Genomic DNA, 57671 nt, shown 5'->3' with positions numbered 1-57671 from the left:
CCGTCACAGAACATCACGACACGGTCGCCCGCTGCAAAATCATCGTATTCACGGGGAATCCGCGCCGCGACCCGCGCTCGCGCATCATCACGCTTGATCAGGAAGTCCAGATAGGCAGGAGGACGAATATCGGGCGCAGGCAAGTTGCTCGGGTCAGCAATCAGATTCACCTGGAAATCCATCGGAGCACTGAACGCCAACGTGAAATTTTCGGCGCGATCATATAAGCGGTATTGCAAATAGGCGATCCCGTTACTGAGGCCGCGAAAATGCTCGGCAGGAATCCGCAGAATCAGCGGATCGGTGATCAGTGGAAATTCCTGCCTGCCCGTCTGGATGGGCGGAAACGGCGGTGTGTTATTGCTCAGGTAATATCCGACCTGATCACGAGCCGCGCGGCCAATGTAGGCCGGTATCTCGACTTCGATGAACGGGTTGGCGGCCAACACGGCTTCGGTGATGCCGGACGCCTCTATGGCAGGGTCGACAAACCGCGCCTTGTCGTCCGGATCCTGAAACCTTGGCGGGTTGTTATCCACCGTCAACGTCCAGGGAAACGATGGCGTCGCGAAGCCGCCTTCATCCGTCACCGTATAAAACGCCTCTACCACCGCATCGAGTTCCCGCATGAAGTTGACAGGGACATATAAGGGGTACGGAAAACGCGCCGGATCCAGCGGCCCGGTAAATGACTGCGAGTCAGCTTCGACATTCACGCCGCGCACCCGCCACCACAGCGTGAGGACATGAGTTCTGCCCACTGAAGGACCTGGCACCCACTGAGGAATACGGCACTGCAACGGTTGCAGCGATACCGGCAGAGGAATCAGCCCTTCCGGGTCCGCAGGATCGACCCCTACCACCTCGTCGAAAGTCGGCAATACGCGGGCCTCTCCCTCCTTGGTAGACCGTACACCGGGTTGGGCGGCTGGTTTGTGTGAGCTGGGCATTTTCTCTTCCCTCGCAATTATCCTGGAGAGAATTAAGCGCTCAAACGCACACCTCCGATACTGTCAGAAGTAACAGGTACCACTCGCCATTCGTCGGATTGGTTCAGGATGAAGGCCAGGACTATCGTCACCCGCCCTTGACGGAATGGTCGTCGATGGTGTTTCCTGAAACCGGTTTCAGGGCCAGCACCACGGTCACTGGAGCCCTTGACTCGAATAAAAAGGTGCAACCGTCGTGAATTCATTTTCCGCCGCCCAGCGCAGCCGTGTGACCATGCTTGACGTGGCCGAGCGCGCGGGTGTGTCCAAGGCCAGCGTGTCGCGTTTTATCGGCGATGACCGCGCCTTGCTCTCCGATGCCATCGCCCTGCGCATCGAACAAGCCATCGACGAACTCGGCTACCGCCCCAACCAGATGGCGCGTGGCTTGAAGCGTGGCCGCACGCGCCTGATCGGCATGCTGGTGGCCGATATCCGCAACCCCTATTCCATTGCCGTGATGCACGGTGTCGAAACCGCCTGTCGCCAGCACGGCTACAGCCTGGTGGTGTGCAACACCGACCGCGATGACGCCCAGGAGCGCCAGCACCTGGCAGCACTGCGCGCCTACAACATCGAAGGGCTGATCGTGAACACCCTCGGCCATCACCTCGACCAACTGCTGGAACTGCAACGCGAAATGCCCCTGGTGCTGGTGGACCGCAAGCTCGAGCCGCTGCACAGCGACCTGGTCGGCCTGGATAACCCGGCGGCGGTGCGCATGGCGGTGGAGCACCTGGAACAGCAGGGTTACCGCGATGTGTTGCTGGTGAGCGAAGCCACCGATGGCACCAGTTCACGCCTGGAACGCCTGGACAGCTTCAAGGCCGAAATCGCCCGGCGTCCGGCATTGACCGGCGCCATCGTGGAACTGGATGACCAGTTGCAACAGCGCCTGCAGCGCTTTCTCGCCAAACCCGGCCGCAAGGCTTTGTTCTGCGCCAACGGCGTCGCCGCACTGGCCTGCACCCGCGCCCTCAAGGCATTGGGCTGCGAGCTGTTTGCCGACGTCGGCTTGATCGCCCTCGATGACCTGGACTGGTACCCGCTGGTAGGCACCGGCATCACCGCCCTCGCCCAACCGACCGAGGCGATTGGCGCCAGCGCCTTCGACTGTTTGCTCAAGCGCCTGCGCGGTGATACCGAGCCGACTCGCACCCTGGATTTCTTGCCCCAACTGATTGTCCGAGGCTCCACAACCCCCACGTAGGAGCCGGCTTGCCGCCTCCTGCAGCGTTGATTTGCGTATAAAAATGAAACCGGTTTCAGAGGTAGACAACAATGCATAAATACCCCGTCTCCATCAGCCTTTCCAGCTACGGCGCCGACCTGGTCCGCCAGCAGGGCCAGTTGAGTTTTGTCCAATTGCTGGCCTCCGCCGGTGCCCAGCGCATCGAATGGCGTGAAGAACTGCTGACCCACGAACAACCCGCGCAACTGGCCGAAGCCGCTGCTGCGCAGGGCCTGGAGTGCGTGTTCTCATCGCCGCTGGAACTGTGGGTCGCCGGCCGTGCGCAGCCAAATGCCGAATTGAGCGCGACCCTGGATCGCGCCCAGGCCTTCGGGGCGTGCTGGCTGAAAGTCTCGCTGGGTTATTTCACCGACACCAACGACCTGGAAAGCCTGCACGCCCTGCTCAACCGTCACTCGGTCAAGCTGTTGGTGGAAAACGACCAGACCCTGTACGGCGGGCGCATCGAGCCGATGCAGCGGTTTTTCACCGAGGTCGAACGCCAAGGCCTGCCGGTGAAGATGACCTTCGACATCGGCAACTGGCAGTGGCAGGACCAATCCGCGCTGACCGCCGCGCGCCTGTTGGGCCGGCACGTCGACTACCTGCACTGCAAGGCCGTGGCGCGCCGCGCAGACGGCAAGCTGGTGGCGCTGCCGCCTGGCGCCACCGACCTGCATCTGTGGGAACAACTGCTCAAGCACATGACTCAAGGTATTACCCGGGCCGTGGAATTCCCGCTGCAGGGCGATGACCTGGTCGCGGTCACCGCACAGCAGGTCGCTACCCTCGCCCACCTTGGCCAACCGCCTGCGGAGAATGCGCATGTCTGAGATCGATATCCTCTCGTTTGGTGAAACCATGGCGATGTTTGTCGCCGAGCAGACCGGCGAACTGGCCCAGGTGGCGCAGTTTCACAAACGTATCGCCGGGGCCGACAGCAATGTCGCCATCGGCCTGTCGCGCCTGGGTTTCAACGTGGCCTGGCTGAGCCGGGTGGGCAATGATTCCCTCGGGCGCTTTGTGGTCGACACGCTCAAAAATGAAGGCCTGGATTGCCGGCATGTGGCGGTCGACCCGCTGCACCCGACCGGCTTTCAACTCAAGTCCCGCGAAGAAGCCGGCGCTGACCCGCAGGTGGAGTATTTCCGCAAGGGCTCGGCGGCCAGCCGCTTGTCCATCGCCGCCATCAGCCCGGCGCTGCTGCAGGCGCGTCACTTGCACGCCACCGGCATTCCGCCGGCGCTTTCTGACGCTACCCACGAGCTGTCCGTTGAATTGATGACCCAAATGCGCAAGGCCGGACGCAGCGTGTCGTTCGACCCGAACCTGCGCCCTTCGCTGTGGGCCAGCCAGGCGCAGATGATCAGCGCCATCAACGCGCTGGCGGCCCTGGCCGACTGGGTCCTGCCGGGCCTGGGCGAAGGCCGCTTGCTCACCGGTTATGACGACCCGGCCGATATCGCCGCGTTTTACCTCGACCAGGGCGCCGAAGCCGTGGCGATCAAGCTCGGCCCGGACGGCGCCTACTTCCGTACGCAGATGGACAAAGGCTTTGTTGCCGCCGTGCCGGTCGAAAAGGTCGTCGACACCGTGGGTGCCGGCGATGGCTTTGCCGTGGGCATGATCAGTGCCCTGCTGGAAAACCTCAGCTTTCCCGAGGCGGTCCAGCGCGGCAACTGGATCGGCAGCCGCGCCGTGCAGAGTCGCGGCGACATGGAAGGTTTACCCAAGCGCGAAGAATTGCCCAACCGATCCGTTGCCTGACCCATCACCTGTTGCCACAACTACAACAAGCTCAGGAGCAACCCCATGGAAACCGTGAAACTCGCCACCCGCCGTTGGTGGTACATCATGCCCATCGTTTTTATCACCTACAGCCTGGCGTACCTGGACCGCGCCAACTACGGCTTCGCCGCCGCCTCCGGGATGGCCGAAGACCTGATGATCACCCCCGGCATGTCATCGCTGCTGGGCGCATTGTTTTTCCTTGGCTACTTTTTCTTCCAGGTGCCGGGGGCGATCTACGCGCAAAAGCGCAGCGTTAAAAAACTGATCTTTGTCAGCCTGATCCTCTGGGGCGGGCTGGCCACGCTGACAGGCGTGGTGTCCAACGCCTACATGCTGATCGTCATTCGCTTCATGCTTGGCGTGGTCGAGGCCGCCGTGATGCCGGCGATGCTGGTGTACCTGTGCCACTGGTTTACACGTGCCGAACGCTCGCGCGCCAACACCTTCCTGATCCTCGGCAACCCGGTGACCATGCTGTGGATGTCGGTGGTCTCGGGGTATTTGGTGCAGCATTTCAGCTGGCGCTGGATGTTCATCATCGAAGGCCTGCCGGCGGTGCTGTGGGCGTTTATCTGGTGGAAGCTGGCGGATGAAAAACCCGCCGACGCCAAGTGGCTGAGCGAGCAGCATAAAAAAGACCTGGAAAGCGCGTTGGCCGCCGAGCAGGTCGGGATCAAGGCGGTGAAGAACTACGCCGAAGCGTTCCGCTCGCCGAAAGTCATCATCCTCGCGCTGCAGTTCTTCTGCTGGAGCATCGGCGTGTACGGCTTCGTGTTGTGGCTGCCGTCGATCCTCAAGAAAGGCTTGCAGATGGACATGGTCGAGGCCGGCTGGCTGTCGGCCCTGCCTTACCTGGCGGCGGTGATTGCCATGCTGGCGGTGTCCTGGGGCTCGGACAAACTGCAAAAGCGCAAACGCTTCGTCTGGCCGCCGCTGCTGATTGCCTCCATCGCGTTCTATGCGTCCTACGTGCTCGGCGCCGAACACTTCTGGTGGTCCTACACCCTGCTGGTGATTGCCGGCGCCTGCATGTACGCGCCCTACGGCCCGTTTTTCGCGATTGTGCCGGAAATCCTCCCGGCCAACGTCGCCGGGGGCGCCATGGCGCTGATCAACAGCATGGGCGCCCTGGGCTCGTTCGGTGGCTCGTACCTGGTGGGTTACCTCAATAGCAGCACCGGCTCGCCCGGCGCCTCGTACCTGCTGATGAGCGGCGCGTTGCTGCTGTCAGTGGTGCTGACGATTTTCCTCAAGCCCGGCGCCAGCGACCGTGAACGTGCGCCGTTGCCCACCCTTGAATTGAAGGCCAAAACCTCATGAAAAAATCTGTCGTGCTGTACAAGAAACTCTCCGCCCCCTTGATGGCGCGCTTGCATGAGCAGGCCGACGTCACTCTGATCGAAGCGCTGGACCAGACCGGCCTGGCCAAGCTGCGCGACGCCCTGCCCGGCGCCCATGGATTGCTCGGCGCCAGCCTGCGCCTGGGTGCGCAATTGCTCGACCTGGCGCCGCAATTGGAAGCGGTGGCCAGTGTGTCGGTGGGCGTCGACAACTACGACATCGACTACCTGACCCAACGCGGCATCCTGCTCAGCAACACCCCGGACGTGCTCACTGAAACCACCGCCGACACTGGCTTCGCGCTGATCCTGGCCACCGCCCGGCGCGTGGTCGAATTGGCCGACATGGTGCGAGCCGGCCAGTGGAACAAGAATATCGGCCCGGCGCACTTCGGCACTGACGTACACGGCAAGACCCTCGGCATCATCGGCATGGGCCGCATTGGCGAGGCCTTGGCCCAGCGCGGGCATTTCGGCTTCGGCATGCCGGTGATCTACCACAGCCACGCGCCCAAGCCCGCCGTGGAAAAGCGCTTTGGCGCGCAGTACCGCAGCCTGGATGAGTTGCTGCAACAGGCCGACTTTGTCTGCCTGACCCTGCCGCTCACGGCCGAAACCGAGAAACTCATCGGCGCCGAGCAGTTCGCGCGGATGGGCCCGGAGACGATCTTCATCAATATTTCGCGGGGCAAGGTGGTGGACGAAGCGGCGCTGGTCGAGGCGTTGGAGAAACGCACGATTCGCGCGGCGGGACTGGACGTGTTCGAGCGCGAGCCGCTGGATCACGACTCGCCGTTGCTGCGCCTGAACAATGTAGTGGCCACGCCGCATATCGGCTCGGCCACCCACGAAACCCGCGAAGCGATGGCCCAGTGCGCGGTGGACAATCTGCTCGCGGCGTTGGCCGGTGAACGGCCGAAGAACCTGGTCAACCCCACGGCCTGGAAGCAATAAACGGTCTGAATAATGGCTCGCGCCCCCCCTGCAGGAGCCGGCTTGCCGGCGCCTACCAGGATTGACCGTACGTCCAATCAGATTACAAACCTGGCAACCATCCCGTTCAAATCCACCGCCAGGCGCGACAACTCGTGGCTGGCCGCGCTGGTCTGGTTGGCACCCGCCGCCGACTGCGTGGCCAGGTCGCGGATGTTCACCAGGTTGCGGTCCACTTCACGCGAGACCTGGGCCTGTTCTTCCGATGCGCTGGCGATCACCAGGTTGCGCTCGTTGATCAGGCTGATGGACTGGGTGATCTGCTCCAGGGCCACGCCGGCGGCGCGCGCCATTTCCAGGGTGTTCTGGGTGCGTTGGTTGCTCTGCTGCATCGACTGTACGGCTTCACCGGTACCGTTCTGGATGCCGGCAACCATCTTCTCGATTTCCTGGGTCGACTGCGCCGTGCGATGGGCCAGGGCCCGCACTTCGTCCGCCACCACCGCAAAGCCGCGCCCCGCCTCACCGGCACGTGCCGCTTCAATCGCGGCGTTGAGCGCCAGCAGGTTGGTCTGCTCGGCAATCGCGCGGATCACGTCCAGCACCTTGCCGATATCCCGGCCCTGGGACGCCAGGCCTTCGATCAGCACTGCCGTGTTTTGCACATCCTGGGTCATGGTCTGGATCGCGCCGACGGTTTCCACCACACGGTCGCGCCCTTCCCGCGCGGCCTGGTTGGACTGGCCGGAAGCTTCGGAGGTGGACACCGCGTTGCGTGCAACTTCTTCCACGGCGGCGGTCATTTCGTTGACGGCCGTGGCGGCCTGGTCGATCTCATTGTTCTGTTGCTGCAGGCCACGCGAAGCTTCCTCGGTGACCGCGCTCAGCTCTTCCGCTGCCGAGGCCAGTTGCGTCGCCGAGCCGGCGATGTGCTGGATAGTCTGGCGCAGGTTGGCTTGCATGCTCGCCAACGCACTGATCAAGCGGGCGGGTTCATCCTTGCCGTCATCCGCGATCACTTTGCTCAAATTGCCGCCGGCGATGGTTTCCGCCACTTCCACGGCCTTGCGCAACGGGGTGACGATGCTGCGGGTCAGCAGCCAGGCCAACAGCACGGTCATCAGCGCAGCGACCACCGACACAATGATGATGCCGCTGACGGCCTGCTGGTAACTGTCATCGGCTTCGCGGCCAGCCTGATCGGCATCGGCACCGTTGATCGCAATCAGCTTGTTCAACTGCTCGCCCATCAGGTCGGTACCGTCCTTGATCCGCGTGTTGATCAGGGTGCGCATCTCATCGACTTTGTTTTGCTGGGACAGCGACATCATTTCAGCCTGTGCGGCGAAATAACTGTCGAGCGTCGCCGCGAAGGACTTGTACAAGGCCGCTTCTTCAGGGCCGGCCGGCATCACGGCGTAAGCCGCCTGGGCCTGCTTGACCTTGTCCATCAGCACCGCCACGCGGGTCTTGGCCTCGTCCAGGGCCGCTGGCTCGCGATTGATCAGGATGCGAAAAGACAGGATGCGCAGGCGCAGGACGTTTTCGGTCATGGTGCCGAGAAACTTCACGCTGGGTAACTGATTGGTCCCCATGTCCAGCGATGACTGGCGAATCGTGGTCATGCGGTTGACCGCAAACACACCCAGGATGATGACAAGCAACGCAATGAACGCAAAACCGAGGAAAGCGCGGGGAGCAATGTTCAGATTACGGAGGGACATAGGGGTGCTCTCAAGAAGTAGTGTTGGCGAGCGTCCCTGCCGCGACACGATCCGTCAGCGTCAACGCGCTGTTCGGACCTCTGGCACCACTGTTGTAATAAGTGTGTGGGGCCTGTCCAGGCTATCGGCCGACTTGAGAAATTAATGCGGGTGTTTCGAAATATATTTACACACTTCTGACGACCGGCACTTTCTGGCATCCTGCGCCTCCATTTCCCAGCCTGGCCCATACTTTGTCTGACGCTCGAGCCCCCCGCCCCCGTTATAAATCCGACCTGATCTACGGCCTGGAAGACCGCCCGCACTTCACCGCGGCGATTTTTGCGGCGTTGCAGCATGTGTTGGCCAGTTTTGTCGGCATCATCACCCCGACCCTGATCGTCGGCGGCGTGCTCGGCCTGGAGAGCGAAGTGCCGTATCTGGTGAGCATGGCGTTGTTCGTGTCCGGGCTCGGCACCTTTGTGCAAGCGCGCACATTCGGCCCGATCGGCTCCGGACTGCTGTGCCTGCAAGGCACCAGTTTCTCGTTTATCAGTGTGATTCTCAGCGCCGGCTTCATGGTCAAGGCGCGCGGCGGCGGCACCGATGAGATCCTCTCGACGATCTTCGGCATCTGCTTTTTCGCGGCGTTTATCGAAGTGGTGCTCAGCCAGTTCATCGGCAAGCTGCGCAAGCTGATCACCCCGGTGGTGACCGGCACCATCATTACCCTGATGGGCCTGTCGTTGATCAAGGTAGCGGTCACCGACATGGCCGGCGGGTTTGGCGCCAGCGACCTGGGCGCTGCCAGCAATATGGGGCTCGCGGCCCTGGTACTGCTGACCATCGTGGTGCTCAATCGCTTCAATAACCCGTTCCTGCGCCTGGGCTCGATCGTGATCGGCCTGACCCTCGGCTTTGTCGTCGCCTGGTGGCTGGGCCGCGTCGACATGGCTGCCCTGCCCCAGGTGCCGCTGATCAGCGTGCCGGTGCCGTTCAAGTACGGCTTTTCGTTTGACTGGGTGGCGTTTATCCCGGTGGCGGTGATCTTCCTGATTTCTCCGCTGGAAGCCGCCGGTGACCTGACGGCCAACTCGATGATTTCCCAGCAACCGGTCAAGGGCCCGCTGTACATCAAGCGCATCAAGTCGGGCTTGCTGGCCGACGGCCTCAACTCGGCCATGGCCGCGACCTTCAACAGCCTGCCGATGGTGACCTTCGCGCAGAACAACGGCGTGATCCAGCTGACCGGCGTCGCCAGCCGCTACGTGGCGTACTTCATCGCCGGCCTGCTGGTGCTGCTGGGGCTGTTCCCGATGATCGGCGCAGTGCTGCAACTGATGCCCAAGCCGGTGCTGGGCGGCGCCACGCTGATCATGTTCGGCACCGTGGCCGTGGCCGGCATCAAGATCCTCGCCGAAGCCGGGCTGCATCGGCGCAACGTGCTGATCGTGGCGATCTCGCTGGGCATGGGCCTGGGCGTCGCCGCCGTGCCGGAAGTGCTGCGCGAGCTGCCAAAAGCGTTGCACAACATCTTCGAGTCGCCGATCACCGTGGGTGCGTTCTGTGCAATCCTGCTGAACATTTTCCTGCCGGAAGAGTTCATAGAGCTGGAAGAAGATGAATTTGATCCGGAGTCCTCTACCCTCAAGGTCATGCAGGATCCGGACGTCACCCAATAGGAGCCCCTTTCAAATGCGCAAGCTCATGGTTGTATCGCTGTTGCTGCTGACCTTGAGCGCCTGCGCGCTGTTCCCCAACCGCGACCCGGTGAACATCAACGTGGTCGGCATCGAGCCGCTGCAAAGCCAGGACCTGGAAGTGCGCTTCGCCGTGAAACTGCGGGTGCAGAACCCCAATGAAACGGCGATCGACTACACCGGCGTGGCCCTGGACCTGGAGGTCAATGGCCGGCCGCTGGCGTCGGGGGTGAGTGATCAGGGCGCAAGCATCCCGCGGTTTTCCGAGACTGTTCTGACGGTGCCGGTCAGCGTTTCGGCGTTTTCAGTGTTACGCCAGACCCTCGGCCTGAGCCAGACCCAAAGCCTCAATAACCTGCCCTACGTGCTGCGCGGCAAACTCGCAGGCGGCCTGTTCGGCACGATGCGCTTCGTGGAACGGGGCACCCTGGACCTGCCGAACACCGCGACCTGGTAACCGCCATGCAACCGACGCTATTCACCGAACGCCTGATTTTGCGCCCGCTGACCCTGGACGACGCCGACGGGATCCAGCAGCAATTCGCGCATTGGGACGTGGTGCGCTACCTCAACGCCCTGGTGCCCTGGCCCTACCCGGCCGATGGCGCGCGCACCTACCTGGAACAGATTGCCTTGCCCGCCATGGCCCGTGGCGAGGAATGGCACTGGTCGATCCGCCTGAAAGAAGCGCCTGGGCAACTGATCGGCAACGTCAGCCTGATGGACGAGCACGACAACAATCGCGGTTTCTGGCTGGGCCCGCAGTGGCAGGGGCAAGGGTTAATGACCGAAGCCAGCGCGGCGGTGACCGACTACTGGTTCGGCGTACTCAAGCGAGCGGTCTTGCGCGTGCCCAAGGCTGCGCCGAACCTGGGGTCACGGCGGATTTCCGAGCGCACGGGCATGCGTTTGATCAGGACCGATCACGGTGAATTCGTCGAAGGCTTCTTCCCACGCGATATCTGGGAAATGACCCGTGAGGAATGGCTGGAAAGCAAATCCCCTCAAGGCTGAACACCACCTGTGGGAGCGGGCTTGCTCGCGAAGGCGGCGTGTCAGCCACTGGTGATTTAACTGACCCACCGCATTCGCGGGCAAGCCCGCTCCCACAGGGGTTAGCGCAAGCGGGGAAGAACTTTGTCGGCCTGGAGAACTCGCAGCTCATGATTGCCATTAACTCTGGAGCGATTGGCATCCAGATCCATGAAGAATCGCTGCGCCACAGTCGCCACGGTCCAAAAATGTGGGAGCGGGCTTGCTCGCGAAAGCGGCGTGTCAGCCGCTGGTGATTTAACTGACCCACCGCATTCGCGAGCAAGCCCGCTCCCACAGGGGTTAGCGCAACGCCTGTGAAGTCCATGCCCGTCATTGGCGTTGGAGCGGTTGGCATCCAGATCCATGAAGAATCGCTGGACCACAGTCGCCACGGTTCAAAAATGTGGGAGCGGGCTTGCTCGCGAAGGCGGCGTGTCAGCCACTGGTGATTTGACTGACCCAGCGCATTCGCGGGCAAGCCCGCTCCCACAGGGATTAGCGCAAGCGGGGAAGAACTTTGTCGGCCGTGGAGAACTCGCAGCTCATGATTGCCATTAACTCTGGAGCGATTGGCATCCAGATCCATGCAGAATCGCTGGGCCACAGTCGCCACGGTCCAAAAATGTGGGAGCGGGCTTGCTCGCGAAGGCGGCGTGTCAGCCGCTGGTGATTTGACTGACCCACCGCATTCGCGAGCAAGCCCGCTCCCACAGGGGTTAGCGCAACGCCTGTGAAGTCCATGCCCGTCATTGGCGTTGGAGCGGTTGGCATCCAGATCCATGAAGAATCGCTGGGCCACAGTCGCCACGGTTCAAAAATGTGGGAGCGGGCTTGCCCGCGAAGGCGGCATGTCAGCCACTGGAGGTGTTACTGACACACCGCTATCGCCGGCAAGCCGGCTCCTACAGGGCTTACCGGGTGTTAGTCGGTGATATAGCGCACGCCTGGCTTGGCGCGCTCATCCACTACCAACTCGAAAACATCCGGACGCGCGTAGTGCCCTACCACGTCGTAGTCATACCGCGCGCGCACCAGGTCATCGGTGTCGATCTGGGCTGTCAGTAGCCCGGCGCCTCCCAGCAATGGCCCGGCCAGGATGTCGCCCATCGGCCCGACAATCACGCTGCCGCCCGCGATCAGCGGCCGCTCCGCCGGCCAGTTGGCAACCTCGATGCCCAACGCCTCGGGCGAGGCCTGTACCTGGCACGCACTGACCACAAAGCAACGCCCTTCATGCGCTACATGGCGCATGCTGACCTGCCACATCTCGCGCTCATCCACCGTCGGCGCGCACCACACCTCCACTCCCTTGGCGTACATCGCGGTGCGCAGCAGCGGCATCATGTTTTCCCAGCACACCGCGCCGCCGACGCGGCCGACCGCGGTGTCAATCACCGGCAAGGTCGAGCCGTCGCCCTTGCCCCAGATCAGCCGTTCGGTGCCGGTGGGCATCAACTTGCGGTGCTTGGCCACCAGGCCGCCGGTGGGTTCGAAATACAGCACGGTGCAATACAACGTGCTGGCGCTGCGTTCGATCACGCCGATGACCAGGCTGGCGCCGGTACGCGCCGACAAGCCGGCCAAGGCCTCGGTCTCTGTGCCAGGCACGTCGATGGCATTGGCGAAATAGCGGGCAAAGGCTTCGCGGCCCTCGGGCAGGCGATAGCCCAACTGGGTGCCGAAGCCTTCGCCTTTGGGGTAGCCACCGAGCAAGGCTTCGGGCATCACCACCAGCTTCGCGCCACTGCGCAGGATCTCGTCCTCATAGCCCAGGATCTGCTCAAGGGTCTGGGCTTTGCCGCCCGGCAATGAGCCAATTTGCAAAGCGGCCACGGTAGAAACAGGCATCACGATCACTCCGAACAAGGGGGGGTTGCCCATTCTTGCGTCAGGCTCGATCATGAATAAAGCCCACCTCAGTGCTGAATGATATGAGCCAAATAAATATCACCCAGGTCGACCTGAACCTGCTGAAAACCTTCGAAGCCCTGCACGACGAGTCCAGCGCCAGCCGCGCGGCCTTGCGCCTGGGCGTCACGCAATCGGCCATCAGTGCAGGCCTGCGGCGTTTGCGTGAGGTGTATGACGATCAACTCTTCGTGCGCACCGGACGCGGCCTAGCGCCCACGTTGCGTGCCAATCAGTTGAAGCCGGTGATCAGTGAGGCACTGGAGCGTTGCCGGCAGAGCCTGGCGATGGTCCATCCGGACAATCCGCATTACCAGGGGCGCTCGGTGGTGCTGGGGCTGTCCGATGACTTCGAGATTGCCTACGGTCGTCGTCTGATGGACGCGATTGCACTGCGGTTGCCGAAGCTGCGGGTGATCTTCCGGCAGACGCACAGCCAGATCGTCGCCGGTGCCCTGCTCGACCGGACCCTGGACCTGGCAATTACCGCCGGAGGGTTCGCCCACGGCCGCTTGAGTCGGCAGGTGCTGGGGGAAGGCGATTACCGCTGCCTGGTGGATTCGGACCAGGCAAGTATCAGCCTGGAGGAATTCATCCGCCGTGAGCATGTGCTGGTGTCATCCGGCGGGTTTATCGGCATCACCGACGAAGCCCTCGCCGCGCGGGGGCTGAATCGACATGTGTGTGCGTCGACCAGCCACTTTGCCGCGCTGCCGTATCTGCTCAAGGGCAGCCAGGCGGTGGCAACCATCCCCGGGCACGCCGCGCAGGCCATCGCCGGGCTGACGGGTTTGCGCATGCTGCCCTGCCCGCTGGCATTGCCGCGTTACCCGGTGGAGCTGGGCTGGCGCACCCAGGCCCAGCTGGACCCGATGCTGCTTAAAGTGCGCGAGGCGATTGTCGAAGGCTTTACTTCGCCGCTGCCATCAGCTTGTTGACTTCACTGCGCACCATGTTGGAGAACTCCGGTGGCGACATGCCGTCGAGTTCCGCGCGCACCCATTCAGCCCACTTGCCCTTGCGCTTGGCGCGCTCACCGAACAACCGCGCCGCTTCGCCCTTGGCCTTGCCCAGGTTGGTTTGCCACAGGTCGTAGAGGCGCGACTTTTCATCTTCCAGCTCGGCGCGTTCGGCGAGGGTCTTGTTGGCGAGATTGAAGCTCATGTTGAATTACCTGCTGCACAAATAGGCGACATCTTACACTGTAGGTCGAATTTTCCGGATTCGGATTTTCCCGGCAAGCACGTCCAGGCAAAAAAACTGCAACTTTTGCCGCCGCCCGGCACTCCATTGTTCACTGTCACATTCACCTGCAAGGAGTCACACCCATGGCCCGCAAAACCGCCGCCCAATCTGTTGAAGATCAAATCAAGGATCAAGCGTTCAGTGAACTGACGGCGCTGATCGAAGAATCGGACAAACTGCTCAAAAGCAGCGCTTCGCTGGTAGGTGAAGAAGGCGAAACCCTGCGCGAACAGGTCGCCATCAAACTCAAGCAGGCGTTGGACTCGGTGTCTAACGTGCGCGAACGCAGCAAGCCGGTAGTGGATGCCACCGAAACCTACATCGGTGGCCACCCGTGGCAGACCGTGGCCATTTCCGCAGGCTTCGGCCTGGTGGTTGGGCTGTTGCTGGGTCGCCGCAACTGAGGCGCCGGGGCTGCGCCGCGCGCAGCCCCTCCTACCCCTGTGCCAGTTCCTGTAGCTGCCGCAAATCCTTCGCTTCAATCTCGATCCCTGCCGCCTGCGACTTCGCCCGTGTGCGATGACGTCGATCTCCGGGCAAACGCCGCAACCCCGCCGCATGCATCTGCCGCACCAGTTCCTGGCTGCGCTCGGCGAAGTTTTGCCCGGCGGTTTTGCTCGGGTCGATCACAATCAGCAACTGCCCAGTCCAGGGTGTACGTGCGCCCGGATGGTCGGCCCAGTTGAACTCGAAGGAAAAGTTACCGCCGGTCAAGGCGGCCGCCAGCAGTTCGACCATCATCGACAGCGCCGAGCCCTTGTGCCCGCCAAACGGCAACAACGCACCGCCTTCCAGCACCGCCTTGGGGTCCGTGGTGGGCTGGCCGAGACTGTCGACGCCCATGCCCGGCGACAAGCGCTCGCCCTTGCGCGCGGCGATCTGCACGTCGCCGTGGGCAATCGCGCTGGTGGCCAGGTCGAAGACAATCGGCAGGCCGTCGGCACGCGGGGCGGCGAACGCGATGGGGTTGGTGCCGAACAGTGGCCGGTCGGCGCCGTGAGGCACCACGCAGGTCATGCTGTTGACCACGCTCAAGGCCACCAGCCCTTCTTCGGCGAAGGGTTCGACATCCGGCCACAGCGCGGCAAAGTGATGAGAGTTGTGGATCGCCAGCAGCGCGATGCCGGCACTGCGGGCCTTGTCCACCAGCAGCGCACGCGCCGCTTCAAGTGCTGGCTGCGCGAAGCCGTTGCCGGCATCCACGCGCACGAAGCCGGAGGCGACGTCGGTGACCACCGGCGTGGCCTTGCCGTCGACCCAGCCACTGGCCAGGGTGCTGAGGTAGCCGGGGATACGAAAGATCCCGTGGCTATGGGCGCCGTCACGCTCGGCGCTGGCGCAGTTGTGCGCCAGGATCGCGGCGACTTGCGGCGAAGTGCCGTGCTTCACGAACACGGCGTGCAGCAACCCCACCAGGTCGTCAAAACCGATGAGCGCTGTTGCGTTGTCAACTATCGGGGACTGGGCAGACATCTGTAGCTCCGATTTTATAATTGGAAGAGACAACAAGAATCCAGACCGCCGATTAAACAACGCCTCCCGTGCCTGCTGTCAACGGGCGCTTGCAGTGCGCGCCAGTTATCTACCGCCCTGCCCACCGTGCCAGCCCCTACTTTGGGCCTCCTACCCGCTGCAACAACGGAGAATGCACCATGGCGCGCGTGACCCCAGCGTACTTTTTCGATGAGTTCCTTCGCCCCACCCGCCGCAAGGAACCTACGCCACGAGAGCGTGCGCTGGGGTTCACGGTCAGGGACCTCGAGTGGCTGCACACGTTGTATTACGCCACCCACACGGCACGCCAGGACGCCACGGTGCATGGCTTTCCCATGCAGGTCGACAGGTTGCTGGTCAACCTCAGCGGCCAACCCGCCATCGTGCTGGCGGGCGCGTTCCTGATGAGCCCGACGCCCGACGACGGCAAGGCCGTGCTCTACACGCCTTACGGCGGACTCGAGCTGTTCGACCACCGCACCACCCTGATCAGCACGCTCGAAGAGCGCCTGACACACCCCAGCCAGCGCAGTGAGTTACTGCAATTTGTGTCCATCGACACCCGTGACGCGCTGCCGGCCGGTGCGCGCCTGGCGGTGACCACGGCCATCATCCAGGGGGCGGTGATGCAGGATCAAGAGGAGGCGATCCGCGCCAGCCAGCAAAAAAACGTCGCGGCAATGCTCAGCCAATTGCGCCAACTCCCCAGCCTGCACGCGATGCTCGACACCTTGCTCGGGATCATGGCCCACCCTCATTTCCGTCGTCTGAAGCAGGCCGACACACGCGTGAATTCCTTCACCGTCGTGGGCGGGCACTGGGTTGCCTCTGAGCCTTTGCGCGACACACTGTTGCGTTTTTATGTGCAACAGGCCTGGCCGGCAGGCCAGACGCACACGTATTTCAATCTCGCGCATGACACCAGCGCCTTCACTCCACAGCAACTGGCCGAGGACCAACAGCGCTGGGACAACGTGGTCGAACACACCAGCGCGATCCTCTCAACGTTATTGAGCAGCCTGCTGCAGACCTACTGGAATGAAGACATCGACGGCACGCAGTCACGCCTGCAGTTTTTCGCGCGGGTGATCAGTGACAAGTTCCGCGCCGACCTGCTGCTCAAGCACCAGGCATGGATCGTGTCCACCGAGGAAAACCAGAAACTGCGCGCGCTGTTCCTCCCGGACCAGGCCGCGCGCAGCGCCTTCGATCCGCAGCTGAATATCGAGAAGGTGCGGGTGCATGCGCCTTTTCAACATTACGTCGACCTCGCCAGCACGCTGATGATCAGCAACACCCATGCGTATCTCTACACCCAGACACGCGGCTTGCAGGTGCTCGCGAACCTGCAAGACCTCGACAACGCGCTATTGGCCATGCTCAAGGCCGCCGGGCACGAGGATGAACTGCTCAATTTCCTCTCCGTGGAGGAGCGCAGCGTGTTTATTGGCATGGATGAGGTCCAGGTGACCGGCAAGCCCGTGGTCGGCGACGTGTTTCAGGAGACACTCGAGGACATTGTCAGCAAGCAGCTCGACAACCTCGACTATGCGCTGGGGCTGTATCGGCGCAGTGGCGGCGACGTCGACCTGGCGGCGTTGCTCGACAGTGCCCTGGATGTGCGTGCCATGCTCGACAGTCGGTTGCTGGCCGAGGAAACCGACGGGCGCTGGAGCGTGCATCCCGTCACCAGCGGCAACGGGCGCCCGACTACGGTGCTGGCGGAAAAAGCCAAGCGGCACCTGCAGCGCCTGCAGGCCATCGAGGTCGCCATGGCCGAAGAGCGCAAGCACCATCCCACCTTGCGCAGCCTGGCAGCCCACGCGCTGGCAGACGAATTAGACAGCAGACACCTGGAGCTGCAGCCCGACGCCGTCTTTATCAATACCTATCCCACCCCTGCCCTGGAGCGCGAAGAGCGTTTGCCCTTGGCGTCGTCCAGCATGGTGCAGCACTTGATCGCCCGCCTGGCCCGGCAAGCTACTGCGCTGAGTGAATCGTCGCTGACCTGGTTCTACGGACCGTACACCGCCGGCGCCGCCTACCAGTTGCACAACCTGGGCCTGGTTACCTTCAATGCGATTATCGACGAGGTTCTGCGCACGTTTGCCGAAAACGACTTGCGCACCCTGCCCAACCTGCTCCTGGAGCAAAACCAGGCCCACCTCAGCCAGGCGATGTTGCAGGGGCTGCGGGGCGAGGCGCAATTGCGCTGGCTGCACAAGAGCCTGTCCGCCGAGAGCGTGGTGCTGCTGGACAGCGTGCTCAACGCCGACGGCATGAGCCGGCTGACCCGCCATGGCCTGAACGGGTTCATACCGGATGCGTACGGCCTGACCTTGAGATTCGGCACAGACAACACGCCGCATGCCTTGGCCAATTGTTTTGTCTTGACCGAGCGCGGCGGCATCGATCCGTTCAACTCCGGCGTGGCGCTGCTATGGACCCCGCGCAGTGGCTACGAGTCATTCGGGTCGATCAAGGCGTTGTGCGACGCACTGGTGCGACGCCTGCGCGATCCCCTCAAGCGTCTGACCCTGGTGGAAAACCTGCCGGTCTCGCAGTACATACCCCATCGGGTCTGCCAGCTCGGTCCGCTGCGACGCATCGACGATCACCTGCTGCACAACCGGCAACAGACCTACAGCGACTTCATGCGTGACGAGATTGACCATCTGTTCTCGATGCGATTGAGCGCAGAGCGCTTTCAGGACTGCATGGACAACCTGATCCGACGGCCACCGCCGACCAACCTGCCGCGCGCCATCGCGATCGCGAAGGCCATCACTTACCAGCAGGCATTGCCGGTGTGGCTGGGCATGGCAGCACCCCGTGAGCAGATCCTGCAGGCCGAGTTGTTGGAACAGTATCGCGTCAGCGCACCGGACGAACGCGACTACCTGCATGGCATCACGCCCTTGCGTAATGAGGTCCTGCCCCTCCTCTCGGACCTGCTCAGCAAGCGCTTTCCGGGGCAGGTGATCAACCCGGAAGGCATCTTGATCCCCGGTCGTATCGACCTTACGGGCAATGTCCAGACCCTCGTGGACTTCGCGCTGCGGCACTTGCCCCAGCTGAACGGTGACGATATCCGCCCGCGTTCGCGGACCGCCACGCCATTACCGGCGGAACTGGACGGCAACGCCGTGGTGCAACTGGTTCGGCAAGTGGGGTTGAAAAGCCTTTATCAGAAGAAACTCACGACGCTCCTCGCAAGTGACACCGAGGACAGCCGCCAGCGGCGCCAACTGTTCTGTCGGCAGTTGCCCTGGCAGTTGCTGCAATACGCCCATGAACAAACCCTCGAGGAGCGATTGTCCGCATCAGCCTGGAGCTACATCCAGCAAATCTTTGATATGCCGGATGCCGTGGCACGCGACGCGGTGGCGGGCGTCAATGCAACCATTCGCCCGCTCGAGCTGATCGCCACCCCGGGCGCAGCACCGGTCAAAGCCCTGGGCTGCTACCTGATCGGGGCGAAAACCGGAACTGCCGGGCCCCTGATCCTGTACGCGCCCTACAGTCCCAAGCACCTGCTGAAGGAATACGCGCATGAAGCCGCCCTGGTCAACGCGATCACCAGCCCCGGCACCCTGCAGGACTGGGTCGTCGGCCAGATGCAGGAGCCCCATCAGGCCACCTACCGCAATTTGCTCGGCGAGCGTTGGGGCCGTGGGTTCTCGGAAATCCGCCTCGGTGCCGCGACCATCGACGGCAATGTGCTGGGCCGGTTGTATCAGGACAACCTCCAGATGCTGCAGCAGATGCTCGACACGCAGTTTTCCCCCGCGTGCGAGGCACAATGGGACGCCATCACCAGCCTGTTCACCGAGGGCATCCCCAAGGGCTTGCAGTTCATGGCCGGAAAGCTGGCCTACCCGCTGGTGGTATGGCGCAGCTACCAGCAATTCAAGATCTCCGCCGAGGACTTGCAGCAACACCGCTGGCAACACGCGCTCAGGGCCTTTGTGTGTGGCGTGGCGCAACTGGCGTCACTGCGCAAGGAGGTGGATAGGCTGCTGCCCCAGACCCCGGCTATTCAGAGCCAGGTCAGGCCGTCGTCGGGCGAACTGACGCTGGCGGACCTGGACCTCACCGGGCCCTTGCGTACGCAACTGCAGGCGTTTGAAACCCACGATTTTGCCCTGAGCGAACTGGAGCTTCGTGCGCTGACTCTTCCCTACCGGGATGCAAGCGGCGAACATCATTTCGTGCCATTGGCAGGCAAGGTGTACCCGGTGAAACCAGCAGGAGAGCACTGGCGCCTGAGCATAGGCGACCTGCACGGCCCCTATGTGCAATGCGATGCCCAGGGCGTCTGGACGCTGGATTTCAACCGGCGCCACCCGCGCTACGGCAAAGTCCTGAGTCGCTTTACCGGCAAGCTCTACACACTGGCGGCCGAACGCGACGCGATCAATATCGAAGCGGTGGGCCTGCAGGAAATCGAGGCGTTATCCAGTTGGAAGGCGCAGTGCATTGACGAGGCGCTCAACGTCGCGACGTACTATGCGGTCAACTGCAAGCGCAACCTCCTGCACTTCAAGCCGCTGCGCGATCCCAACAGCCGGCTCGGGCAGTTCTTTGGTGAGTTGTTCGGCGTGGTCACGATGACGCCCGCGCAGGTGCAAAGGGTCGAGCGGCGCGTCGATGAGGTGCTTGATGAGTTGACCAATCCCACGCTGATCGGCGCCCACTCGACACGCTTTGTCAGCGGCACCCATCGCTACAATCCGCAAACCACGTTTGCCTTTGTCGTGCCCGAAGACCACGACCACAAGATTTACTTGCTGGACCGTTTTTTCGACCCGCACATGGACGTCTATCAGAACCGCCTGAACGCACCGTTCGACATTTCCGCCCACGCGCGGGCAACCGTGTTGATCCACGAGATATCCCACCTCAAGTCCCTGACCGAAGACCTGGCTTACCTGGACAGCATGCGACCGTTCCCGGACCTGATCAACGTCAAGGCCAGCGGTGCCTGGCAGATGAAGACCGAACTCGACGACCTGCGCCAGACCGCCTTCTCGATCTCTACACCGGCCAGCATCCTGTTCAAGGTGTGGGATGAGTTCAGCCAGGAATGGGAGGATTTCGGCAGCCACAATGGCACCCGGATTCTCAAGGATAAAGTGCTGAGCGCCACCGGTGCGCGTAGCCTTGCGCAGGCCCGGGATATTTTCATGAGCGATGCCGACAAACGGATCGACACGATCCTGGCCAATGCCGACTCGGTGACCTGCATCATCAGTGACCTGGGGCGCAGGCTGGAGACGGGAGCCTGAACAGGCTCCCGGCGGGTGTATCAGTCTTTCTGGTCACGCAGGATGTTGCCGGACGCCCCGTCGATGCGGGCTTCATACACGGTGCCGTCGGACTTGCGCCCTTTGACTTCCCAATAGCCGTTGTCATCGGCTTCCGCCGCGTAGACCTCGACGTAGCCGGCCTTGGTCTTGGCCACCTCGATAGCCTTTTCGATGGTGATCCAGCCTGCACCCGGCTTATCGGCCAGGGCGGCGCCCGCGCTGAGCAAAGCAGTGGTTGCACACAGGGCGACTAAGGTTTTCTTCAGCATGTTCGTACTCCATTGTGGGAATGACGGACTCGTGTCCTCGGTTTTCTGATGTTTTCAAACGAGAATAAGTTCCAATTGATGTGCAATCGCCATGATGGCTGTTCTCGCCGTCCGCCTCGGGAGGTTAGAATGTGCGAAATCAGGATGAGTTAATGAGCGAAAAGTCCCTTTCAGAAGCCGAATATGACGCCATCACCGACGCCGCCGCGCATTGGTGCATGCGCCTGCACGCGAGTGATTGCACGCCGGCTGAACGTCAGGCTTTTACCCAGTGGCACGATTCCCACCCGCTGCACGCCTTTGAATACGCGGCGATGCTGGAAATCTGGGACGTCGCCGACCACCTGCCCCGCCATGAACCCACGTCGGTGGTGGTGCCGTTCAAACCGCGCCGCCGCCTGCGCACCTACGCGGTAGCGGCGGCGATCTGCCTGGCCGCCCTGCCACTCGCGGCCTTTACCGGCTGGGAAGCGGGCTGGCTGCCCAGCTCCTACGAACGCTTCGAGGCCACCCAGCAGGGCCTGCGGCAGGTCACGCTCGGCGATGGCAGCCAGGTGGAACTCAACCTTGGCACCGAGCTGGTCTACAGCAACTACAAGGACCAGCGCCGGGTCACGCTGAAAAAGGGCGAGGCGTTCTTCAAGGTCAGCCATGACAGCACTCACCCGTTTATCGTGCGCGCCGGCCAAGGCCAGGTGCGGGTCACCGGCACCCAGTTCAATGTCTGGACGTATGAAGATCAGGTGCGAGTGATGCTGCTCGAAGGCTCGGTGCAGATTGCCAGCGACCAGGTGCACGGCAGCGTGCCCCTCACCCCCGGCATGCAGGCCAGCTATCAACTGGGCGATGCCACGCCGCGCATACGCCCGATCAGCCCGAATGACACCGCACTGGCCTGGCGCCAGGGCAAGCTGATCCTCGACAACCTGGCCCTGGCCGACGCGTTGCCGCTGATCAATCGCTACCTGAACAAACCGGTGATGCTGGCCGACGCCAACACCGGCGCGATCCGTATCGGCGGCATCTACAACATCAATGAGGTCAACAACCTCGTCCCCTCCCTGCCCAAGGTTTTGCCGGTCTACCTGACCCAGAACCAGGACGGCAACCCCGTACTCAATTCCATCCCGCGTAAAGCCCCGAAAGGCTGAGCCGGCCCGCGCCGGTGCGGGCCTCGCTGCGCGTGCAGTGTCCATTTTTTTTACACCTGGACGCGCTGGACCGCCCGTGCTGGGCGGCGTCCTGCGTTTACCCGGCAAGGTGTTACGCCGCTGATACAGCCAGGTGAAGCGTTTGCGCATGGGTGCGGTCAGTGCGCGTGTGCAAGGGCCTGTTTCATGGATGAAACAACCGTGACATCACTTTGCCGCTAATTAATCCCAACCCCCTGAATAACAAAGGTAAATAAAAAGCGGCACGCCTTCTGCTCTATCCCTTACAGCGCTGTTTAGGGTCAGCGCGAAGAATAAGGAATAGTGCCGTGGTCACTCACACTCAAGGTTCATTGAGCCTCCTCCTGGTCAGCTGCGTGCTGGCAACCAGCGTCAGCCTTCCAGCGCTGGCCGACGGTAACGGTGTGATTGTGATTGATCGCCATGTGAATCCTTACGCAATCGGCCGCACTCGCGGCGTCGACCCCTACCCCACCACCGCCAATGCCAATCCGTCCGCACAGATCGCCACGGTGACCAGCGTCGTCCTCAGCGACAACGACTTTGCGGGCATCACCACCGGCGCCAGTATCACCCGCAGCATCATGCCCAACGGCGATATCACCGGCTTGAACAACATCGGCGGCGGTATCGGCCTGGGTGCAGCCAGTGCGCCCGGCCACAGTGGTGGCGGCATCTCGGGCACGATCAACAGCGCGGTCTCACGTGGCCTAGAACCGCTGAACGGTATCAGCGGCATGGTCGGAGGAGCGATGAAATGAACCGTTCATGGATGCTTCTCGCGGTGCTGGGTTGCAGCGCGGCAATGGCCGACAGCAACAACAACGCCACCCTGGATAACTCGGGCAAGCAATACAACGGCGTGGTCATGCTTAACCAGGCCGCCGGTGACCAGCAGCAATTGAGCAACAACGTCGCCATCGCCACAGGCCACAACGCCCAGGCGAACATCAACGTCACGCAAAGCATCAGCGGCGTTCCCGCCGATCGCTCCCTCAACGCCAACGCGGCGATCAAGGGCACCTCTTTCAGCAACGGCAACGGTGTACTGAGCATCAATCAGTCGGCCGGGGCCCAGAACCAGATGATCAATGCCGTGCGGATCAGCATCAACGCAGGTCCGCAAAGCATCGACGACAGTGTCATGTCGCAACAGAACGTTGCGCTTGCAACAGACTCAGGATTGACCCCTACCACTGGCAGCCGCCAGGTCGTTACCAGCGACCAGGCCTTCACCGGCAGCCGTGGAGTGGTACAGGTCAACCAGAGCGCCGGGGTGGGGAACCGAGTGGCTAACACCCTGAACTTACGACTCAACTGATGGAGCTGGGTCGATAGCTAGACCGTACCAACACTTAACCAACTAATTAGAAGCAAGGAGATACACCATGAAAACTACAATGGCTCTCAAACCACTGGCTTTCGCTCTCGCTGCGCTCATGGCTGTTGCTGCTCAAGCGGGTCAACCTCACCATGGTGGTGGCGGCGGTCCACAACCAGCCCCTACCACGGCTGCCGCGACGACTACAGATGGTCAAAGCAACCACTCCAACGTGGTGATCAACGACAAAACCAAAAACAACGCTTCGGCCAATGACTCCTACAACCACATCAGTGGCGTAGCGAACGGGAACGTGCTGAGCGGTGACAACAACCAAGGCAAAAACGACGTGGCCATCGTTTCCGGCGATGCCAACTTCGTGTTCGCCAGCACCGGTACCGCACAATCGAACACCGGCAACTTCGTGCTCAACAGCGGCACCAAAAACAACGCGTCGCTCAACGACAGCGGCAACAACTCTTCGGGCGTCATCCAGCTGAACGCCGCATCGGGCACTTCCAACCAGGCCAGCAACAGCGTTGCAATCGCCTCGGGTAATGGCGACGGCGGTGCTGCATCCGCAGTCGGCGTGCAGGATGTGTCGGGCAACCTGACCCTCAACCTGAGCAGTGGCCATGGCTGGAGCGCCAAACCAGTGGTCAACAACGCCAGCGTGAACAACTCGATGAACTACAGCTCTGGGGTGTCGAACTCCAACGTTCTGTCGGGTAGCAACAACCAAGGTCAGAACAACGTAGCAATCACTCGCTTCTGATCCTGATAGGGCCTTGGCAACAAGGCCCTTTTTTATTCCAGTGTCCAACAGGTCATACGATCATGCGCCTCGTTGCCCTCTTCCTGCTGCTAGCACTCACCGGCCCGACCTGGGCGGGGCAAATGGCCGTGGTCATGCCCGGTGGTGGGTTGATCTACAAAAAGGTCGAGAGCATCCGCGAGCGCAAGTTCGCCAACCTGGTGGAACAGAAAACCGATTTCAGTTGTGGCGCCGCCGCACTGGCCACCATCCTGCGCCAAGCGTATTGGATGGACGTGGATGAAGAGCACGTGATCAAGGGCATGCTGGTCAACGCCGACCAGGACCTGGTGCGTACCCAGGGCTTTTCCATGCTCGACATGAAGCGCTACCTGGAAAGCATCAACATGCGTGCCAAGGGCTACCGGATCACTGCGCAAGTGCTGCTCACCGTGAAAGTGCCTGTGGTCGTACTGCTGGATATTCGCGGCTACAAGCATTTCGTGGTCATGCAGCGCGCCGATAAGGACTGGGTGTACATCGGCGATCCCGTACTGGGCCACAAGCGCTACGCCACGGACGATTTCGTCAAAGGCTGGAACGGCATCGTATTCGCCGTGCTGGGTGAAGGCTACGACAAGGCCAATGCCCTGCTCGACCCGCCCACGCCACTGACCGCCAAGAACCAGCTGAACGAATTCAGCCCGGTACGCGACAGCGAACTGATGGACTTCGGTTTTATCCAGAGCGACTTCTTCTAGAAGCGCAATAAGGAGCAGGACGCTCCAGGAGCAGACGATGAACACTCTCGGTTGGCTGACGGTCATGTGCCTGACAGCCTCAGCACCTGTTTATGCTTCGTCGGCGTTCAAGCCGATCGAGCTCAAGGATTCAGAAATGGCCGACCTGCGCGGCCGCTACGTGATGCCCGGGCGAATCGTGAGCTTTGGCATCGTCATGAGCAGTACCTGGACCAACGCCGCCGGTGCCACCGTCACCGGCACCGCCAACATGCAAGTCAGCGCCTCCACCATCACCCCGCAGTTCTATGTGCAGATCACCGGCAACGATGGCAACGGCGTGATCCAGCAGCCCAACGGCACCGGCACGGTCGTCGGTGGCGCCGGCCTGGGCACCGGCCAAGGTGTTGTGCAGAGCGTACGTGCCGCCGGTGACGGCAACACGGCCACCAACGGCGTCGATATCAACGTCAGCAAGAACGGCTTGGCGCCCGCCAACTTCGTCCAGTCCGGCCAGGCCTTGATGGCCGGCCAGCCGATTACCGGCGGCACCGCAGCGGGCCAGGTCACGGTCACCGCCAAGAATGGCGGGTTGCAAATGGCCCTCCAGGCCAATAACAACCAAGGCAATGTCGTGCAGCAAATTGGCGGCGGCAACGTGCTGCAAGGCACGATCATCCAAGGCAACAGCAACTTCGTGAACAACCTGACCCAGCTCAACGTGGTGCTGGGCAACAACGGCCTGAACAACATCACGCAAAACCTCAATCTGGATCAACTCAAAGGCCTACGCCCTGCCGGTTATTGAACTACGCTGAGCCACGACACTTACGCATTAGAAAGGGACGGCTTACTTCATGCATCGATCTTTATCGTTACGTGCCGTGGTTTGTTTGAGTACGCTCCTGCCTGCAACGATGCTGTATGCAGCGCCGGACGCCGATATTGAATCGCTGAAACAGGAACTGCTGGAGCTCAAGCAACGCTACGAAGTGCAACAAAAAGCATTGGCGGTATTGGAACAGAGGGTGCGACAGGTAGAAGACCAGCCCGCGACGCCTGCGCCCAAGCGCCTGGCCAAGTCGCCCGCCGACTTCAGTAAAAATACCACCGTGGCCGGTGCGCCCGGCGTCGGTGCCGCGGCGGCATCGGGCGGTGCCGGCGGCGGCGGCAGTTCCTATGGGCAAAGCCTCAAAGACGACTCGGCCCCCGCCCAGAGCGTGAGCAACCTGTACAACGAGGCCAGTGGCTTCTTCGGCAACGGCAAGTTCAGCTTCGAAACCGGCATCACCTATGCCCGCTACGACGCCCGTCAGTTGTCCCTCAACGGCTTCCTGGCGCTGGATTCGATTTTCCTCGGCAACATCAACCTCGACCGGATCAAGTCCGACAGTTGGACCCTGGATCTCACCGGGCGCTATAACCTGGACAATCGCTGGCAATTCGACCTGAACGTGCCGGTGGTGTACCGCGAGTCGACCTACCAGTCCGGCGGCGCCGGCGGCAACTCGAATGCCACCTCGGAAGGGACGGTGACCCGCGACCCGACCATTGGCGACGTCAACTTCGGCATTGCCTACAAATTCCTCGACGAAAGCGCCAGCCTGCCGGATGCGGTGGTGTCGGTGCGCGTCAAGGCGCCTACCGGGCAAGATCCGTATGGCATCAAGCTGATCGAACAACCGGGCAACGACAACCTCGCCGTGCCGGAAAGCCTGCCGACGGGCAACGGGGTGTGGTCGGTGACGCCGGGCATCTCCCTGGTCAAGACCTTCGACCCGGCCGTGCTGTTCGGTTCGTTGTCCTATACCCACAACTTCGAGGACTCGTTCAGCGATATCAGCCCCAACGTCAACCAGAAAATCCCCGGCAAGATCAGCCTGGGTGACAGCTTCCAACTCGGCGTAGGTGTCGCCTTCGCCCTCAACGAGAAGATGAGTATGTCGTTCTCCGTCTCCGATCTGGTGCAACGCAAGAGCAAGGTCAAGCAGAGCGGCCAGGACTGGCAATCGGTGGTCTCCAGCGACGCCAACGCCGGGTACTTCAACGTGGGCATGACGATTGCGGCCTCGGACAACCTGACGATCGTGCCGAACCTGTCGATCGGTATGACAGACGATGCGCCGGACTTTACCTTCAGCCTGAAATTCCCGTACTACTTCTAAGCAAACCATCGCCGGTAAGGGATGGAAAACCCACAAGGAAAAGCCCCGCAACGATAAGGGTCGTTGCGGGGCTTTTCGGTTTACCCGCCCTAGCGGATCTGGTGTTTGTGCAGCAACCGGTAGAACGTGGGCCGGGAAACCCCCAGCACGCGGGCCGCGACACTCAGGTTGTCGCTGTGCCGGTTGAGCACATCGCACAGCGCCTGACGCTCGGCGCGGTGCTTATAGTCTTCCAGTGTAGCCATCGGCAACGAAATTGCCTGTTCACCCTGCAATCCCAGATCAACGGCCTCGATCTGCCGCCCTTCAGCCAGCACCAGGCCACGACGCACGCGGTTGGCCAGTTCGCGGACATTGCCCGGCCAAGGGTGCTGCCCCATCGCTACCAGCGCGTCTTCACTGAAGCTGCGCGGTCGCCGTCCGGTTTCCTGGCTGTAGAAGCGTGAAAAATGATTGGCCAGCATCGCCACGTCGCCATGCCTTTCACGCAGCGGCGCAGTGACCACTTGCAACACATTCAGCCGGTAATACAAATCTTCGCGAAAGGTGCCCTTCTCGACCGCGGCCTCCAGATCGACGTGCGTGGCGGCCAGCACCCGCACATCCACCGCAATCGGCTGGCTGCCACCGACTCGCTCGATCTGTTTTTCCTGCAGGAAACGCAGCAAATTGGCTTGCAGTTCCATCGGCAGGTCGCCGATTTCATCCAGGAACAAGGTGCCACCGTTGGCCGCTTCGATACGTCCGACCTTGCGTTGGTGGGCGCCGGTGAACGCGCCCTTCTCATGCCCGAATAATTCCGATTGGATCAGGTGCTCCGGGATCGCCCCACAATTGATCGCGACAAACGGCTTGGCGTGACGCTGCGATTGACGGTGCAGGGTCTTGGCCACCAGCTCCTTGCCGGTGCCGCTGTCCCCACGGATCAGCACGGGAGATTCGGTCGGCGCCAGCTTGGAGAGCAATTTGCGCAACTCGCGGATCGGTCGACTGTCGCCCAGCAGTTCGTGCTCCGGCTCATCCACCTGGGTGTGGCCTTTGCCACGCAGGCGCGCCATGCCGAAGGCGCGGCCCAGGGTCACCTGTACGCGGGCGACATCGAAGGGCAAGGTATGGAAGTCAAAAAACCATTCGCAGACAAAGTCTCCGACATTCTGCAGGCGCAATACGTCCTGGCTGAGCACCGCAATCCACTCGGTGCCGCTGCGGCCGATCAGCTCCTTGACCGCCTCGGGGCGCTCCAGGTGATAGGGCTGTAAACGTAACAGGCCGACGTCGCAGGACCGATCGCCGACGGACTCCAAGGCACAGCTGTCGACCTCCCACCCGGCCGTGCGCAAGCCGGGCAGTAGCCCGTGACAATCGTCACACGGGTCGACCACAAGCAAACGGCGCTGCACGGGTGTAACAATCATGACTATTCCTTGACGTCAAAATTGTTAAAGTTATTTTAAAACAACGATTTGTGACGCTTGGGGCTAACACTAGCAAGGTCTTGACGCAGCGCTTGGACCGTTTTGCTATAAGTCTGGGCAAAAAGCCACTTACCGGTCTCTGCCGGCAAAAAGTTGCGCGCCGTGGAAACTTTCATTCAGCTTTCAAAACAGCCGCTTACATGACGTTAATCAGGGAAAGTTAAAAAATCTTGCTCTAGCATGTGACCCGTACCCCGTCATCGTGCATCAGTACAAGTAACCCGCCGTTTGGCTCGCCCAACCAACGGCATTCACTTGAATGGGCAATGAGAGAGAAGACCCACATGAACGCCCCGCTCCGCATCAACGAAGCTCTTTTGATCGCAGACCGTGCTTTCCAGCCCTTTCAGTGCGTGGCCTGGCACGATGGCAACGGCGCCCTCAGCCTGAGCGTCATCGACCGCACCAACACCCGTATTGGCAGCAAACAATTGTCGTCTAGTGCATATACCGACCCAGCGCAATTGGAAAACCTGTTGTTACAGGCCCGCGCCGAACTCGATAAAGACGGCCACCAGTTGCAATCCTGGGCGATGCCGAAGTAAGTCGAGAGAGTAACTTGCGCTCATTAACGGTGTGACACACCCTTCATGAGCGCAAGTTCAGCCTTTATTGCGCGGCCAGAATAAACCGTTCAATAGCTTCGGCCGCACCGTCGTCAATATTGCTACCAGTGACCACACTGGCTTGGCGCTTGACGGCTTCTTCTGCCTGGCCCATGGCAATCGACAACCCGGCCACTTGAAACATGGCCGGATCATTGCCGCCATCGCCGATGGCCGCCGTCTGCTCCAGGGGCACGCCCAGGTGCGCGGCCAGGGTCTTGAGCGCCTCGCCCTTGTTGGCCAGCATGGCCGTCACGTCGAGGTACACCGGCTGCGACCGTGACACATGGGCCAGCCCTTGTACCTTGGGCTGCAACTGCGCTTCCAGCTCAACCAGCAACTGCGTGTTGTGACTGGCAGCGACAATCTTGTCGACCCGGTCCAGGTACGGCTCAAAACTCTCCACCACCACGGGTCCATAGCCCAGGCCGTCAGCTTCGCGCTGCTCCATCGGCCCTGGCGAGTCACGGCGCAGCCAGTCGCCGTCGGCGAACACCCAGACTTCCACGTCCGGCTCGCTCGAAAACAGCGCCAGGGTCACCAGCGCCGCCTCCGCCGGCAGATGGTGGGCCACCAGGATGCTGCCATCCGGGTTGATCAGCGTACCGCCATTGAAGCCCGCCACCGGCACATCGATGCCAAAGGTCTCGATCAGTTGCAGCATGGCCTTGGGCGGTCGCCCGCTGGCCAGGCTGAAATGAACGCCGGCGTCCCGCAACGCGCGCACCGCATCGGCGGTGCGCTGGCTCAGGCTGTGGTCGGGGTGCAGCAAAGTGCCGTCGACGTCACTGAGGATAAAACGGATGGGATGAATCGCGGCATCACTCATCCGAGGCTGTGCCAGGCGTGGCCATCACGGGCCAGCAACGCATCGGCGGCTGCCGGGCCGTCTTCGCCTGCCTTGTAGGTCTGGATCCCGTCATCTTCCTTCCACGCATCGAGGAAAGGCTGCACCGCACGCCAGCCGTTCTCGATGTTGTCGGCACGCTGGAACAAGGTCTGGTCACCGGTCATGCAGTCGTAGATCAGGGTTTCGTAGCCTGTCGACGGTTGCATCTCGAAGAAGTCCTTGTAGGCAAAACCCAGCTGGATGTTGGCCATGTCCAGGGCCGGCCCAGGCTTTTTCGCCAACAGGTCGAACCACATGCCTTCATTGGGCTGGATCTGGATCTTCAGGTAGGTGGGCTTGAGCTCATCGACCTCGGTGTCACGGAACTGCGCATACGGCGCCGGCTTGAAGCAGATCACGATTTCAGTATCGCGCACGCTCATGCGCTTGCCAGTGCGCAGGTAGAACGGCACGCCGACCCAGCGCCAGTTGTCGATCATCACCTTGAGGGCGACGAAAGTCTCGGTGCTGCTGTCGGGGGCAACGTTGGCCTCTTCGCGATAGCCGGGCAGCGACTTGCCGCCGATCTCGCCGGCGGTGTACTGGCCGCGCACCGAGTTGGCCCGGGCTTCCTCGAGCGACCAGGGGCGTACCGCGCCGATCACCTTGGCCTTCTCACCGCGCACCGCATCGGCACCAAACGCCGCCGGCGGTTCCATGGCGACCATCGCCAGCAGCTGGAACAAGTGATTGGGCACCATGTCGCGCAGGGTCCCGGTTTTTTCGAAGAAATTGCCCCGGGTCTCGACGCCGACGGTTTCGGCAGCGGTGATCTGCACGTGGTCGATGTAATGGTTGTTCCAGAACGCTTCGAACAGCACGTTGGAGAAACGGCTGATCAAGATGTTCTGCACCGTCTCCTTGCCCAGGTAATGGTCGATGCGATAGATCTGCTTCTCGCTCATCACCTTGAGCAGGCTGGCGTTCAGCGCTTCGGCGGTGGCGAGGTCGGAGCCGAAGGGCTTTTCGATCACGACGCGGCGAAAGCTGTCTTCGGTTTCGGTCAACAGCCCGGCACTGCCCAGGCGCTGCACCACGTCACTGAAGAAACGCGGCGCGGTGGCCAGGTAGAACACCGCATTGCCGGTGCCACTGTCGGCAATTTTCTTGCCGATGTCGGCGTAGGTGCTGTCGTCGAGAAAATCCCCCTCGACGTAGCTGATGCCCTTGGCCAGTTGCGCCCACAGTTGCGGGTCGAGGGCGTTATCGCCATTGCCCTTGACCTTGCTGGCGGCCTCGGTGCGAATGAAATCCTCGAGCTTCTTGGCGAAGTCGGCATCGCTGATGGCGTTGTGATCAACGCCGACGATGCGCAAGCCGTCGCCCAGCAACCCGTCGCGACTGAGGTTGTACAGCGCCGGCATCAGCAGGCGCTTGACCAGGTCGCCATGGGCGCCAAACAGAAACAAGGTGGTGGGTGGAGCGGGTTCGGCCTTGGTTTTTTTGCCGTTGGCGGTCATTTTTTGGAAGTCTCCACGTGACCACCAAAGCCGAAGCGCATGGCAGACAGCATCTTGTCACCGTATGTGCTCTGCTGGCGCGAGCGAAAGCGGGCGAACAGCGAGGTGGACAGTACCGGCACCGGCACCGCTTGTTCCATGGCCGCTTCGATGGTCCAGCGACCTTCGCCACTGTCGGCCACGGAGCCGGAGTAGCCGTCGAGTTTCGGGTCGGTTGCCAGGGCATCGGCGGTCAGGTCCAGCAGCCACGACGACACCACGCTGCCACGGCGCCAGACTTCGGCGATATCGGCGACATTGAGGTCGAAACGCTGGTCTTCCGGCAGGTTTTCCGAGTTCTTGGTCTTGAGAATGTCAAAACCTTCGGCGAACGCCTGCATCATCCCGTACTCGATGCCGTTGTGGATCATCTTGACGAAATGCCCGGAACCCGCAGGGCCGGCATGGATGTAGCCGTGCTCGGCGCGGCTGTCGGCGCTGGCGGAACGGTCCTTGGTCCGCGGGATGTTGCCCAGACCCGGCGCCAGGCTGGCGAAGATCGGGTCGAGGCGCTGCACGGTCTCGGCGTCGCCGCCGATCATCATGCAATAGCCACGTTCCAGGCCCCAGACGCCGCCGGAGGTGCCGACGTCGACATAGTGCAGGCCCTTTTCCGACAAGGCCTTGGCGCGGCGCACGTCATCCTTGTAGTTGGTGTTGCCGCCGTCGATGATCACATCACCGTCTTCCAGCAGCTCGCTCAATTCATTGATGGTGTTTTCGGTCGGGTCGCCTGCCGGCAACATCACCCAGATCGCGCGCGGCTTCTGCAGCCCGGCGACCAAGGCTTTCAAGTCGGCAACGCCGGTGGCGCCCTCCTCGCTCAACCCTTTGACAAATGCTTCGTTACGGTCGTAAACAACGGTGGTATGCCCATTGAGCATCAGGCGCCGTGCAATATTCCCGCCCATGCGGCCTAGTCCGATAATCCCCAGTTGCATGTGCTGATGCTCCTAACTGCTAAATAAATGTGTGACATAGTTTATAGCGCAATGAGGCTAATGAGGGTTAGTCCAGAGCGGATCCGTGTAGTTTCATGACAAAAAGTTGCCATCACTTCAGCATCACGACACAAAAAGTCACACGACCGCCAAAAATAAAAAAGTTCCATTGCCCGCAAAAAGAATTCAGAATTGTCCCGACTGCTGCCGAGAACCTCGACTCAAGCGTTCTGGCACACCGCGACACACCGGCTATTTGCGAGGTAAGCAATGAGCACTGCACAGATGACCCGTCCTCCACAGACCCTCTACGTCTCTATCCGTCGCGACGAGCTGCGCCAGTTGAAAGACGAACGCGAGCTGCTGCAGCAGGAAGTCATGCGCCTGCGTGCGCACATCATTCAAGCTCAGCTGGATCAACCTGCTGGCGCACAGCCTGCGCTCTGCTAAGCCCGGTCATCGCTTTGTAAGATAACCGCTACAAAAATCTTACAAAGTTTTCACACGCCCCTCCCGATACTCCCGCCCGAACGGCCACCCCATTCCCGGGTGGCCTCTGTTGCGCGCAGCCCTGCGCGTCGACTGCAGCATTATCGGGTTGGAGCGCTGGATGGCTATGTTCAAACGCAGCACTAAGTCTGCGAAAGGCTTTGATTGGGCCGGCCTTGCCTGGCTTTTCGTGTTTTTCTGGTACTTCTCGGGTATTACCCAACTGCTGATCCAACTCAGCGGCACCTCCGGCTTCAGCGGCTTTCGCCAAGCCTTTTTCATGAGCGCGATCTGGCTCGCCCCCCTGCTGATTTTCCCGCGCCGCACTCGCTTGCTTGCTGCCCTCATCGGCGTGGTGCTGTGGGCCTGCTCCATGGCCAGCCTGGGCTATTTCTTTATCTACCAGCAGGAATTTTCCCAAAGCGTCATCTTCATCATGTTCGAGTCGAACATCTCTGAAGCCGGCGAGTACGCCACCCAGTATTTCGCCTGGTGGATTGTGCTGGCGTTCATTGCCCACACCGCCGTGGCGGTTTTCCTCTGGACCCGCCTGCGCCCGGTGTACCTGCCGCGCGGCCAGGCGCTGCTCGCGGCGACGGCGATCCTGGTGGCCATCGTCGGTTACCCGCTGGTCAAGCAGATCGCCCGCAGCGACACCCTGGACGACGCCATCGACCGCTTCGAATCGCGCATCGAACCCGCCGTGCCGTGGCAGATGATCGTGGCCTACCGCCGCTACACCGAGCAACTGGACAACATGCAGGGCATGCTCGACAGCGCGAGCCAGATCCCGCCACTGACCAACCTCAAGGACACCATGGCCGGCCAACCCTCGACCCTGGTGCTGGTGATCGGCGAGTCCACCAACCGCCAGCGCATGAGCCTCTACGGCTACCCGCGCAACACCACCCCGGAGCTGGACAAGCTGCGCGATCAACTGGCGGTGTTCAACAACGTCATCACCCCGCGCCCCTACACCATCGAGGCGCTGCAGCAGGTGCTGACATTTGCCGACGAGGAAAATCCGGACCTGTACCTCAAGACCCCGTCGATCGTCAGCGTGATGAAACAGGCCGGCTACAAGACCTACTGGATCACCAACCAGCAGACCATGACCAAGCGCAACACCATGCTCACGACCTTTTCCGAACAGGCCGACGAGCAGGTGTACCTGAACAACAACCGCAACCAGAACGCCCGCCAATATGACGGCGACGTGCTCGCGCCGTTCTCCAAGGCGCTGGCCGACCCGGCCGAACGCAAGTTCATCGTGGTGCACTTGCTCGGTACCCACATGAGCTACCAGTACCGCTACCCGCCGACGTTCGACAAATTCACCGATCGCCAGGGCGTACCGGCCGGCATCAGCGACGATCAACTGCCGACCTACAACAGCTACGACAACGCGGTGCTGTATAACGACTTCGTGGTGTCGAGCCTGATCAAGGACTACGCCAAGACCGATCCCAATGGCTTTTTGCTGTACCTGTCGGACCACGGCGAAGATGTCTTCGATTCGGCTGGCCACGACACCCTGGGGCGTAACGAAGGCAAGCCGACGGCGCCGATGTACACCATTCCGTTCATGGCCTACGCCTCGCCAAAATGGCGTGAAAGCCACGATTGGAGCTTCGCCGGCGACTTGCAGCGCCCTTACAGCAGCTCGCAGTTGATCCACACCTGGGCCGACCTGGCCGGTCTGAGCGCCAAGGAACTGGACCGCAGCAAAAGCCTGGTCAGCGACAGCTTCAAGCCACGCCCGTTGATGATCGGCAACCCGTACCTGCGCCCGCAAAAGCCGCTGATCGACTTCAGCCTGATCAAGCCGAAAAAGGTCAATCCCACGGATGTGGTCCTGCAGGAACCCTCAGGCTTGTAACAGAAAGATAACAATCATTCTCGTTTAAGCCTAAAGTTCACCGCCTCCTTTCGTCTTTGAGCCAAGGCCTTCCCTTTCCGGGGTGGCCGCAAAGACGACAAGGAGTCTGCCGCGATGATCGCGCCTTTTACCCGTTCCATGACCTTCACGCTCGGCCTGTTCAGCGTGGCAATGAGCCCGGACCTCTGGGCTGAGACCGACCCCGAGCCAAACAAGACCCTCGAGCTGGGCGCCACCAGCATCACCGCTGAAGGCCTGGGCGCCACCACCGAGCACACCGGCGCCTACACCACCGGCTCGATGAGCACCGCCACCCGCCTGAACCTCTCCGTCAAGGAAACCCCGCAGTCGATCTCGGTGATCACCCGCCAGCAGATGGACGACTTCAACCTCAACACCTTGACCGAAGTACTGCGCCAGACCACCGGGGTCAACGTGCAGCACAATGACTCCGACCGAGTGTCGTATACCTCCCGCGGCTATAGCATCACCAATTTCCAGATCGACGGGATGCTCAATACGTTCGGCTACATGAAGACCGACGGCGACACCATCATCTACGACCACATTGAAGTGGTGCGCGGCGCCACAGGCTTGACCACCGGCGCCGGCGACCCTTCCGCCACCGTCAATATGGTGCGCAAACGCCCTACCGCCCACTGGCAGGCGAAAACCGGGATCAGCGGCGGCAGCCATGACAACTACTACAGCTATGTGGATGTGGGCGGCCCGCTGGCATTCGACGGCAAGCTGCGCGGGCGCAGCGTGCTGGCCTATCGCGACAGTCAATCGTTCCGTGACCATTACGCGCTGCAACGCGCGGTCGGTTACGGGATTCTCGAAGGCGACCTGTCGGACGATACCGTGCTCGCCGTAGGCTTCGACTACCAGGACAAGGAAGTCCAAGGCACCTCATGGGGCACCGTGCCGTACTGGAACAGCCAGGGCGGCAAGGCCAAGCTGCCGCGCTCGACCAACATGGCGGCGCACTGGAGCTCCTGGCCGCTGACCGACAAGACCGCCTTCGCCACGCTCGACCATCGCCTGGGCGGCGACTGGCACGTGAAGGCCGCCTACACCCATCGCCAGAGCGACACGGACGGCAAGGTGTACTACGGCGGCGCGGGCTTCCCCAACGACGATCGCAGCGGGATGCAGGCGTGGGCCAGCCACATGCGCGGCACCTCGAAGATGGAGGCGATCGACCTCAACCTGGCCGGCAGCTATGCGCTGCTCGGCCGCGAACACGCGTTGATGATGGGCTATGGCGAGGCGGCGCAGCGCGATGCCTCGCCCTTCATGCGCAGGGGTACCACGCCTGACGGCTACAACACGATTGATGACTGGAAATACATGGGCGGGATCGGCAAGTTCCCCGACACCGTCACCGACCTCAAGGGCGAACACGGCAGCAAGGAACAGAAGGCCGGCTACCTGGCCACGCGCCTGAGCCTGACCGACCGCCTGCATGCAGTACTGGGCAGTCGCTATGGCAGCTGGCAGCAAAAAAGCGCCACGCCCGAGTACGACGCCAACGACCAGCTGACCGTAGCCGGCAAGACCTCCCAGACCCACAATGATATGTGGACGCCCTACGCCGGGCTGCTCTACGACGTAACGCCGGTGTACACCGTGTACGCCAGCTACACCGATATCTTCAAGCCGCAAGGCCTGCGCGATGCCAACAAGAAGTACCTGGAACCGGTGGTGGGCAGCAACTATGAGGTCGGCCTCAAGGGCAGCCTGCTGCAAGAGCGCCTGAACGTGGCGGCGGCCTATTTCTGGAGCACCCAGGACAACGTCGCCGAGCGGGACTACTCCGTCGCGCCGAACCCGGTCACCGGCGAGGAGTTCTACAAGTCGGGCGGCAAAGGCAACAAGGTCAACGGCTTTGAGCTGGAAGTCGCCGGCGAAGTCATGCCCGATTGGAACCTGACGGCAGGCTACACCTATACCCACTCGGTGAACGGCACGGACAAGCGCAACAACACCGGCCAGCCCTTGAACCTGCTGAAGGTGTCCAGCGCCTACCGGCTACCGGGCGCGTGGCGCAAGCTGACGGTGGGCGGCGGCGTGAACTGGCAGAGTGAGATTTATGATTTCAGCAACCGGCCAACGGGCGAGCGCGATGGCCGAGGTAACTTGATCACCACCCGGGCGAAAATCACGCAACAGGCCTACACCGTGGTCAACCTGATGTCGCGTTATCAATTCGACGACCATGTTTCGGCGTCGCTTAATATCAACAACGTATTTGATAAAAAATATTACGAAAGAGTCGGCTTTTATAATGGCGTTTACTGGGGCGACCCGCGCGCCGTCACCCTTGCGCTGGACTGGCGGCTTTAACCGTGGAATCCAACATTAACGAAATCGTTAACTTTGCATCAGCGTCACGTTAACTCCCACTTAATAAGATCGCTGCATAGTCGCTCCATGAATCTGATCAAGGAGCGACCGGATGCCGATCACTCTTAACGGGAACACTGCCATGAAACTCTCCACCCTGATGCTTGCCAGCCTGATGACCCTGACCTCCGCCGCCGCCTTTGCCGAAGGCGGCTCGGAGCGCTCGAAGGAGTTTTACAACAACTTCACCTTCATGCAGCAAAAGACCCACGGCACCACCGAACAAACCGCCTCTGCCGACGGCAAGGACTTCAAGAAAGTAACGGCAGAACAATCCACCGACGAGAAACAACCGAACAGCTGATTCAACCGCACTCTCCTTTGTCATTCCGCTCCTGTGACCAAGGCTAACTTGGCGCCATTTAATGGCGCCTTTTTTTTGCCTGTTGGTTATTACAGCGCCTTGCTCCAGAACAACATACGGCCATACGCCGGATCAAATTTCGAATCATCAAAGCCAAACTTACGGTACGCCGACTGAGCTACTGCATTGCCCTCAAGCACCTCCAGGGTGATCTTGCAGCAGCCCCGCTGACGAGCAATTTCCTCGACCTTCTGCAGCATTTTCTGACTCAGCCCCAGGCCACGAAACGCGCTCATCACCGCCACATCGTGGACGTTGACCAGCGGGCGGCAGGCGAACGTGGAAAACCCTTCAAAGCAATTCACCAGGCCCGCGGGCTCACCGCCGACAAACGCCAGCACACTGAACGCATGCGGACGCTTGGCCAGTTCAGCCGGCAGCTGCTCCAACAGGTCGGCGGACAGGCTATGGCCGCCGCCCATCGGGTCTTCGGCGTAATGGTTGAGCACACGGCCAATGGCGTCGGCGTGCACGGGGTTGGTGTAGCTGGCTTGCAGCACCAGGATATCCGGGGTTTCCATTGCCTTCCTCGATCGCGACTACAAGGGAATCGTCTCCCTTTGGAGGTCACGATTGTAAGCGTGGCGTCGGCTCCAGATGAAGGAGATTAACTACAAATCTGCGCCTGAAAGTGCGAAGAGTCTGCGGTTAAAAAAGCCCAATCCGTCAGTTGCGCGAGATTTTCGTACAGGCGTTAGCCAAAGCGCTGCAGCTGCATTTCCTGCAACCGGCTCAGGGTACGGCGGAAGGGAAACGCCAGGTAGCCTTCGGTGTACAGGCTTTCCAGCGGCACTCGGGCCTCAATGAACAACGGCACCTTGCGGTCGTAACACTCGTCGACCAAGGCGATGAAGCGGCGCACGCTGTCATCGTGCACCGACAACTGCGGCAACTCACGATCACCGGCGACCACGCGCTCGGCGCCATCTTCGGTGCCACGGGCAATGCGCCCCGGACGCGTCTGCGCGCTCAGGCTGGGCACCTCGCCCAGCAAAATCACTTTGAAGCGATCGCAGAGCAGCATGAAGTCCATCGCCGCCAGGGGCTGCTCGCACAGGTCGGCATAGCGACACCAGAGCACACGGTCACTGAACTGCACCGTCGCGATGCTGCGGTGGCCGACAGACACTGGCCCGCTGTGCACCGCCTGCCCTGCGGCCAGTTGGTTGAATACGCCGGCCAATGCATCGGGCTGATTCACCCAGTAGCGCTGCAGGCCAACCCCTGGGTGCAGGCGATGATCCTCGGCGCCCTCCACCGCGACCACCTGCAGGTGCTGCTTGAGTGCCGCGATACCCGGCAGGAATCGGTCCCGGTTGAAGCCGTCGGCGTACAACTGGTCGGGCGGCTGGTTGGAGGTGCAGACCATCACCACGCCCTCCTCGAACATCACCTGGAACAGGCGGCCGAGAATGATGGCATCACCGATGTCATTGACGAACAACTCGTCGAAGCACAACACCCGCACGTCCCGGCTCAGTTCGCGTGCCAGCGCCTGCAGCGGATCGTGGGTGCCGGTGAGCTGGAACAGGCGCTGGTGCACCCAGCCCATGAAATGATGAAAGTGCTGACGCCGCGCCGGCACCCGCAAGGTTTGGTAGAACTGGTCCATCAACCAGGTCTTGCCACGGCCCACCGGCCCCCACAGGTAAACCCCCTGGATCGGCGCGCGGCCTTGATGCAACGCGGTATGGCAGGCTTGCAGGGCGTCCACCGCGCGGCGCTGGGCAGCGTCGACGACGAAACCCTGCTGGGTGATGGCGTGTTGGTAGGCAGTCAGCGGCGAGTCGAAAGTCATGCCCGCCAGTATGACTTACAGCGAGATATCCAGCCGCGAAATCTTGCCCTGCTCATTCAGGCGAAAGGTGTAGCGCAGCTCCAACGGGCTGCCGGGGAAATTGCCCGAGACCACATTGCTGACCAGCACTTTGCCGGTGCGATGCTGCACCTTGAGCACTTCGACCCGCGGCTGGTAGCGCCGCCCGGTGTCCTCCATCCAGCGTGCAATGGCAGCGCTGCCGACTTGGTGCTGGCCTTCGTCGAAGACATTCGCGTCGTCGGCAAAACACTGGGTGATGGCTGCGGTGTCGCGGGAATTGGTCGCCGCGATATAGGCCGCGATGGCTGGGGCCAATTCAGGCATGGACATGGCAAAGCTCCTTTTTGAGTGGTTGTAGGGCCATGCTAAGCCAGGGTTGTGTCAGTTTTTGTCAGGAGTGAACGGACCTTTTTCATGCGGCTCCATCAGCTTGCGCCAGGCCCGCAGCCAGTCACTGCGTCGCCCCGGATAACGCCCGCCGCTCTCGCGAGCGCTGGCCACGCGGTCGGTGCGAAAGGTCCGATAGGCGCCACGCAATTCACACCAGGCCACGATCACCCGCACCTCATTGAGAAAGCCCAGGGCCAGTGGCCAGATCAGGCGCTCGCTGTGGGTCTGGCTGGCATCGGCGTAATCGATCTGCAGCTTGGCCTGGTGCCTGATGGCCTCGCGAAACACATCCAGCGGCACGCGGTTCTCCGGGTAACCGAATCCGGGTGGCCCCGGCAGTAAAGTGGGGTTGCGCAGCGCCTCCTGGGCGGCCGGGTCGAGCACGTCGGCGATTTTCGCCAAGGCATTGGCGGCGGCGCGGCTGAGCACATCGTCGCCACGCTGGTCCACATACCGCAGGCCCAGCACGATGGCCTCGGTTTCCTCGGCGTTGAGCATCAACGGTGGCAGGAACAACCCACTGCGCAGCACGTAGCCGACCCCCGCCTCGCCGAAAATCGGCGCGCCCAGCGCGGTCAATTCGGCAATATCGCGATACAGCGTGCGCTCGGACACCTCCAACTGCGCCGCCAGCACAGCGGCGGTTACCGGGCGCTTCTTGCCCCGCAGGGCCTGCAACAAGGTCAGTAGACGAGTGGTGCGCGACACGTTGATCCCACCGAACAAACAAAAGTGCCGCAGCTTACCAGAGCCCCCTGTCAGGAAATGTCAGCAGTAAAAAGCCTCTTGACCGTATAAATTATCGCGATCATATTAAATACATGTTTCCAAACATGTAAGACACATCACTGCCTCTGGAGTCCTTGTATGCGCAATAAAGTCTTTGGCCGCCGTAGCGGTCTGCAGGTATCTGAACTGGCCCTGGGCACCGGTAATTTCGGTACGGGCTGGGGCCATGGCGCCGAGCGCGATGAAGCCAAGGCGATCTTCGATGGCTACCTTGAAGCCGGTGGCAACTTCCTCGATACCGCCAACGGCTACCAGTTCGGCCAAGCCGAAAAGCTGCTGGGGGAATTCATCGCCAGCGAGCGCGACAACCTGGTGGTGTCCACCAAGTACACCCTGCGCACCCAACCGTCCGATGAGGGCACGATCAGGCTCGGCAACAACCGCAAGAACCTGGTGCGCGCGGTCGAAGAAAGCCTCAAGCGCTTGAACACCGACCACATCGACCTGCTCTGGGCGCACATGAGCGACAACGTCACGCCCATGGAAGAGATCCTGCGCGGCTTCGACGACCTGGTGCGCGCCGGCAAGATCCACTATGCCGGCCTGTCCAACTTCCCGGCCTGGCGCATTGCCCGCGCCGACCTGCTGGCTGAAGTGCGCAACTTTGCACCGATCATCGGCATCCAGGTGGAATACAGCCTGGTCGAGCGCTCCGCTGACCGCGAGCTGCTGCCAATGGCCGAGGCGCTGGGCCTGGGTGCCACATTGTGGTCGCCGTTGGGCGGCGGCTTCCTGACCGGCAAGTACCGAGAAAGCCAAGGCGACACCCGCGCCAGCAAAATGGGGATTCTGGTCCACGCAGAAAAAAGCGCGCGCGAAACCGCCGTGCTCGACACCCTGCTGGCCGTCGCCGCTGAACTCGACGCCACGCCGACCCACGTCGCCATCGCCTGGCTGCGCGAAAAGGCGCGACGCTCGACCACGGCATTGATCCCGATCCTCGGCTCGCGCACGCGCGCACAACTGGACGCCACCCTGGGTGCATTGAGCGTGCACCTGTCGGCCGAACAGGTCACCCGCCTGGACACCGCCAGCGCCATTCCGCTGGGCGTGCCGCACGGCATCATTGCCGAGCGTTTCCCTGTCGATATCGGCGCGGACACACCTCGACCACCGGTAATTTGAAGCAAAAAAAAACGGCCTATACAGGCCGTTTTTTATTCAGGCGACTCAGGCAAGGCTCTTGCTGACCACCTCGAACACATCACTCGACAACTCACCCGAGCCACGAATGCGCTCCAGCTCCGCCTTCATCAGCGCCTGGCGCGCGCTGTCGTATTTACGCCAGCGCGTCAGTGGCGCCAGCTGGCGCGAAGCGATTTGTGGGTTGAAGCCGTTCAGTTGGATAACCAGGTCCGCCAGGAAGCGATAACCCGAACCGTCCGCCGCGTGGAAGTTGATCAGGTTCTGCCCGGCAAAAGCGCCGATCAGCGCGCGCACTTTGTTCGGGTTCTTGAGGTTGAACGCCGGGTGCTCCATCAACGCCTTGACCCGTGCCAGCCCGCCCGGCAACGTGCTGCCGGCCTGTACGCTGAACCACTGGTCCATGACCAATGGGTTGTCCTTGAAGTTCTCCGCGAACACCGCCAGCGCCTGGGCTTTTTCCGCTTCGAACGGCGAATTCACCAGCACTGCCAGTGCGGTGAGGCGTTCGGTCATGTTGTCGCTGGTGTCGAACTGATCCAGCGTCGCCGCCAGGACTTCTGGCTTGCCGCTGAGCATCAGGTACGACAGCGCGATGTTCTGCAAGGCACGACGGGCGAAGTGCTCGGCGGCCGCGACATACGGCGTCTGCTTGGACAGCTCGCGATTGGCCTGGTAACGCAGCCACAACCCTTCGAACAGATGGTCGGCCAGTTGCTTGCGGGCAAATTCGCGCGCGGCGTGGATCGCATCGACATCCGCCACCTCGCTGATTTCCGTCAGGTAGGCCTCGCTCGGCAGCGAGAGCATCTCGGCGACCATGGCCTGGTCCAGGGATTCATCGCTCAAGACGGTGCGCAGCGCGTCGATCAGGCGCTGGTCCAGCTTCAGCGGCTGGCCCGCCTGATGCTGGCCGATCAGTTCCTGCAGCACCTGCACCGACAGTTGCTGGCCGGCATCCCAGCGGTTGAAGCCGTCGCTGTCGTGCTGCATCAGGAACATCAGCTGGTCGCGGTTGTACGGGAAGCTCAGCTTCACCGGCGCCGAGAAGCCACGCAACAGCGAAGGCAACGGCTGTTCGGCGATATCGACGAAGGTGAACGTCTGCTCGGCTTCGGTAACCGAGATCACGCGGGAGGTGGCGCCAGCCGTCGTTTCACCGGCCAGGCGCAAGGCGATACCGGCGCCCTTGGCGTCCAGCAGGCCCAGCTCCACCGGAATCACAAACGGCAGCTTCTCGACCTTGTCCGGGGTTTGCGGGCAGCTCTGGCGGAACGTCAGGCTGTAGGTCTTGGCCGCGGCGTCGTAGGACTCGCTCACCGCCAGGCGTGGCGTGCCTGCCTGGCTGTACCAGCGCTTGAACTGGCTGAGGTCGGCGCCGTTGGCGTCTTCCATGGCCTTGATGAAGTCGTCGCAGGTCACGGCCTGGCCGTCATGGCGTTCGAAATAGAGGTCGCTGCCTTTGCGGAAGCCTTCGGCGCCGAGCAAGGTGTGGATCATGCCGACCACTTCCGAGCCCTTTTCGTACACGGTCAGGGTGTAGAAGTTGGAGATCTCGATAAAACTGTCCGGGCGTACCGCGTGGGCCATCGGGCCGGCGTCTTCGGCGAACTGGTGGGTCCGCAGGTACGCCACGTCCTGGATGCGCTTGACCGTGGCCGAGTTCATGTCGGCCGAGAAACCCGAGTCACGGAACACGGTGAAGCCTTCCTTGAGCGACAGCTGGAACCAGTCGCGGCAGGTCACGCGGTTGCCCGACCAGTTGTGGAAGTATTCGTGGGCGACGATCGCCTCGACCCGCTGGTGCGCGGCGTCGGTGGCGGTTTCGGCGCGGGCCAGCACGGCACTGGAGTTGAAGATGTTGAGGCCCTTGTTCTCCATGGCCCCCATGTTGAAATCGTTCACGGCGACGATCATGAAGATATCGAGGTCGTACTCACGGCCGTAGGTTTCTTCGTCCCAGCGCATGGATTTTTTCAGGCTGGTCATGGCGTGCTGGCACTTGTCGATATTTTCCGGCTCGACATAGATGCGCAGCGCCACTTCACGCTGGGTCATGGTGGTGAAGCTGTCTTCGACGCACCACAGGTCGCCGGCCACCAGGGCGAACAGGTACGCCGGCTTCTTGAACGGATCCTCCCAGGTCGCCCAGTGACGACCGTCCTCACCAGGGCCGCTGGCAATCGGGTTGCCGTTGGACAGCAGGATCGGATAGCGATGTTGCTCGGCGATCACCGTGGTGGTGAAGGTGCTCATCACGTCCGGGCGGTCGAGGTAGTAGGTGATCTTGCGGAAGCCTTCGGCCTCACACTGGGTGCAGAACATGCTGCCGGATTTGTACAGGCCTTCCAGCGCGGTGTTGGTTTCCGGGTGGATGCGCACGCTGGTATCGACCGTGAAGGTTTCGCGGGTCGGGTGCAGCGTGAGGTGGCTGTCGGTCAGTTGGTAATCAGCGGCCGTCAGTTCCTGGTCGCCGAGGTTGACGGTCAGCAACTCCAGTTGCTGGCCATCGAGCACCAGCGGCGGCAAGCCGGCGCCACGCGCAGGGTTGCGGCGCATCACCAGCTGCGCGTGGACCAGGCTGTGGTCCTCGAACAACTCGAAGGTCAGGTGCGTCTCTTCGATCAGGTAGTCCGGCGCCTGATAGTCCTTCAGGTAAATCATCTTCGGTTGTTCGGTGCGCATGGATGGCATCCTTCTACTGATGCACGGCGAGCTGGTAGGCCGTGTACTTACGAATATTGATAACGCCGGTGTCGAAGATCAGGTATTGGCCCTTGATCCCCAGCAGCGTGCCTTCGGCAATCGGGTTCTTGTCCAGGTTGAAGCTGACAATCTTGGTCGGATACTGCTCGACCGGGTAGCGGATTTCGATCGGCTCGATGTCGGCAATCGTTTGGATGGCCTGTAGGCCAAAGCGTTCCTGCAACGTCACCAGGCCTTCGGCGCAGGCCGCGAACAGCTCATCGCGCACGTGCTTGAGGTCCACCGATTGCGCATCGCCTTTGAGCAGCGCTCGCCAGTTGGTTTTGTCGGCCACTTGGCTGCGGAACAGGTCCTCGACAAAGCCGGACTGCTGGCGAGTGGCAACGCGCATGATCGGCAGCGCCTGGCTCGCGCCCTGGTCCAGCCAGCGGGTGGGCAATTGGGTGGCGCGAGTGATGCCGACCTTGATCCCCGACGAGTTGGCCAGGTACACCACGTGGTCGGTCATGCAGAACTGCTCGCCCCAGCCCGGATCGCGGCAGGTGCCGGCGTCGTAATGGCAACGCTCGGGGCTCATGATGCACAGGTCACACTGGGCCAGCTTGGTCATGCACGGGTAGCAATACCCCTGGCTGAAGCTGGTCTTGGTCTTGCGGCCGCAATGGCTGCAATGGATGGCACCGAGGTATTCCAGGCGCACGTGAGTACCGATCAGCGGGTTGACCGGCACCTCGACATCGCCCAGGCGAAACGCGTATTGAACGGTCGGCTCACCGAGTTGCGCCGACATCTTGCTGACTGCACCGCGACCAATTTCAATCAATGGATCGCATCCGACTTGAACAGGATGTTCGGCACCGGTGCCGACTTGGACGCGCACTCCTGCGGGCCCATGTAGCCGGTGCGCTGGTCTTCCGGCAGGTTCTGGATTTCCCAGGCGATCACCGCCTGCAGGGACAGCTCGCGCTGCTCGGCGGTGAGCTTGCGGCCATCGGACCACTTGCCGATTTCCACCGCGAGCTTGAGGCTCTCGTAGATATCGGGGGTGATGTTTTCGATCATTTCAGCAAAAGAGGACATAAGGCTCTTCCTTATCAAAGAGAGGATTTGCGACGGTTGTACAACCCGCCGAGCAAACCGGTAAGGCAACCGATGACCAGGCCGCTGACGTGGGCAGCGTTGGCGATTTCGCCGAAACCGATCATCGAGACCAGCCCCGACAGGCACAGCACCAGCCACACCAGCATCATCACCAGCACCCCACGGGGCAAGCGATAGGCCGGGTTGGGCGACAATAATTGAAAGATCCAGCAATGCCCGAGCAAGCCATACAACACGCCGGACAACCCGCCAAACAGGCCGGGGCCACCGTAGGCGTATTGAGCGTAGTTGGAGACCAGGCTGAACAACAGGGTCAAGCCGAGCAGGTTGATGCTGCCTTGGCGCACTTCGATGCGCCGGCCCAGCTCCCAGTACCACATGCCATTCATGGCCAGGTGCAGGATGCCGAAGTGGATCAGCATCGGCGTGACCAACCGCCACCACTGCCCTGAAGCCAACATGTCGGCGAACGGGGTGAACTGGATGTACTCGCCCATCACCCGAAACGGCAGGAACGTCAGCCAGCTCATGGCTTGCAGGTTCTCACCCAGCAAGGTCACCGCGCCAACAATGATGCTCGCCAGCAGCACCAGCGCCGTTACCGGGCTGTGACGCACTTGCTGGATAAAACCGGGGCGCGAAACCGGCGCCTGCTCGGGAATATCCAGTTGCTGGTCCGGATCGCCGGCGGGAAAGCGTTGGTACAACACGCGCACGTCTTCACTGATGGTTTCCGGAACCCACAACACTTGCTCACCCGCCTCTTCGCTGACGCGATGGGGCACTTGCATGCGTTGCAGCAATTTGACGAAACCACCCAGGTCGACGCTCAGGGGCAGGCGCAATACAGCCACGGTACTCATTTAATGACCTCAGGTCGCTCAACGTCGACCCAGACGAATTTACGCGGATCCAGTTGGGTTTCCTGGTCCAGGCGGTACGCCACCAACTTGCCGTACAGCACGGCGCTGTAGTCCAGGCAGGCCAGGTTCGGGCGGATCGGCGCCGGTTTGCCGCTGCGCCAGTAATGGCCGACGAACAGCAGGGGCTCGTCGACGCCATAGCGCAGCAGGGAATTTTTTTGCGTGGACGACAACGGGGTGCGCGCCACCGGCTCCGGCAAGGCGTCGGGCTGGAACACGATGTCGCCGTAGGTTTTCGGGTCGTCTTCCCAGAACTTGGTGCGAAAGAACGAACGCGTCAGCCCATCGCCGCCGGTCAGCGTGAGGCCATCGGGCAGGCGCATGTCGGTGCCGCGCAACAGGCGGTCGAAGGCATTGCAGGCAAAACTGCCGGGCACGGCGGCGGCCTGCAGGAAGTGCGGGTCGATGCAGCCGTCCGCGAAGGTCGCGCGCAGCGGTTGGATAAAGCCGTCATCCCAGCACGCATGCACCACGCGAAAACGCCCGGCATCGACAAACAGCGGCATGTCGTAGAACCAGCCGAGGAAGTCGTGCCAGTCGCCCGGGTGCTGCTCGAACTGGGCCAGGGTTTCCTGGATCAACCGCGCATGCCGTGGGTTGTGCTCGCGCACGAACTGCTTGCCACTGCCCGGCGGCGCCGGCGTGGTCCAGCCCAGGGCATTGAACTCGTGGTTGCCCATGATGCACAGCGCCTGACCGGCCTCGGTCATGTCATGGACGATATGCAGCGCCTCGCGAATGCGCGGGCCACGGTCGATGATATCGCCGAGGAACACCGCCATGCGCGACGGGTGGCGCCAGGTACCCCCTTGTTTGTGGTAGCCCAACCGGTCGAGCAGGTGCTCAAGGGTATGGGCGCAACCGTGCACGTCACCAATCAGGTCGTAGCTGCGCGCGGGATCGAGCATCAGTCGCCTCCACCCCCCAAGCGGCTGCCCCAGCCCAACTTGGTGCGGCACACTTCGTAGTAGTTGTGATCCAGCGGATGGATCAAGCGCAACTTCTGCGCCTTCTTGCTCACGGTGATGGTGTCACCGGGGGCGCAGGTGAAATGGTTCTGCCCGTCGCACGAGACTTGCGGGTAGATCTGCATGTCTTTGGACACCACGATTTTCAGCTCACTGTTGCCATCGACCACGATTGGCCGGCTCGACAACATATGGGGGTACATCGGCACGATCACAATGGCATCCAGCTTGGGATGCATGATCGGGCCACCGGCCGACAGCGCGTATGCCGTGGACCCGGTCGGCGTGGCGACGATCAGGCCGTCGGCCTTCTGGCTGCACACGAACTGGCCGTCGATATACAGCTCGAACTCGATCATCCGCGTGGATTTGCCGGGGTGCAGCACCACATCATTGAGCGCATCGCCCTGGCCGATGGCCTCGCCGTGGCGACGTACTTCGGCTTGCAGCAGGAAGCGGTTTTCCACCAGGTAATGGCCGTCGAGGACCTTGGCCACTTCGACTTCCAGCTCATCGGGACGGATATCGGTGAGGAACCCCAGGCTGCCACGGTTGATCCCCAGTACCGGCACGTTATGCCGCGCCAGGGCCCGGGCGGCGCCGAGCAGGCTGCCGTCGCCGCCGACCACGATGACCATGTCGCACACTTCGCCGAGCATCTTGCGGGAGGAAGTCTGCAGGCCGTGGCCGGGGAGAATCTCGGCAATGGTGTCTTCGAGAATCACATGCAGGTGGCGTTCCAGCAGGAATTTTTTCAGCCGGCGGACGGTGTCCAACACCTGGGTACTGCCCAGGCGACCGATAATGCCGATATTGCGAAATTGCTCCATGGGGCTCCTGCGGGATTTGGGGTGTGGCAAAAAAGAAACGATTATGGGCGAAAGGCCGCCTGAGGCAAAATCCTTTGTCGCCGTGAAGCCTTGATGACAACGGTTCTCAGCCACCTGCGCGGCGGTTAAAAGGCTATGCTCGGACTCATGACTGTGTTCCCGGATTTGCACAACCTGCCCCGCCAACTGCGCCACCCCGAGGTGCGCGACCTGGCGTGGGTGATGCTCGCCCCGCCGATGCTGGCGCAGACGCCGTGGCCGCAGCGCCACCCGCTGGCCGGCAGCGACTGGGTGCAAGCGCCCGAGCGGCTTGAACACTGGCTACGCACACTCGACCGCGACAGCAGCGCCTTGCAGCACTGGCTGAGCCTGTCGCGCACGCGCCGCCTGGGCCTCTACTACGAACGCCTGTGGCAGTTCGCCGTGCAGCATGCGCCGGGCGTCGAGCTGCTGGCCGCCAACCTGCCGATCCGCCGCGCCGGGCACACCCTGGGCGAGCTCGACATGCTGCTGCGCGACCGCGAGGGCGTGCACCACCTGGAACTGGCGATCAAGCTCTATCTCGGCCCCCAGCACGGCAACGGCGAGGACACTGCGCAGTGGCTCGGCCCGGGCTGCCATGACCGGTTGGATCGCAAGCTGGCGCACCTGGCCCAGCATCAACTGCCGATTTCGGCGCGGCCGGAAAGCCGTGACGCGCTGGGCGCCTTGGATATCCAGCAGTTCGACGCGCATTTGTGGCTTGGGGGGTATTTGCTCTATCCCTGGCCGGGCCAGGCGGAGCCGCCTCGAGGGGCCCATCCGCAGCATTTGCGCGGGCGCTGGTTGCATCAGCGTGACTGGCAGGAGTTTGTCCGCACCACCCCGCCTGGGCGCTGGCAGCCCCTGCCCCGGCACGCATGGCTGGCACCCGCGCATTACCGCGCGGATGAGGTGTGGAGCGCGGAACAAATGCAGTGCTGGCTCGCGGAGTTGGAGCCGATGGCGCCGGCGCAGCTACTGGTGCGCATGGTGCAAGTCGGTGAGGATTGGGAGGAAGCCGAGCGCTTGTTCCTGGTGGCTGATTTGTGGCCGAACGTGCCGGGCAGCACCTGATCATTTTTGCGGGGTGGCTGATGGCCTTTTCGCGAGCAAGCCCGCTCCCACATTTGGAGCGTATTCCAGGCTGGTTATTGGGTTGGCTGTGGGGTCTGGGTGAGGGTTTTGGGGCGGGTTCAAGGGACTCATCGCAGGCAAGCCAGCTCCCACACTTGGAGCGTATTTCAGGCTGGTTATTGGGTTGGCTGTGGGGTCTGGGTGAGGGTTTTGGGGCGGCTTCAAGGGACTCATCGCAGGCAAGCCAGCTTCCACATTTGGAGCGTATTTCAGGCTGGTTATTGGGTTGGCTGCGGGGGTTTCGGGCAGGCTTGAGGGGCCCATCGCGGGCAAGCCAGGCCGACATTTCAAGCGCGCCGCATATTAATGTGGGAGCTGGCTTGCCTGCGAAAGCAATAGTCCAGGCACTACAGCCTATCGATATGCCGATATTCCAGCTGCAACTCGGCCGCCAGTTCCTGCGCGCGCCCCAATCGGATCGATCCTCGCTCGATATCCACCAACAGCCCCGGACACTCCAGCAAAGGCAGCCCGGTAATCGTCTTGAGCCGCCCATCGGTGATCACCAGCAAGCGCTGCTGCTCGGTCGGATAGCGCTTGCGCCGTGCCGCCAACCAATGCCCCGCCTCGGTCAACGCTGCCAGCAACGGCGTGCCGCCACCTGCGCCCAGCTGTTCGAGCCAGCCCGCCAGGCTTTTCGCCGCCTTGAGCCCCTGCACCTGCCATGCGGGCGATTGCCCGCTGGCCGTCAGCAACGCCATGCGTGCCCGCTGGCGATAAGCGTCATCAAACAATTGCGCCAATAAGCCTTTGGCGTCGGTCAATGCACGGTGCCGACGGGTAGACGCCGAAGCATCGACGATCACCAGCCACAATTCATGCGCCGAACGGCTGCGCAGGTGGTAGCGCAAGTCTTCACGCGATTGCGGTCGGCCACCGAGCAAAGTGCCCGGCCAGTTGACCGCGCCCTGCTTCGCGCTGCGCGCCTTGCCCTGCCTGCCTCTGTCCAGTCGCCCCGCGGTGGGACGGGCATCCGCCCCCGCGTCAGGTCGGGGGCGGATGCCTAGGGCTTTTTTGGCCAGCTGGGCACGTCTCGGCGGGCGCCCGTGGGCAGGGCCGGTGCGGGCATATCGCCCCATTGGCCTTGACCAGGCGAGGTATCCGACGGCTTGGGCGCCTGGCCTTCAGGCGGCGGGCTGGCCGCTGGGGATTGCGCTTGACGACGATGGCGCAAGGCAAATTCCGCCACCGCGTCTATATCGTCCTCGGCAATCGCGGTCGCCCCGCGCCACGCCGCGTGGGCCCTGGCGCCGCGCAGCCAGACCAGATCAGCGCGCAAGCCATCGACACCCGCAGCAAAGCAGCGCTCGGTGATCTGCGCCAAGGCCTGATCATCCAGCGCGATGCTCTCCAGCCGCGCCCGCGCCTGGGTGCAGCGCTCACGCAACGCGGCCTGCTGCTCGGCCCACTGCGTGCAAAACGCCGCCGGGTCACTGTCGAAATCCAGACGACGGCGGATGATTTGCCCACGCTCGGCCGGCAACGTCTGCCCGCTCAACGCCACATTGAAACCGAAGCGATCCAGCAACTGCGGCCGCAGCTCGCCCTCCTCCGGGTTCATCGTGCCGATCAGCACAAAGCGCGCCGAGTGCCGGTGGGAAATACCGTCGCGCTCGATCAGGTTGGTGCCGCTGGCGGCGACGTCCAGCAACAGGTCGACCAGGTGATCGGGCAGCAAGTTGACTTCATCGACATACAGCACGCCCCCGTCGGCCTTGGCCAGCACGCCGGGGGAAAACTGCGCGCGACCTTCACCCAGCGCAGCGTCCAGGTCCAAAGTGCCGACCAGACGTTCTTCGGTGGCGCCCAACGGCAAGGTGACGAACTGCCCGCTGGCGAGTAAGTCGGCCAGGCCGCGCGCCAGGGTCGACTTGGCCATGCCGCGCGGGCCTTCTATCAGCACACCGCCAATCTTCGGGTCGATGGCAGTCAGGCACAGCGCCAGCTTCAAGTCATCGGCACCGACCACGGCGGACAGCGGAAAATGGGGAATATCAGTCATGCCTATTTCTCGTTAAATTCTGCGACACAGGCGGTTTCCTGTGGTGGTCGAGCGTGTTGTGACCAGTAGGCCTCTTGTCAGCCAGTGGGCTTGTTGTGACCAGCAGCCCCCCCGTCAGCCAGTGAACTTGTTGTAACTAGCAGGCCCCTGTCAGCCAGTGAGCTTGTTGTAACTAGCAGGACCCTCTCAGCCAGTGGGCTTTTTTGTGGCGAGCGGGCTTGCCCCGCGTTGGGCTGCGCAGCAGCCCCATTAAAGCCAACGCATTTGTTTCTGACAAACCGCAGTGTGCGGTTTTGGGGCCGCTTCGCAGCCCAACGCGGGGCAAGCCCGCTCACCACAAAAAGCCTGCACACCCTCAGTAAGGCGACTTGCCACAAAAAGCCTACTCATCCTCAGTAAGGACACTTGCCACAAAAAGCCTACTCATCCTCAGTAAGGACACTTGCCACAAAAAGCCCACTTGCCACAGACAGCCTCAGCCATCTTCTTCTATATCCAGCAACAGATTTTCCAACGCTTCCTTATACGCCCCCGGTTCCTGCCACTGGCCACGCTGCTGGGCTTCGAGCATGCGTTCGGTCATGTCGCGCAGCGCCGCAGGGTTGTGCTGCTGCACAAACGCGCGGGTGTCGGGGTCGAGCAGGTAGGCGTCGGCGAGCAAGGCGTATTGATGATCGTCGATCAGCGCGGTGGTGGCGTCGAACGCGAACAGGTTATCCACGGTCGCAGCCATCTCGAACGCGCCCTTATAGCCGTGGCGCTTCACGCCGTCGATCCACTTCGGGTTGGCGGCCCGTGAGCGGATCACGCGGTTCAGCTCTTCCTTCAAGGTACGGATCCTGGGCAAGTCCGGCTGGCTGTGGTCGCCATGATAACTGGCAGCCTTGTCGCCACTCAGGGTTTCCACGGCAGCGAGCATGCCGCCCTGGAATTGGTAGTAGTCATTGGAATCGAGCAAGTCGTGCTCGCGATTGTCCTGGTTCTGCAACACCGCCTGCACCTGGCTCAGGCGCTGGGCAAATTGCTCGCGGGCGGCGGTGCCTTCATCCGAGCCGCCGTAGGCATAACCGCCCCAATTGAGGTAGACCTCGGCCAAGTCCTCGCGGCTTTGCCACAGGCGCCCGTCAATCGCGCCCTGCACGCCTGCACCATAGGCACCAGGCTTGGCGCCGAAGATACGCCAGCCCGCCTGCTTCGCGGCTTCGGCTTCATCCAGGCCGGACTCGAGCAGCGCCGCGCGCTCACTGCGCACCTTGGCGGCCAGCGGGTTCATATCATCCGGCTCATCCAGCGCCGCTACCGCCTGCACGGCTGCGTCGAACAGGCGGATCAGGTTGGCGAAGGCATCGCGGAAGAACCCCGAAACGCGCAGCGTCACGTCCACGCGCGGGCGGTCCAGCAGGCTGATCGGCAGGATCTCAAAGTCATCCACGCGCTGGCTGCCCGTGGCCCATACCGGGCGCACGCCCATCAGCGCCATGGCCTGGGCGATATCGTCGCCGCCGGTGCGCATGGTCGCGGTGCCCCACACCGACAGGCCGAGCTGGCGCAGGTGGTCGCCATGATCTTGCAGGTGTCGCTCAAGAATCAGGTTCGCCGACTGAAAGCCAATGCGCCAGGCGGTGGTGGTCGGCAGGTTACGCACGTCCACGGTGAAAAAATTGCGTCCCGTCGGCAGCACATCCAGGCGCCCGCGACTCGGCGCCCCACTCGGCCCGGCCGGCACGAAACGGCCGCCCAGGGCGTCGAGCAAGCCGCGCATTTCCGCCGGACCACAGGCATCCAGGCGCGGTGCGACGACAATGCGCAGGCTTTCGATAACGGCCTTCACATCCTCCCAACCGGGCTCCTCCAACTGCTCCAGCGGCCCTTCCAGCGCCTGCTCGATCAAGCGCGTCGCATACAGCTCCAGGCGCTCGCGGGTGTCACCGGCGGTGCGCCACAACTGCGCGTCGATCTTCTGCAAGACCATGGGGCGGCGGCCGGTCCAGGGTTCGGCGAGGGCGCAATCGAGCGGGTCGAAGCCCAGGTCGAAGGCCTTGGCCAACACCCGCAACAGGCTCGATTGCGGACCACGCCCATCGCCACGCGGAATGCGCAGCAATGCGAGCAGAGTGTCGATGCGCAGGCGGCCTTCGGGCGACTCGCCAAAGATATGCAGGCCGTCGCGGATCTGCGACTCCTTCAGGTCACACAGGTAAGTGTCCAGGCGCGGCAGCCACACCGCTGCGTCGGCGTCGTTGTCGAGCTCAAGTTCCTGGTCGATGCGGGTTTCGCGCACCAACTTGAGGATGTCCTTTTGCAGCTCAAGCGCCCGACGCGGGTCGAGCAGCTGGGCCTCGTAGTACTCGTCCGCCAACAATTCCAGGTCACGCAACGGCCCATAGGTCTCGGCGCGGGTCAGCGGCGGCATCAAGTGGTCGATGATCACCGCCTGGGTGCGGCGCTTGGCCTGGGCGCCCTCGCCCGGGTCATTGACAATAAACGGGTAGATATTCGGCAACGGCCCCAGCAGCGCGTCCGGCCAGCAGTTTTCCGACAGGCCCACGCCCTTGCCCGGCAGCCATTCGAGGTTGCCGTGCTTACCCACATGAATCACGCCATGGGCGCCGTAGGTATGGCGCAGCCAGAAATAGAACGCCAGGTAGCCGTGAGGCGGCACCAGGTCCGGGTCGTGGTACACCGCGCTGGCGTCCACCTGATAACCGCGCGCCGGCTGGATGCCGACAAATGTCAGGCCCAGGCGCAGGCCGGCGATCATCATGCGCCCGTCGCGGCACATCGGATCGTGGTCCGGGGTACCCCAGCGCTCCAGCACGGCCCGGCGATTGGCCTCGGGCAGGCGGTTGAACATCGCCTCGTAATCATCCAGGCCGAGGCTTTGATGGCAGGGGCGCAGGTCGAGGCTGTCGAGGTCGTTGGTGACACCGCCCAGCAGTTCATGGATCAACGCAGTGCCGCTCTCCGGCAACTCAGCGGGCAGCGGATAACCCTCGGCGTGCAGGGCACGCAGGATATTCAGCGCAGCGGCAGGCGTATCCAGGCCCACGCCGTTGCCGATACGGCCGTCGCGGGTCGGGTAGTTGGCGAGGATCAGCGCGATGCGTTTTTGTGCATTCGGCACCCGCGCCAGTTCGACCCAGCGTCGGGCCAGTTCGGCGACAAAATCCATGCGCTCGGGCGCGGCGCGGTAGCACACCACGTCCGACTGGCTGCGCTCACTGCGCCAGGCGAGGTCCTTGAAGCTGATCGGCCGGCTGATGATGCGCCCGTCCAGCTCCGGCAAGGCAATGTGCATGGCCAGGTCGCGCGGGCCCAGGCCTTGCTCGCTGGCTTCCCAGCCGGGCTGGTTGTCTTGGGCGCAGATCGCCTGGATCACCGGGATATTGCGGCGAAACGGCCGCAGGTGCGGGGCTTCCGGGCTGGACTGGGCGAAGCCGGTGGTGTTCAGGATCACCGCCGCGCCGACCTCGTCCAGCAGGTCCTCGACCACCGTCAGGCAGCCGGGCTCTTTCAAACTGGCCACCGCCATCGGCAACGGGTTGAGACCCGCCGCCTGCAAGCGCTGGCAGAACACATCGATGAAACCGGTATTGGCCGCCTGCAGGTGCGAGCGATAGAACAGCACCGCCGCCACCGGCCATTCCGCGCGCCAATCCGCCTGCCAGTCATTCAGGCGCGGGTTGGCTGTGTGCGGGTGATAAATCGCCGTGCGCGGCAGGGTTTGCGGCTCGTTCCAGGCGTAGCTGCGGCCCAGGTAACTGCTCGCCAGGCAACCGTAGAAATCCAGCGCGTTGCCCAGGCCGCCCTGGCGCAGGAAGTGCCACAGGCGGTCGCGTTCCGCCGCCCCAACGGTACTCAGCCCGCTGAGTTCCGGGTCGGGGCGATCATCCCCCGGCACCAGGATCAGTTGCACGCCGCGCTCAGCCAACTCCACCAGGCGCTCGATGCCGTAGCGCCAATAGCCGATGCCGCCGTGCAGCGAAATCAGGATGACCTTGGCATGGCGCAGCACCTCGTCGACGTACAGGTCGACCGAGGCATGGTTCTGCACCTGCATCGGGTTGGCGAGGCGAAAGCTGGGGTAATCCTCGGGCAACTGCTGGGCGGCTTCGGCGAGCAGCGCCAGGCTGGAGTCGCCGCTGCACAGGATCACCAGTTCGGCGGGCGTTTGTCCAAGGTCGGCAATATTGTCGTCCGAGACGAAACCACCGGGCTGGGTCCTGAGCAGGTGCATGGGTTAAACGCTGAGGGCAGCGCGCAATTGCGCTTCGAGGCCAGCCGCATCCAGCTCCTGGCCGATCAGTACCAGGCGCGTGATGCGCGCTTCATCGGCCGCCCAGGCGCGGTCGAAGTGCTTGTCGAACCGCGTGCCCACGCCCTGGATCAGCAGGCGCATCGGCTTGTTCGGGATCGCCGCGAAGCCTTTGACGCGCAGGATGCCGTGTTGCACCACGAGTTGGGTCAGGGCGTCGAGCAGCAGCGCTTCGTCGGCTTGCGGCAGGTCGATGGAGATCGAGTCGAACGCATCGTGGTCGTGATCGTCTTCACCTTCGTGGTGATGATCGTGGTGGCTGTGGCGACCGTCGATGTGCTCTTCGGAGCCGGCGCCCAGGCCGATCAGCACGTCGAGCGGCAGGCGCCCGCTGCTGGCTTCGATGATCTTCACCGCCGGCGGCAGTTCTTCGGCGACTTCCAGGCGCACACGGGCCAGGTCTTCGGCGCTGATCAGGTCGGATTTGTTGAGGATCACCAGGTCGGCGCTGGCCAGTTGGTCGGCGAACAGCTCGTGCAATGGCGATTCGTGATCCAGGTTCGGGTCGAGTTTACGCTGCGCGTCGACTTGATCCGGGAAGGCGGCGAAGGTGCCGGCGGCCACGGCCGGGCTGTCGACCACGGTAATCACCGCGTCGACGGTGCAGGCACTGCGGATTTCCGGCCACTGGAAGGCTTGCACCAGCGGCTTTGGCAGGGCCAGGCCCGAGGTTTCGATGAGGATATGGTCGAGGTCACCGCGACGGGCGACCAGTTCGCGCATCACCGGGAAGAACTCTTCCTGCACGGTGCAGCATAGGCAGCCGTTGGCCAATTCATACACACGGCCGTTGGCTTCTTCCTCGGTGCACCCGATGGAGCACTGCTTGAGGATTTCACCGTCGATGCCCAGCTCGCCGAATTCGTTGACGATCACGGCAATGCGACGGCCCTGGGCGTTGTCGAGCATATGGCGCAGCAGCGTGGTTTTGCCCGAACCGAGAAAGCCGGTAACGATGGTGACGGGGAGTTTGGCCAGTGTTTTCATCGGATGCCCTTTGGGGCGGGCATACGGGACGATAGGCCCTGCGGCGGCGCGCAGCGGCAGATTTCGTCACCGGATCACCCCGCCCGGTTGAAGTGGAAAATCGGTTGCGAGGCAGGTCTCCTGGCTTGGGGCTTGCGGGTCGTGCGACCGGCGCCGGCTGCGCCTTCCCGCCTGGTGGCAGTGGCGTGGCAGTCGGATAAACCCTTTACAGTTGCGGGGGCAGCCGCGGATTGGACCGCGTTCCCTTCTTAGCTTCGGCCTGGGCTGAAGAACCTCGAGGGTGCAAGGCTACGCAGTGGTGGGGGGATGGTCAATGATGGGGTTGGGTTGGGTTAGGGTGCATATCCGTTTCTGCGGTCGTGGCGGCTTATGGTTCCGCTCTTACAGCGGGTCACTTTTGGAAAAGAGCCCCAAAAGTAACCAAAAGGGCTCTTGCCCCAACACTCGGCACCTCGCCTAGGCTCGGTGTGCCCGTAATCCGAAATTGATTTGGGGGGCCGCCGCCACGCGCCATCCATGGCGCGGGGCGGCTAAACCGGCATCCCTGCCGGTTTACCCCCCAAATCAATATCGAATTCCGGCCAGCGTGTTTGATGGGGCGCCTAGATCAAGATCAAAAGCAAAAGCGCGGCGGCCTTAAAGCCGACCTGAGTGGTTAGATCAAAAGCAGAAACCTCTAGGAGCTGGCTCTCACAAGGGATCGGCGGTGTTAGCCTCGATGCCGGCCTACCGCAAGCAGCCTTGAGTCACCCCCCATAATCCGCCGCCCCAAAGGATCAAATGTGGGAGCCGTCGAGCCCCAGCGAGGCCGCGAAGGCGGCGGTATTGCCGATGAATTTCGCGCCTGACACACCGCTTTCGCGGCCTCGCCGGGGCTCGACGGCTCCCACAAGG

49 protein-coding genes and 1 riboswitch (1 of these 50 running past the window's edge) are annotated in these 57671 nt (G+C 62.2%); of the genes, 25 read left to right on the top strand and 24 right to left on the bottom strand.

Annotation, left to right across the window (positions count from 1 at the left end; genetic code table 11):
- Positions 1 to 881: the 5' portion of a hypothetical protein gene (locus BBG20_RS20580; protein ID WP_141697307.1), read on the bottom strand. The gene continues 1030 nt to the left of window position 1, outside the view; 881 of the gene's 1911 nt are visible here — the first part of the coding sequence; its start codon is at positions 879 to 881; its stop codon lies beyond the left edge, outside the window.
- A 304-nt stretch (positions 882 to 1185) separates the two neighbouring features.
- Here BBG20_RS20580 and BBG20_RS20575 point away from each other — a divergent pair, with 304 nt between their 5' ends.
- The 5 genes from BBG20_RS20575 (at position 1186) to BBG20_RS20555 (ending at position 6305) form a co-directional block, all read left to right on the top strand.
- Positions 1186 to 2199, top strand: coding sequence for a LacI family DNA-binding transcriptional regulator (locus BBG20_RS20575; protein ID WP_107339008.1), 1014 nt, complete (start codon positions 1186 to 1188; stop codon positions 2197 to 2199).
- A 71-nt stretch (positions 2200 to 2270) separates the two neighbouring features.
- A complete protein-coding gene (locus BBG20_RS20570; protein ID WP_065906540.1) occupies positions 2271 to 3053 on the top strand; it encodes a sugar phosphate isomerase/epimerase family protein in 783 nt (260 codons plus the stop codon).
- A complete protein-coding gene (locus BBG20_RS20565; RefSeq protein ID WP_065906538.1) occupies positions 3046 to 3987 on the top strand; it encodes a sugar kinase in 942 nt (313 codons plus the stop codon). Before BBG20_RS20570 ends, BBG20_RS20565 begins: the two co-directional genes overlap by 8 nt.
- A 45-nt stretch (positions 3988 to 4032) precedes the next feature.
- Positions 4033 to 5331 (top strand): MFS transporter, encoded by a 1299-nt coding sequence (locus tag BBG20_RS20560; protein WP_065906536.1) that lies wholly within the window; start codon positions 4033 to 4035, stop codon positions 5329 to 5331.
- Entirely contained in the window at positions 5328 to 6305 is a 978-nt protein-coding gene (locus tag BBG20_RS20555) for an NAD(P)-dependent oxidoreductase (RefSeq protein WP_065906535.1), read from the top strand. The genes BBG20_RS20560 and BBG20_RS20555 overlap by 4 nt, the downstream gene beginning before the upstream one ends.
- Positions 6306 to 6382: 77 nt before the next feature.
- Here the strand turns inward: BBG20_RS20555 and BBG20_RS20550 are convergent, their stop codons facing one another.
- Complete coding sequence (locus tag BBG20_RS20550) at positions 6383 to 8008, bottom strand: methyl-accepting chemotaxis protein (protein ID WP_065906534.1); 1626 nt, start codon at positions 8006 to 8008, stop codon at positions 6383 to 6385.
- A 233-nt stretch (positions 8009 to 8241) separates the two neighbouring features.
- Between BBG20_RS20550 and BBG20_RS20545 the strand changes: the two genes are divergently transcribed.
- The 3 genes from BBG20_RS20545 to BBG20_RS20535 are packed head-to-tail and all read left to right on the top strand — an operon-like array spanning position 8242 to position 10701.
- On the top strand, positions 8242 to 9669 hold the full coding sequence (locus tag BBG20_RS20545) for a nucleobase:cation symporter-2 family protein (RefSeq protein ID WP_065906533.1): 1428 nt from the start codon (positions 8242 to 8244) through the stop codon (positions 9667 to 9669).
- A 13-nt stretch (positions 9670 to 9682) separates the two neighbouring features.
- Positions 9683 to 10144, top strand: coding sequence for an LEA type 2 family protein (locus tag BBG20_RS20540; protein WP_065906532.1), 462 nt, complete (start codon positions 9683 to 9685; stop codon positions 10142 to 10144).
- A 5-nt stretch (positions 10145 to 10149) separates the two neighbouring features.
- Entirely contained in the window at positions 10150 to 10701 is a 552-nt protein-coding gene (locus BBG20_RS20535) for a GNAT family N-acetyltransferase (protein ID WP_065906530.1), read from the top strand.
- 942 nt (positions 10702 to 11643) lie between these two features.
- On the opposite strand, the gene BBG20_RS20525 is transcribed toward BBG20_RS20535, so the two are convergent.
- A complete protein-coding gene (locus tag BBG20_RS20525) occupies positions 11644 to 12570 on the bottom strand; it encodes a carbon-nitrogen hydrolase family protein (RefSeq protein WP_065906747.1) in 927 nt (308 codons plus the stop codon).
- An 83-nt stretch (positions 12571 to 12653) separates the two neighbouring features.
- On the opposite strand from BBG20_RS20525, the gene BBG20_RS20520 reads away from it, so the two are divergent.
- The gene (locus BBG20_RS20520) at positions 12654 to 13568 is read left to right on the top strand and encodes a LysR family transcriptional regulator (RefSeq protein ID WP_207200653.1); all 915 of its coding nucleotides are present in this window, start codon (positions 12654 to 12656) and stop codon (positions 13566 to 13568) included.
- Here BBG20_RS20520 and BBG20_RS20515 read toward each other — a convergent pair.
- Positions 13540 to 13794 carry a hypothetical protein gene (locus BBG20_RS20515; protein WP_003190904.1) on the bottom strand — a complete coding sequence of 85 codons (255 nt, stop codon included), beginning with the start codon at positions 13792 to 13794 and terminating at the stop codon, positions 13540 to 13542. The genes BBG20_RS20520 and BBG20_RS20515 overlap by 29 nt on opposite strands.
- Before the next feature lie 164 nt (positions 13795 to 13958).
- On the opposite strand from BBG20_RS20515, the gene BBG20_RS20510 reads away from it, so the two are divergent.
- Entirely contained in the window at positions 13959 to 14279 is a 321-nt protein-coding gene (locus BBG20_RS20510) for a DUF883 family protein (RefSeq protein ID WP_065887380.1), read from the top strand.
- A 31-nt stretch (positions 14280 to 14310) separates the two neighbouring features.
- Here the strand turns inward: BBG20_RS20510 and BBG20_RS20505 are convergent, their stop codons facing one another.
- Complete coding sequence (locus BBG20_RS20505) at positions 14311 to 15348, bottom strand: Ldh family oxidoreductase (RefSeq protein ID WP_065906525.1); 1038 nt, start codon at positions 15346 to 15348, stop codon at positions 14311 to 14313.
- Between the two features lie 179 nt (positions 15349 to 15527).
- Between BBG20_RS20505 and BBG20_RS20500 the strand changes: the two genes are divergently transcribed.
- Positions 15528 to 20657, top strand: coding sequence for a dermonecrotic toxin domain-containing protein (locus tag BBG20_RS20500; protein WP_065906519.1), 5130 nt, complete (start codon positions 15528 to 15530; stop codon positions 20655 to 20657).
- A 20-nt stretch (positions 20658 to 20677) separates the two neighbouring features.
- On the opposite strand, the gene BBG20_RS20495 is transcribed toward BBG20_RS20500, so the two are convergent.
- Positions 20678 to 20947 carry a PepSY domain-containing protein gene (locus BBG20_RS20495; RefSeq protein ID WP_016979404.1) on the bottom strand — a complete coding sequence of 90 codons (270 nt, stop codon included), beginning with the start codon at positions 20945 to 20947 and terminating at the stop codon, positions 20678 to 20680.
- A 152-nt stretch (positions 20948 to 21099) separates the two neighbouring features.
- Between BBG20_RS20495 and BBG20_RS20490 the strand changes: the two genes are divergently transcribed.
- The 7 genes from BBG20_RS20490 (at position 21100) to BBG20_RS20460 (ending at position 27099) form a co-directional block, all read left to right on the top strand.
- Positions 21100 to 22098, top strand: coding sequence for a FecR family protein (locus tag BBG20_RS20490; RefSeq protein WP_065906516.1), 999 nt, complete (start codon positions 21100 to 21102; stop codon positions 22096 to 22098).
- 329 nt (positions 22099 to 22427) lie between these two features.
- Positions 22428 to 22880: a hypothetical protein gene (locus BBG20_RS20485; RefSeq protein ID WP_065906514.1), complete on the top strand. Its 453-nt coding sequence runs from the start codon at positions 22428 to 22430 to the stop codon at positions 22878 to 22880.
- Entirely contained in the window at positions 22877 to 23440 is a 564-nt protein-coding gene (locus BBG20_RS20480) for an adhesin (protein ID WP_065906510.1), read from the top strand. The genes BBG20_RS20485 and BBG20_RS20480 overlap by 4 nt, the downstream gene beginning before the upstream one ends.
- A gap of 67 nt (positions 23441 to 23507) precedes the next feature.
- Positions 23508 to 24215, top strand: coding sequence for a heme utilization protein (locus tag BBG20_RS20475; protein WP_065906509.1), 708 nt, complete (start codon positions 23508 to 23510; stop codon positions 24213 to 24215).
- Positions 24216 to 24277: 62 nt separating this feature from the next.
- Positions 24278 to 24955 (top strand): C39 family peptidase, encoded by a 678-nt coding sequence (locus BBG20_RS20470; protein WP_065906508.1) that lies wholly within the window; start codon positions 24278 to 24280, stop codon positions 24953 to 24955.
- A 37-nt stretch (positions 24956 to 24992) separates the two neighbouring features.
- The gene (locus BBG20_RS20465) at positions 24993 to 25742 is read left to right on the top strand and encodes a hypothetical protein (RefSeq protein WP_065906507.1); all 750 of its coding nucleotides are present in this window, start codon (positions 24993 to 24995) and stop codon (positions 25740 to 25742) included.
- 49 nt (positions 25743 to 25791) lie between these two features.
- Positions 25792 to 27099, top strand: coding sequence for a transporter (locus BBG20_RS20460; RefSeq protein ID WP_065906506.1), 1308 nt, complete (start codon positions 25792 to 25794; stop codon positions 27097 to 27099).
- Between the two features lie 89 nt (positions 27100 to 27188).
- Here BBG20_RS20460 and BBG20_RS20455 read toward each other — a convergent pair whose 3' ends face one another.
- A complete protein-coding gene (locus BBG20_RS20455) occupies positions 27189 to 28514 on the bottom strand; it encodes a sigma-54 dependent transcriptional regulator (RefSeq protein WP_065906501.1) in 1326 nt (441 codons plus the stop codon).
- Positions 28515 to 28858: 344 nt separating this feature from the next.
- On the opposite strand from BBG20_RS20455, the gene BBG20_RS20450 reads away from it, so the two are divergent.
- A complete protein-coding gene (locus BBG20_RS20450) occupies positions 28859 to 29119 on the top strand; it encodes a hypothetical protein (protein WP_065906499.1) in 261 nt (86 codons plus the stop codon).
- A gap of 64 nt (positions 29120 to 29183) precedes the next feature.
- Here BBG20_RS20450 and BBG20_RS20445 read toward each other — a convergent pair whose 3' ends face one another.
- The 3 genes from BBG20_RS20445 to gnd are packed head-to-tail and all read right to left on the bottom strand — an operon-like array spanning position 29184 to position 32508.
- Positions 29184 to 30008, bottom strand: coding sequence for a Cof-type HAD-IIB family hydrolase (locus BBG20_RS20445; RefSeq protein ID WP_065906497.1), 825 nt, complete (start codon positions 30006 to 30008; stop codon positions 29184 to 29186).
- The gene (gene zwf / locus BBG20_RS20440; protein ID WP_065906496.1) at positions 30005 to 31528 is read right to left on the bottom strand and encodes a glucose-6-phosphate dehydrogenase; all 1524 of its coding nucleotides are present in this window, start codon (positions 31526 to 31528) and stop codon (positions 30005 to 30007) included. Before zwf ends, BBG20_RS20445 begins: the two co-directional genes overlap by 4 nt.
- Positions 31525 to 32508, bottom strand: coding sequence for a phosphogluconate dehydrogenase (NAD(+)-dependent, decarboxylating) (gene gnd, locus BBG20_RS20435; protein ID WP_065906492.1), 984 nt, complete (start codon positions 32506 to 32508; stop codon positions 31525 to 31527). The genes zwf and gnd overlap by 4 nt, the downstream gene beginning before the upstream one ends.
- A 270-nt stretch (positions 32509 to 32778) precedes the next feature.
- Between gnd and BBG20_RS32965 the strand changes: the two genes are divergently transcribed.
- The 4 genes from BBG20_RS32965 (at position 32779) to BBG20_RS20420 (ending at position 37589) form a co-directional block, all read left to right on the top strand.
- Positions 32779 to 32958, top strand: a complete 180-nt coding sequence (locus BBG20_RS32965) for a DUF6026 family protein (RefSeq protein WP_256595109.1) — start codon at positions 32779 to 32781, stop codon at positions 32956 to 32958.
- Between the two features lie 160 nt (positions 32959 to 33118).
- Positions 33119 to 34876, top strand: coding sequence for a phosphoethanolamine transferase CptA (locus tag BBG20_RS20430; protein ID WP_065906487.1), 1758 nt, complete (start codon positions 33119 to 33121; stop codon positions 34874 to 34876).
- 114 nt (positions 34877 to 34990) lie between these two features.
- A complete protein-coding gene (locus BBG20_RS20425; RefSeq protein ID WP_065906485.1) occupies positions 34991 to 37225 on the top strand; it encodes a TonB-dependent siderophore receptor in 2235 nt (744 codons plus the stop codon).
- A gap of 142 nt (positions 37226 to 37367) precedes the next feature.
- Entirely contained in the window at positions 37368 to 37589 is a 222-nt protein-coding gene (locus BBG20_RS20420) for a hypothetical protein (RefSeq protein ID WP_065906738.1), read from the top strand.
- Between the two features lie 89 nt (positions 37590 to 37678).
- Here BBG20_RS20420 and BBG20_RS20415 read toward each other — a convergent pair whose 3' ends face one another.
- The 4 genes from BBG20_RS20415 to BBG20_RS20400 form a co-directional block, all read right to left on the bottom strand.
- Complete coding sequence (locus BBG20_RS20415) at positions 37679 to 38170, bottom strand: GNAT family N-acetyltransferase (protein WP_065906481.1); 492 nt, start codon at positions 38168 to 38170, stop codon at positions 37679 to 37681.
- A gap of 173 nt (positions 38171 to 38343) precedes the next feature.
- A complete protein-coding gene (gene zapE, locus BBG20_RS20410; RefSeq protein ID WP_065906475.1) occupies positions 38344 to 39447 on the bottom strand; it encodes a cell division protein ZapE in 1104 nt (367 codons plus the stop codon).
- Between the two features lie 15 nt (positions 39448 to 39462).
- Positions 39463 to 39798 (bottom strand): nuclear transport factor 2 family protein, encoded by a 336-nt coding sequence (locus BBG20_RS20405; protein ID WP_065906474.1) that lies wholly within the window; start codon positions 39796 to 39798, stop codon positions 39463 to 39465.
- 51 nt (positions 39799 to 39849) lie between these two features.
- Complete coding sequence (locus BBG20_RS20400; protein WP_065906736.1) at positions 39850 to 40566, bottom strand: helix-turn-helix transcriptional regulator; 717 nt, start codon at positions 40564 to 40566, stop codon at positions 39850 to 39852.
- Positions 40567 to 40725: 159 nt separating this feature from the next.
- Between BBG20_RS20400 and BBG20_RS20395 the strand changes: the two genes are divergently transcribed.
- Positions 40726 to 41772, top strand: a complete 1047-nt coding sequence (locus BBG20_RS20395; RefSeq protein ID WP_065906471.1) for an aldo/keto reductase — start codon at positions 40726 to 40728, stop codon at positions 41770 to 41772.
- Between the two features lie 45 nt (positions 41773 to 41817).
- Here the strand turns inward: BBG20_RS20395 and pepN are convergent, their stop codons facing one another.
- From pepN to BBG20_RS20365, 6 genes are read right to left on the bottom strand one after another with little or no spacing between them, the layout of a single operon-like run.
- The gene (gene pepN / locus BBG20_RS20390; protein WP_065906468.1) at positions 41818 to 44475 is read right to left on the bottom strand and encodes an aminopeptidase N; all 2658 of its coding nucleotides are present in this window, start codon (positions 44473 to 44475) and stop codon (positions 41818 to 41820) included.
- Positions 44476 to 44488: 13 nt separating this feature from the next.
- Positions 44489 to 45319, bottom strand: a complete 831-nt coding sequence (locus BBG20_RS20385; RefSeq protein WP_065906465.1) for a DUF2797 domain-containing protein — start codon at positions 45317 to 45319, stop codon at positions 44489 to 44491.
- Positions 45316 to 45576: a YeaC family protein gene (locus tag BBG20_RS20380; protein ID WP_016972751.1), complete on the bottom strand. Its 261-nt coding sequence runs from the start codon at positions 45574 to 45576 to the stop codon at positions 45316 to 45318. Before BBG20_RS20380 ends, BBG20_RS20385 begins: the two co-directional genes overlap by 4 nt.
- A 14-nt stretch (positions 45577 to 45590) precedes the next feature.
- Positions 45591 to 46460 carry a rhomboid family intramembrane serine protease gene (locus BBG20_RS20375; RefSeq protein WP_065906460.1) on the bottom strand — a complete coding sequence of 290 codons (870 nt, stop codon included), beginning with the start codon at positions 46458 to 46460 and terminating at the stop codon, positions 45591 to 45593.
- Positions 46457 to 47431 carry a metallophosphoesterase gene (locus tag BBG20_RS20370; RefSeq protein ID WP_404940348.1) on the bottom strand — a complete coding sequence of 325 codons (975 nt, stop codon included), beginning with the start codon at positions 47429 to 47431 and terminating at the stop codon, positions 46457 to 46459. The genes BBG20_RS20375 and BBG20_RS20370 overlap by 4 nt, the downstream gene beginning before the upstream one ends.
- Positions 47428 to 48318 carry an NAD(+) kinase gene (locus BBG20_RS20365; RefSeq protein WP_003217892.1) on the bottom strand — a complete coding sequence of 297 codons (891 nt, stop codon included), beginning with the start codon at positions 48316 to 48318 and terminating at the stop codon, positions 47428 to 47430. Before BBG20_RS20365 ends, BBG20_RS20370 begins: the two co-directional genes overlap by 4 nt.
- Positions 48319 to 48465: 147 nt before the next feature.
- On the opposite strand from BBG20_RS20365, the gene BBG20_RS20360 reads away from it, so the two are divergent.
- Positions 48466 to 49413 (top strand): DUF1853 family protein, encoded by a 948-nt coding sequence (locus BBG20_RS20360; RefSeq protein ID WP_065906456.1) that lies wholly within the window; start codon positions 48466 to 48468, stop codon positions 49411 to 49413.
- Positions 49414 to 49820: 407 nt separating this feature from the next.
- Here the strand turns inward: BBG20_RS20360 and BBG20_RS20355 are convergent, their stop codons facing one another.
- From BBG20_RS20355 to cobW, 4 genes are all read right to left on the bottom strand, one after another.
- A complete protein-coding gene (locus BBG20_RS20355; protein ID WP_065906734.1) occupies positions 49821 to 50423 on the bottom strand; it encodes a vWA domain-containing protein in 603 nt (200 codons plus the stop codon).
- A 53-nt stretch (positions 50424 to 50476) separates the two neighbouring features.
- On the bottom strand, positions 50477 to 51475 hold the full coding sequence (locus tag BBG20_RS20350) for an ATP-binding protein (protein ID WP_065906454.1): 999 nt from the start codon (positions 51473 to 51475) through the stop codon (positions 50477 to 50479).
- Between the two features lie 475 nt (positions 51476 to 51950).
- Positions 51951 to 55712, bottom strand: coding sequence for a cobaltochelatase subunit CobN (gene cobN / locus BBG20_RS20345; protein ID WP_065906451.1), 3762 nt, complete (start codon positions 55710 to 55712; stop codon positions 51951 to 51953).
- A gap of 3 nt (positions 55713 to 55715) precedes the next feature.
- The gene (cobW, locus tag BBG20_RS20340; protein ID WP_065906450.1) at positions 55716 to 56777 is read right to left on the bottom strand and encodes a cobalamin biosynthesis protein CobW; all 1062 of its coding nucleotides are present in this window, start codon (positions 56775 to 56777) and stop codon (positions 55716 to 55718) included.
- Between the two features lie 93 nt (positions 56778 to 56870).
- A riboswitch (cobalamin riboswitch) is annotated at positions 56871 to 57069 on the bottom strand.
- Positions 57070 to 57671 lie beyond the last annotated feature (602 nt).

The sequence above is a fragment of the Pseudomonas aylmerensis genome, from assembly GCF_001702265.1.
Lineage (GTDB): Bacteria > Pseudomonadota > Gammaproteobacteria > Pseudomonadales > Pseudomonadaceae > Aquipseudomonas > Aquipseudomonas aylmerensis.
The sequence above is the reverse complement of the archived record's forward strand: the minus strand, read 5'-3'. Positions and strand labels throughout refer to the sequence as shown.

Excerpts from the sequence above, each read along its gene's own strand:
- BBG20_RS20570 (WP_065906540.1), top strand. The coding sequence starts at position 2,271 with ATGCATAAATACCCCGTCTCCATCAGCCTTTCCAGCTACGGCGCCGAC.
- BBG20_RS20565 (WP_065906538.1), top strand. The coding sequence starts at position 3,046 with ATGTCTGAGATCGATATCCTCTCGTTTGGTGAAACCATGGCGATGTTT.
- BBG20_RS20560 (WP_065906536.1), top strand. The coding sequence starts at position 4,033 with ATGGAAACCGTGAAACTCGCCACCCGCCGTTGGTGGTACATCATGCCC.
- BBG20_RS20555 (WP_065906535.1), top strand. The coding sequence starts at position 5,328 with ATGAAAAAATCTGTCGTGCTGTACAAGAAACTCTCCGCCCCCTTGATG.
- BBG20_RS20550 (WP_065906534.1), bottom strand. The coding sequence starts at position 8,008 with ATGTCCCTCCGTAATCTGAACATTGCTCCCCGCGCTTTCCTCGGTTTT.
- BBG20_RS20540 (WP_065906532.1), top strand. The coding sequence starts at position 9,683 with ATGCGCAAGCTCATGGTTGTATCGCTGTTGCTGCTGACCTTGAGCGCC.
- BBG20_RS20535 (WP_065906530.1), top strand. The coding sequence starts at position 10,150 with ATGCAACCGACGCTATTCACCGAACGCCTGATTTTGCGCCCGCTGACC.
- BBG20_RS20525 (WP_065906747.1), bottom strand. The coding sequence starts at position 12,570 with ATGCCTGTTTCTACCGTGGCCGCTTTGCAAATTGGCTCATTGCCGGGC.
- BBG20_RS20520 (WP_207200653.1), top strand. The coding sequence starts at position 12,654 with ATGAGCCAAATAAATATCACCCAGGTCGACCTGAACCTGCTGAAAACC.
- BBG20_RS20515 (WP_003190904.1), bottom strand. The coding sequence starts at position 13,794 with ATGAGCTTCAATCTCGCCAACAAGACCCTCGCCGAACGCGCCGAGCTG.
- BBG20_RS20510 (WP_065887380.1), top strand. The coding sequence starts at position 13,959 with ATGGCCCGCAAAACCGCCGCCCAATCTGTTGAAGATCAAATCAAGGAT.
- BBG20_RS20505 (WP_065906525.1), bottom strand. The coding sequence starts at position 15,348 with ATGTCTGCCCAGTCCCCGATAGTTGACAACGCAACAGCGCTCATCGGT.
- BBG20_RS20500 (WP_065906519.1), top strand. The coding sequence starts at position 15,528 with ATGGCGCGCGTGACCCCAGCGTACTTTTTCGATGAGTTCCTTCGCCCC.
- BBG20_RS20495 (WP_016979404.1), bottom strand. The coding sequence starts at position 20,947 with ATGCTGAAGAAAACCTTAGTCGCCCTGTGTGCAACCACTGCTTTGCTC.
- BBG20_RS20490 (WP_065906516.1), top strand. The coding sequence starts at position 21,100 with ATGAGCGAAAAGTCCCTTTCAGAAGCCGAATATGACGCCATCACCGAC.
- BBG20_RS20480 (WP_065906510.1), top strand. The coding sequence starts at position 22,877 with ATGAACCGTTCATGGATGCTTCTCGCGGTGCTGGGTTGCAGCGCGGCA.
- BBG20_RS20475 (WP_065906509.1), top strand. The coding sequence starts at position 23,508 with ATGAAAACTACAATGGCTCTCAAACCACTGGCTTTCGCTCTCGCTGCG.
- BBG20_RS20470 (WP_065906508.1), top strand. The coding sequence starts at position 24,278 with ATGCGCCTCGTTGCCCTCTTCCTGCTGCTAGCACTCACCGGCCCGACC.
- BBG20_RS20465 (WP_065906507.1), top strand. The coding sequence starts at position 24,993 with ATGAACACTCTCGGTTGGCTGACGGTCATGTGCCTGACAGCCTCAGCA.
- BBG20_RS20460 (WP_065906506.1), top strand. The coding sequence starts at position 25,792 with ATGCATCGATCTTTATCGTTACGTGCCGTGGTTTGTTTGAGTACGCTC.
- BBG20_RS20455 (WP_065906501.1), bottom strand. The coding sequence starts at position 28,514 with ATGATTGTTACACCCGTGCAGCGCCGTTTGCTTGTGGTCGACCCGTGT.
- BBG20_RS20450 (WP_065906499.1), top strand. The coding sequence starts at position 28,859 with ATGAACGCCCCGCTCCGCATCAACGAAGCTCTTTTGATCGCAGACCGT.
- BBG20_RS20445 (WP_065906497.1), bottom strand. The coding sequence starts at position 30,008 with ATGAGTGATGCCGCGATTCATCCCATCCGTTTTATCCTCAGTGACGTC.
- zwf (WP_065906496.1), bottom strand. The coding sequence starts at position 31,528 with ATGACCGCCAACGGCAAAAAAACCAAGGCCGAACCCGCTCCACCCACC.
- gnd (WP_065906492.1), bottom strand. The coding sequence starts at position 32,508 with ATGCAACTGGGGATTATCGGACTAGGCCGCATGGGCGGGAATATTGCA.
- BBG20_RS32965 (WP_256595109.1), top strand. The coding sequence starts at position 32,779 with ATGAGCACTGCACAGATGACCCGTCCTCCACAGACCCTCTACGTCTCT.
- BBG20_RS20430 (WP_065906487.1), top strand. The coding sequence starts at position 33,119 with ATGGCTATGTTCAAACGCAGCACTAAGTCTGCGAAAGGCTTTGATTGG.
- BBG20_RS20425 (WP_065906485.1), top strand. The coding sequence starts at position 34,991 with ATGATCGCGCCTTTTACCCGTTCCATGACCTTCACGCTCGGCCTGTTC.
- BBG20_RS20420 (WP_065906738.1), top strand. The coding sequence starts at position 37,368 with ATGAAACTCTCCACCCTGATGCTTGCCAGCCTGATGACCCTGACCTCC.
- BBG20_RS20415 (WP_065906481.1), bottom strand. The coding sequence starts at position 38,170 with ATGGAAACCCCGGATATCCTGGTGCTGCAAGCCAGCTACACCAACCCC.
- zapE (WP_065906475.1), bottom strand. The coding sequence starts at position 39,447 with ATGACTTTCGACTCGCCGCTGACTGCCTACCAACACGCCATCACCCAG.
- BBG20_RS20405 (WP_065906474.1), bottom strand. The coding sequence starts at position 39,798 with ATGTCCATGCCTGAATTGGCCCCAGCCATCGCGGCCTATATCGCGGCG.
- BBG20_RS20395 (WP_065906471.1), top strand. The coding sequence starts at position 40,726 with ATGCGCAATAAAGTCTTTGGCCGCCGTAGCGGTCTGCAGGTATCTGAA.
- pepN (WP_065906468.1), bottom strand. The coding sequence starts at position 44,475 with ATGCGCACCGAACAACCGAAGATGATTTACCTGAAGGACTATCAGGCG.
- BBG20_RS20380 (WP_016972751.1), bottom strand. The coding sequence starts at position 45,576 with ATGTCCTCTTTTGCTGAAATGATCGAAAACATCACCCCCGATATCTAC.
- BBG20_RS20375 (WP_065906460.1), bottom strand. The coding sequence starts at position 46,460 with ATGAGTACCGTGGCTGTATTGCGCCTGCCCCTGAGCGTCGACCTGGGT.
- BBG20_RS20365 (WP_003217892.1), bottom strand. The coding sequence starts at position 48,318 with ATGGAGCAATTTCGCAATATCGGCATTATCGGTCGCCTGGGCAGTACC.
- BBG20_RS20360 (WP_065906456.1), top strand. The coding sequence starts at position 48,466 with ATGACTGTGTTCCCGGATTTGCACAACCTGCCCCGCCAACTGCGCCAC.
- BBG20_RS20350 (WP_065906454.1), bottom strand. The coding sequence starts at position 51,475 with ATGACTGATATTCCCCATTTTCCGCTGTCCGCCGTGGTCGGTGCCGAT.
- cobN (WP_065906451.1), bottom strand. The coding sequence starts at position 55,712 with ATGCACCTGCTCAGGACCCAGCCCGGTGGTTTCGTCTCGGACGACAAT.
- cobW (WP_065906450.1), bottom strand. The coding sequence starts at position 56,777 with ATGAAAACACTGGCCAAACTCCCCGTCACCATCGTTACCGGCTTTCTC.